Below are 54394 nucleotides of genomic sequence, written 5' to 3'. Positions count from 1 at the left end.
CGTGGAGGAGCACTGGGGGCCGCCGCCCGGTGAGATGTTCCTCGACCGGTCCCGTAACCCCGAGGGCGACATCGTGCTCGCCGCGCTGCGCCGCGGGAACCTGCTGATCCTCATCCAGCCGCCGCGCGGCTTCGGCGAGAACCCCATCGCGATCTACCACGACCCCGATCTGCCGCCCTCGCACCACTACTTGGCGGCCTACCGCTGGATCGCGGCGTCCGCGGACGACGGCGGTTTCGGCGCCGACGCGATGATCCACCTGGGCAAGCACGGCAACCTGGAGTGGCTGCCGGGCAAGAACGCGGGCCTGTCCGCGGCCTGCGGTCCCGACGCCGCCCTGGGGGACCTGCCGCTCGTCTACCCGTTCCTCGTGAACGACCCCGGCGAGGGCACGCAGGCCAAGCGCAGGGCGCACGCGACGCTGGTCGACCACCTGGTGCCGCCGATGGCGCGGGCCGAGTCGTACGGCGACATCGCGCGCCTGGAGCAACTGCTGGACGAGTACGCGCAGATCTCGTCCATGGACCCCTCCAAGCTGCCCGCCATCCGCGCCCAGATCTGGACCCTGATCCAGGCCGCGCGGCTCGACCACGACCTCGGCCTGGACGACCGCCCCGACGACGACGGCTTCGACGACTTCCTCCTGCACGTCGACGGCTGGCTGTGCGAGGTCAAGGACGCGCAGATCCGCGACGGCCTGCATGTGCTGGGCGGCGCCCCGACCGGCCCGGAGCGGGTGAACCTGGTCCTGTCCATCCTCCGTGCCCGCCAGATCTGGGGCGGCTCGCAGTCCCTGCCCGGTCTGCGCGAGGCCCTCGGGCTGGACGAGTCCGCGGCGACGCGTACCACCGCCGACGAGGCGGAGGCCACCGCCCGTGCGCTCGTCGAGGCGATGGAGGCCGCCGGCTGGGACCCGGCCGCGGTGCCGGCGGACCTCGGCAAGGACGTCGAGGCGATCCTGCGTTTCGCCGCCCTCGAGGTCGTACCCCGCCTGGCCCGCACGACCGACGAACTGGACCACGCCGTCCACGCGCTGGCCGGCGGATTCGTCCCCGCCGGGCCGTCCGGTTCGCCGCTGCGCGGGCTGGTCAACGTGCTGCCGACCGGCCGTAACTTCTACTCGGTCGACCCGAAGGCCGTGCCGTCGCGTCTGGCCTGGGAGACCGGCCAGGCGCTCGCCGACTCGCTGATCGAGCGCTACCGCACCGACAACGGCGAGTACCCGGCCTCCGTCGGCCTGTCCCTGTGGGGCACCAGCGCCATGCGCACGGCCGGCGACGACGTGGCAGAGGCGCTCGCGCTGCTCGGCATCCGGCCCGTGTGGGACGACGCGTCCCGCCGTGTCACCGGCCTCGAACCGGTCCCGCCGGCAGAACTGGGCCGCCCCAGGATCGACGTCACCCTGCGCATCTCCGGGTTCTTCCGCGACGCGTTCCCGCACACCATCGGCCTGCTGGACGACGCCGTCCGCCTCGCCGCCTCCCTCGACGAACCCGACGGCGACAACTACGTCCGCGCCCACGCGCGGGCCGACCTGGCCGAGCACGGCGACGAACGCCGTGCCACGACCCGGATCTTCGGCTCCCGGCCCGGCACATACGGCGCCGGCCTGCTCCAGCTGATCGACTCCCGCGACTGGCGCACGGACGCCGACCTCGCCGAGGTGTACACGGTGTGGGGCGGCTACGCCTACGGCCGCGGTCTGGAGGGCCGCCCGGCGCGCGCCGAGATGGAGAGTGCGTACAAGCGCATCACCGTCGCCGCGAAGAACACGGACACGCGCGAGCACGACATCGCCGACTCCGACGACTACTTCCAGTACCACGGCGGCATGGTCGCCACGGTCCGCGCCTTGCGCGGCACGGCGCCGGAGGCGTACATCGGCGACTCCACCCGCCCGGAGACGATCCGCACCCGCACCCTCGTCGAGGAGACGTCCCGCGTCTTCCGCGCCCGTGTCGTCAACCCCCGGTGGATCGCGGCGATGCGCCGCCACGGCTACAAGGGCGCCTTCGAACTGGCCGCCACGGTCGACTACCTCTTCGGCTACGACGCGACGACGGGCGTCGTGGCGGACTGGATGTACGACAAGCTCACGGAGACTTACGTCCTCGACCCCGAGAACCGCGCCTTCCTCCAGCAGGCCAACCCCTGGGCCCTCCACGGCATCGCGGAAAGGCTCCTGGAGGCGGAGTCCCGCGGCATGTGGGCCAAGCCGGACCCCGCGGTGCTGGAACAACTGCGCCAGGTCTTCCTGGAGACCGAGGGCAACCTGGAGGACGACGACGCCTGACGGCGGGCGGCGGCCGGTCCGCGTGTGCCGTTGGGCACCCGTGGACCGGTGGCCCGGCCGCCGGCGCTCTACGGCTCGGACAGATCCAGGGTCCAGTCGCCGTCGGCGGTCACATTCAGGTAGTACGGCCCGGCGCTGATCATCTGGGCGACGGCGGCGCCGTCGAACTCCCCTGTCTCGTTGAAGACGAGGTCCTGCGCCCTGCCCTTGGCGTCCAGCACCGTGACGGCGAAGTCGTTCCCGCCGCTGTGGGTCGCCCGCACGACCATCCTCTTGTCCGCCGCGAACGGCCCCTCGACCCGGTCCCCGCTGCCCGTGGAGCTCTGGGGCAGCTCCGCCGCCGGCCGGTCGCCGGGCTGCGTGATCTCCACGCTCCACGGAGCGTCCGCCTCGACCAGCAGAACGTGGTCGCCGCCCTGCACACCGGCGGCCCTGGACCCGCTGTACGCGCCGACCCGGTCGGCGACGACATCCTTGACCTGATGCTTGTCGTCGAGCAGCTCGACGATGAAGTCCGCCTTGCAGGACGGGCACTCCGCTCTCAGGACGGCCAGTCCACCGGTCAGCGCGAAAGGCTTCGTCACCTGGTCCCCCGTGCCGCTGAGCTCGATCGGCGGCGGAACTGACGGCGTCGGCTGCGCCACGCTCCGGCCTGCCGCCACTGCCGACGGCGGGTGACCGCCACCGCCTGCGGCCATGACCACGCCGACCATGACGACCAGGGCGACCACGGCCCGGGCCAGAACCACCCACCCACGCGCGCCCCAGCCCGACGCAGGCTCCCACGGTCCGTGCCGGTCCGCCATGCCCGACTCCTTCCCTCGACCGCCGACCCCACCTCCACGATCCGCCGCCCACCGCCCCCCGCAACTCGAACCGCTCCCGGCCATGGGACACGGGTCCGGCCGGCCCGGCCGCTCCCGCGCGGGCATGCGCGCACCGTGAACGGATCACTCCCCGACGTCACCCCACCCCCCGCCGGTGCCCGCCCTCGGTGTCGGTGCGCTCGACTACCGTTCCGGCATGGCGCTCACCGACATAGGACGGTCCCAAGTCCTCCAAGCCGTCGCGGAATTCGACGCGATCGGTCGGAACGCATTCCTGAAGCGGTACGGCTTCGGCCGGGCACGCGACTACTTCCTCGTGGTCGACGGAAAGCGCTACGACTCCAAGGCCGTCCTGGGGGCCGCTCACGGCTGTCTCCCCGGTCTGCAGCCGCTGCGCCCTGACGCCTTCTCCGGGGGCAAGGTGCACACGGTCAAGCTGCTCCGCGCCCTCGGTTTCGAGGTTTCGGACGCCTCACAGGTCTCCGGAGCCGCCATCGCGGCCGCTCCCGCTCACGAGGAATTCCTCCGACGCGTGCAGGGCCTGCGCGCGGCCCATGCTGCGAGCGGACCGCGCCTGTACCAGCCGATCACTTTGCTGTGGGCCATCGGCCGGGCGCGCCGGGGCGAGGCCCGCAGCCTCGCGTGGGCCGAGACCGACGAGGCGATCGGGGCTCTGCTGGAACGTCACGGGGTGCGAGGGGAGCGTCGGCGCCCGGACTACCCCGTTCTCGCTCTTCACCGCGCGGGTCTGTGGACACTCGAAGGCCACGTCGGTGAGGTGCCCACCGCACACGGCGACTCGGAGCTCAGGAGCTGGTTCGCCGAGCAGCGGCCCAGTGGCGGGCTGGCCCAGCCGTTCCACGACCTCGTGCACCGCTCGGGCCATGCCCGGATATCGGTGATCGAGGCCGTCCTCGCCAAGTATTTCGAGGGTCTCGACCCTGTTCCGCTGCTCGAGGACACCGGCCTGTGCGACGAAGGCGTCGCGGACGACTCGGAGCCTCGGGAGCCGGTCGTGGACGCGGCCGTGACAGCGGCGGCGCAGTACGAGAAGTGGTGCCGTCTTCTCGACGGCCGGGCGGAAGCCGGAGGCGTCCGGCGGAGAGCGAGCCTGCGAAACGATCCCGTACGGTCGGCCGTTGCCCGGCGGGCCGTGCTCGCACGGAGCCGGGGGCTGTGCGAGAACCCGGCCTGCGACGGCCAGCCCGCCGATGTGACGGACGCGGGCGCGCCGATCCTCGAGGTCGATCACATCATGGAGATCGCCAAGGGCGGCCCGGATCACCCGAGTGTGATGGCCGCTCTGTGCCCCAACTGCCACGCGGTCAGGACCAGAGGGCGGTCCCGGGAAGCCCTTCGTGCCACCCTGCTGGAGGTCGCGCTCGCCGCCCACCTGCGGCTGAAGCACTCGGCCGACGACTGAACGGCCCGCTTCTCAGCCCCGCGGCGCCGCAGCCGTCGGACTGATCGGACCGCTCCAGCCCTGTGGTCTTCCTACGCGGACGCCGCGGCAACGCAGAATTCGTTGCCCTCCGGGTCCGCCATCACGACGTGGTGCCCGTCGAACGTCTCCACGACGCTGCCGCCCGCCTCGACCAGCCGCCGCGACTCCGCCCGGACGCGGGCCCACCGCTCCTCCGGCGTGCCGTGGCCCGGTACGCGGACGTCGAGGTGGAGCCGGTTCTTCGCCGTCTTCGGCTCCGGCACCTTGAGGATCGACAGGCGCGGGCCGGTGCCGTCCGGGGCGCACAGCCATGCCCCGTCGTCCGCCGCGTCGTCCTCCGGCAGGTCGAACTGGGCGAGCCACTCCTCACGCGTCGTGTACGGAGCGGGCGGCGGCTCGTCGATGTACCCGAGGGCCGTCTTCCAGAAGGCGGCGAGGAGTCCCGCGTCGGCGCAGTCGAGGGTCAGGTCGAAGGTGGCTGTCATGCGGGCGACAGTAACGGCCGCCTACGACAACGCCTCCGGCGTTCCACAGCATCCGGCGGCCCCGGACCGGGCCGTTTCACGGCCCATGGCAGGGGCACCCGGCCGCCGATGGACCAGGACACGGACGGGAAGACCACGTCGACCTTCTGCGGGACCACCTGTGCCCGACCGCCCCGACCGCCCCGGCACCCCCGCCCCGCGCCCCCGACGCCGCGCGCGGCGGAACGTTGTGACGAGGACACCCTGAGGAGATTCCCATGAAGATCGGCATCATCGGCGCGGGCCGCGTCGGCTCGACCCTGGCCCGCCATTTCGTGCGCATCGGCCATGACGTGGTCATCAGCAACTCCAGGGGCCCGGAGACCCTCGCCGGGCTCGTCGAAGAGATCGGCGGCACCCTTCGGGCGGTCACGGTCGAGCAGGCCGCGACGTTCGGGCAGGTCGTCGTGGTCAGCATTCCGTACGGCCGGTACGAGGAACTGCCGGCGGACGCCCTCAAGGACAAGGTCGTGATCGACACCTGCAACTACTACGCGCAGCGCGACGGCCACGACGCCGAACTCGACGACGACCGCACCACCTCCAGCGAGAAGATCCGCGCCCACACGAACGCCAACGTGGTGAAGGCGTTCAACGCCATCCACTGGGAGAACCTCCGTGACCGCGGCCGGCCCAAGGGGGACCCCGGTCGGCTGGCCATCCCCATCTCCGGTACCGACACGGAGGCGAAGGCCGTGGTCGCCGGGCTGATCCGGGACATCGGCTTCGACCCGGTCGACGCCGGCGACATCGGGCGGGGCGGCCGCACTCACCAGCCCGGGGCGCGGCTGTACGGGGCCGAGCTGACCGCGGAGGAGGCGAACGACCTCCTCAGGGCAGGCGCCGCTACCTGAGCCCGGGAGCCGGCACCCGAGCGGCCTCCCAGCGGCATGCCCCCGCGGCACCGGCCCGCCCCGTTTGGGAGGCACGCGGCGTGCTACCCGTCCTGCACGCGCCGCCCGGGCGCCGAACACGACGAGGAGATCACGATGGCCATGACCGCGTCCGCGAAGGACATGCTGAACACCTATCCCGCCGACCTCGGCGGCGTCGACCAGGACGCCATGAGCCGCTGCATCGAGGCATGCACCGCCTGCGCGCAGGCGTGTACGGCCTGCGCCGACGCGTGCCTCTCCGAGGGCATGGTCGGCGACCTGACGAAGTGCATCCGCACCGACATGGACTGCGCCGACATCTGCACCGCCACCGCGGCCGTCCTGTCACGCCACACCGGCTACGACGCGAACATCACCCGCGCGATCGTGCAGGCGTGCGCCACGGCCTGCAAGGCGTGCGCGGACGAGTGCGCGAAGCACGCCGACATGCACGAGCACTGCCGTCTCTGCGCCGAGGCATGCCGGACCTGCGAACAGGCGTGCAACGAGCTGCTCGCCACTCTGGGGTGAGGCAACTCCACCGCCGTACAGGGGTGCTGAGGGGCCCGCGAACGCGGCCGCACGCGGACGCGCGATGAAGGCCGTGCTCCCAGGCCCGGCCGCCCGAGCCGCTGTCACCCGTAAACGCCCTGCGTGCGAGGCGAGTTGGACGCGAGGCGGGTCGCCAGGGAACGAGCCGTCACCCGGCCGATTGGTCTAGGTTAGGACCCGGTCGAGGAATCGTTTCGCGCCCAGGAGGCCCACTCGTGTCAGAACACGACCCCCAGCTCGCCGCCGCCGCGGACATACGCGCCCGGATCGACACGAGCAAGCCCCATTCCGCCCGTTTCTGGAACTACTTCGTCGGCGGCAAGGACCACTACGAGATCGACCGCGAGACCGGCGACCACATCAAGGACATCTTCCCGGGCCTCGTCGACGTGGCCCGCACGAGCCGCCAGTTCCTCGGTCGCGCGGTCCGGCACCTCGCGGGCGAGCAGGGCATCCGCCAGTTCCTCGACATCGGCACCGGCCTGCCCACCGCCGACAACACCCACGAGGTCGCGCAGCGCGTCGCGCCCGACTCGCGGATCGTGTACGTCGACAGCGACCCGCTCGTCCTGGCCCACGCCCGGGCCCTGCTCACCAGCACGCCCGAGGGCAGGACGGCGTACCTGGACGCCGATCTGTACGCCCCCGAGGAGATCCTCAAGGCCGCCGAGGGCACGCTGGACCTGTCCCGGCCGGTCGCGCTGATGATCCTCAACACCCTCGGCCACGTCGCCGACCACGACCGGGCACGGGATCTGGTCGACCGGCTCATGGCGGGTCTGCCGTCGGGCAGTTACCTCGTGATCAGCGACAGCACCTCCACCAGCGCGGGCATGATCGCGGCGTCCGAGGCGTACAACTCCAGTGGCGCGGTCCCGTACTACGTGCGCAGCGTCGACGAGATCGCCGCGTTCTTCGACGGCCTGGAGCTGGCGGAGCCCGGAGTCGTCCAGGTCACGCAGTGGCGCCCGGAGTCCGACGACGCGGCCGACGCGACGGCCGTGGACGCCTACGGCGCGGTGGGCCGCAAGCCGTAGCCCGGCGAGCGAGGACGCCGCCGTCCCAGGACCGGGGACGGCGGCGCCGCGTCCGCCCCGGGCGGACGGCCGTCGAGGGAAGGCGCCCCCTCGCCCGGCCGCCCTCAGGAAGATTTGCGGAACAGCGCCGACCAGAGGAAGGCCTTCCCGAAGCAGGGTGACTCGGCCGGTTCGTCGCGCATACGACGCAGCTCGACCTCCTCCAGGTCCGAGAAGATCCACCGCAGCGACTCGGGCGTGTAGGCGAGGCCGCCGTGCAGCCTTGACTGGCCGTAGAAGTCGGCGTCGGGCAGTTCGGACCCCATCGCACCAGAGGCGAAGCAGGTGAGCGCGAAGCGACCGCCGGGGGCGAGGACCCGGTCGAGCAACTGGAGGTAGCTGACGCGCCGGTGGGGCGGCAGATGGTGGAAGCAGCCCGAGTCGTAGACCAGGTCGTAGGGGCCGCCGAATTCGACCGGGTCGAGAGCGAAGGCGTCACCGCGGTGGAACCGGACCGCGCTTCCGGCCCCGGTCTCGCGGGCGCGTTCCTCGGCCCAGGAGATCGCGACCGGTGAGAGGTCGACGGCGTCCACCTGGAAGCCCAGCGAGGCGAGGTACAGGGCGTTGCGGCCGGGACCGCAGCCCAGATCGAGTGCCCGGCCCGGGGTGATCAGGCCGCTGTCGAGGTACGAGACCAGGTTCTCGTCGGGCTTCGCGACGAAGAACGGCACCGGCTTGGAACGGTCGCCGTAGAAGCCGTCCCACCAGTCGGCCGCACCCTCGGTCCAGCGGTCGGCCTCCGGCGCGAACAGTCCGTCCAGAAGCTTCATGACGTCGTCGACCGTACGTATGTCCCGGTCCATCAGGACCCCCTTTCAACGATGGTCGAACGCTACGGCCGAACGGCGCAGAAGCCCAGCTCAGGGCCGGTTCGAGCGGTCCTGGGAAAGCCGCTGGACGGATGCTCGCCGGGCTGCCGGCCAGGCGGTCGAGCCCTGCCCCGTACGGCGCGCACACGTCGCCCGGCGACCCCGCCGAAGCCGCTGAGGACGGCAAGGCGGGCGGGGCCGGAGCGGGTTTCCAAGGCGGCACGGCGCGAAGTCCGGCCCGTCCCCGTAGCGCGGCTAGTCAACTTTGACTACTCTCGGGGAATGACCGAGAAGACCATCCCCCTGCTCCCCTGCCACGCGATTCAGCCCGTGGTCGACTTCTATACGGCGCTGGGTTTCCGGACGACCTTCTTCCAGAAGAGCCCTTACCCGTACGCGGTCGTGGAACGAGGCCCGGTGCAACTGCAGTTCTTCACCATGAAGGGCTACAACCCCGCGGAGTCCTACTCCGGCTGCTACCTCGTCACGGACGACGTCGACAGCCTCTACGCCGCCTTCCGCGGCGGCCTCAAGGCCGCCTACGGAAAGATCCCCGGACGCGGGCTGCCGCGGATAGGGCCGCTGAAGGACATGTCCTACGGGATGCGGCAGTTCCTGATGACCGACCCCGGCGGCAACAGCATCCGCGTCGGCCAGGAGATCGAGGAAGTCCGCATCCAGGAACAGGACGGGACCCACGACGCGCACCAGAACGGGGACCACGCCGGGAAGCAGGGCACTGAGCCGGGCGGTGGCCACCAGCAGCCGATCACCGAAGGACGGTTCGCGCGGGCGCTGCGCACCGCAGACCTCTTCGTCGACTCGAAGCAGGACCTGCCGGGCGCCGCGAAGATCATCGACCACGCCCTGCGAGCCGACGGCGAGCGTCCTACTCCCCCGCAGCTCCTGCGCCTGCTGGTGCTGCGCGCGGACGTCGCGCACCGGCTCGGCGACGAGGAGACGGCGGAACGCATGCTGGCACGGGCCGCCGGGCTCGAGCTCGACGCGGACGAGCGGGCCTCCGCCCGGGACGCCCTCGCACGTCTCACCGAGCTCCTGTCCTGACCGTCCCCGGCCGGCGTCCGGGCGGCGGGTCCGGGCGCTGCCCCGGGCAGGGGTCGTACCCCCGGCCGGCCGCTCCCCGGATGCCCCCGGCCCGGTGAGACGGCAAGGTGGCCTTCGCCAGGACCTTCCCGACCGGACGAGGAGCGCTCGTGTCCGTGACCCCTTACCGGCATGCCGCCGTCGCTGCCGGGACCGTGCTCCTCGCCCTCACCGCCGCGGGATGCTCCGGCCTCGACCGCACCGCCGTGGGCACGTTCACCTACGAGAGCGGACACGAACACCACACGACGGTCACCAGCCCCAAGGTCACCGGCTGCCACCACTTCGAGCACCCGGGCGCGGTCGCGGTCGAGAACGAGACGGAGACCGACGCCATCGTCTACCCGACGGACGACTGCTCCGGCGGCGAGTCGATCTACATTCCGTCGATGACGTCCGACGTCCCGGCGCCGGGCGCGGGCCCCTGGCTGAGCTACAGCTTCGTCCACTAGCCGCGGGCCCGCCGACGCGCAGCCCGCCTGCTCGCCCTCACCGGCGCCGGCCCGACCCGAAGCCCTCAGAGGGGGCTCAGAAGGGGACCCGGGCCGCGTCGAGGGCCGCAGCGGCGTCCTCGTCCCCCTCGTACACCAGCTCGCCGCGCGCGGGGCGCCCCGACAGATGCCGGGCGAAGGCGATCGCGTCCGCCCGCAGGATCACGGCCGGCGGGCCGCTGCCCAGGCGATGACGGCCACCGGCAGGGCCCGAGAGTTCCAGCAGGCACGGCGGACCGGTCCAGCCGAGCGCCAGGTCCAGCACGATCTGGTTCACGATCTCGCGGTCATGATCGTCGAGCACCAGGCCGACCCCGGTGGCGTCGCTGATGTCCACGCGGTGCATCCACGTGTCGCGGGCGATCAGGACATTGTTCATGTACTCCATCGAGTCCTCGGGGAGGGCCTTCCCCTCGGGAAAGATCAGGCTGAGCCGCACCCGCTTGCGGACCGGGGCGGGCATACGGCGCAGGGAGCGGGCACCCCGAGGCGCGACGCGGGCGAACTCGGCGGTCAGTTCCGGACCCGGCACGTCACCACGCTCCTCGACCTGGCGCGCGTTGTGACTGTCGAGCGGACCGAGGCCGGGGTGCGCCTGCCGGCCGCGCCGTTTCCGGCTGATCATGAGCCAGGGCTTGGGCAGTTCCTCGTACTGCCCGACCTCGTGAGCGACCATGTCGCGTACCGTCCAGCCCGTGCAGGCCGTGGGCCGGGACCAGGCCTCGTCCTCGGTGCCGAGAGCGCGCATCGCGGCGAGCGAGGCCCGTATCTCCGCCTCGTTCACCTCGCGTGCCCGTGCGGCGGAGGTCCGGGGGATCTCCCGCGCGGAGACGGTCGGTGTGGCCATGGCGCACCTCCTCGTGCCCCCGCTCCCAGGCTACGCCCGGCCTCCGGACCCTCGACCCGCCAGGCCGCCGCGCCGCTCGCGTACGGCTGCGTACCGCTCTCGCGTCCTGCTGCCGGGTCCGGCCGGCGCGTACCGCTGACCGCCGGCGTGCCTGTACCGGCACGGATCCGCCGCGGTAGCGCTATGCGCCGGCCGCGCGCCGGCCGAGGACGGGTTCGGCCAGCAGCCTGGCCGTCCCGCAGAGCGTCTGGCCGTGCCGGGCGAAGAGTTCGTCGCGCGAGTCGAAGTGACCGAGGTCCGCGAGGACATGCGCCGAGAGGTCGCAGGGCGCACCGGTGGACGGGCAGGCCGTCGCCCCGTCCCAGTCGATCGCCGTCCTGGACAGGGCCTCGAAGAGCGTCTCCGAGTCGGCGTTGGTGAAGCCGCCGCCCGGATCGGCGCTCAACTCGCCCAGATCACCGAAGAGTTCGGAGACCGTCAGCCATGGCGCCGCGGGGTGCCCGTCCGACGAGAGGCCGTCGATCCGGAACTCCGGCCATGCGAGGAGGACCTGGTCGGGGACGATCCGGTGCAGCCGGGGAAAGCGCGGATACCAGAACGTTCCGTCGACCACGAGTCCGCGTACCCGTGTGGCGACCCCGGACGCCCGCGCGACGGACTCCAGGACGGCCAGTCGCTGGCTGCAGGAGCCCCGGCCGCGGCGCAGGACCTCCGACACGGGCCGCTCGTCCCGCACCGAATACACGGGGCGTACGGCTGCGGCGATCCACCGGTGGGCCGTCCGCAGGGCCTGCACCCGGTGCGCGGCGGCGTTCTCCGGGTCCGATGCGGTCGTCGCCCCGAGGCCGCGGACGAGCATGGCGACGCGGGGGTGACGCCAGTCGAGGATCCGGGTCGGCTCCGTGCTGCCCGCGGCGATCCCCATGGGGGCCGCATGCACACGGACACGGTCACGGCCTCGCGGCCGGAGAATCGAGCTCGTCATCCGACGACGTCCTTTCGTCCGGCGCCGGAGTCTCGATGGCCGGCCGGAGACATCGTGACAGAGTTTTTGAACGCGCTCAACTACGTCCGCCGCAGCCCGCCCGGCCCCACGCCCCAGGCCGGCTACGACCGCCCGGCGGCGACCTGCGCACCCACGACGTCCAGCGCCGCTCCCCACGGGTACACGCCCACCCGTTCCCGGCCTTGCCCCTGCCCGTTCCCCTGGACCTGGCCCGGCTCGTGCGGGGCGGGGCCGTCCTCGCCGTAGCCGTACAGGACCGATACGCCGGCCGAACGCAGCGTCTCCACAGACCTTTCGAACTGCGGGTGCCGGGCGAACGCCGCGTTCACACAGGGCACCGCCACCGTCGGGACGCCCCTGCCGATCGCCTCCGCGGCGGCTCCCACAACGAACGAAGAGGTCAGACCCAGGGCCCATGCGTTGAGGCTGTTGAACGTCACCGGCGCGAACAGGACAGCGTCGGCCGACGGCCAGATCTCCGGCTCTCCGGGCCGGTCGTAGGCGAACCGGACAGGATGGCCGGTGAGCACCGCCAGGCCGTCGAGGCTGGGCTCCAGCCAGCGCGCCGCGTCGGGCGTCAGGCCGAGACATACGTCCCACCCGCCGGCCTGCGCCTGCTCGATCACCTGGGCGACGTCGAACACGGGAGGCGCGGCGGAGCAGAAAAGATGCAGAGTCGTCCTCGTCATGAGCTCCATCCGATCACACGCCTCCCCACGTCCAGGAGCGCAATTCCGTACACCCCCGGGATCGCTTCATGATCTTCACCACCTCCATGACCGGACGGCATGCCAGGATGCGCGGTATGGACGTGGAACCGGACCTGGAACCGGCACTGGATCAAAGGCTCGTCGACGCGGCGCTCGCACAACTGAACCGCCGGTGGCCCGCCGACGAGCCGGGCGGGGCCGCCGCGCTCCGTCTGGACGACGGCGAGATACTCACCAGCGTCGGACTCGACAACCTGAACGGCGGGGTGTCGCTCTGCCACGAGACCGGCGCGATCTGCCGGGCGTACACGCTGAACCGGCGGGTCACCGCGTCGGTCTGCGTCTACCGGGACCCGGAACGGGACCGGATACTGATCCTGCCGCCGTGCGGCATCTGCCAAGAACGCCTCGCCATGTGGGGCCCCGAGGTCCAGGTCGCGGTCCCCGACAACGGGTCGGCGACGGGGTGGGCCGCCCGTACCCTCCGGGACGTCAACCCGTACTACTGGGGTGCGCAGTTCACGGACGACGGCATGTGGCCGTCCCAGGAGTCCCACTCCGAATAGGCGTTGCCGTCGGTAGGGGAATCCGCGGCCGTCACCTGATCGTTCAGGTGGCATGGCTGTCATCCACCGCACCACCATGACCCCCGGCAAGCTGGAACTCCTCGCCGCCTGGCTGCCCTCGCGGCCCTGGTACGAGGGCACGGCGAGCCGGCCCGAACTCTCGAAGGCCGGCGGATTCCGCCTGGACGACCCCAAGGGGGAGGTGGGCATCGAGTTCATGGTGGTCACCGACACCTCCGGCGACCGGCCGTTCTCGTACCACGTACCTCTCAGCTACCACGGGGCACCGCTCGAGGGAGCCGCCGAGGCCGCTCTCATCGGCACGTCCGAACACGGCGTCCTGGGCAGGCGCTGGGTGTACGACGGGACTCATGACCCGGTCCTCGTCGAGCAGTTGCTCGCTCTTGTCGCGGGCGACGCCGAGCCGCAGGCGCAGAGCGTGAGCGACACGCCCGACCTCTCGGTCACCGCGCACCTCACCGGAGCCCCGCTCCCGACCACGGTCACACCGACGCCGGTCACCGACGACGAGCACGGGACGCACCTCGCGGTGGCCCCCGGCCTGACCCTCCACGTGACCCGCCGCCTCGACGCCGCTGCTCCGACGCCGGACGCGAGGGGCCACGTCACCGCGAGCTGGCACACCCCGGACGGCACCGGCAACCGCGCCCGGTTCGCCGTCCTCACCGACACAACTCCCTGACGCCCGGGGCAAGCGCCGGCCGCCTCCCGCGCCACGCGGCCGGCGCACCTCGGGACGTGGCCTCTTCGGGCCCTAGGCCCCCTGGCCCGCTCTTCCGGATCGCTACCGGCGGTGATCCCGCACAACTCCGCCGCTACGTCATAGCTGTCGGCCCGCGCGGGCCTTCGCGGCCACCCGGATCTGCTCGGTGTTCAACCCGGCCTGCTCGGTGAGCGTTGCGAGGTCGAAGTAGATCGTCTCGCCGGCCATCAGGTCGCCCTTGAACGGGACGACATTGGCGAATTGCACGGCAAAGGATCCACCGCTCGGAGGTACGCCCAGCCAGGCGCCCCCGCTCGTCCCGCGCAACGTGCCCCAGACCACGAGAACGTCGTCCCCGAAGGCGATGCCCTGGTCATCGGGGCTGAGATCGGGAAATGCCGTGAAGTACCCCACGTAGGCGGCCCGGGCCGCGTCCTTGCCCTCGCTCCGCAGGCCGAGCGGCACCGTCTCGAGGAAGCAGTCCTCGGCGAACGTGGCGAGGACGGCGTCATAGTCCCGGGCGGCTTCAGCCTCACGGTGGGCCTCGAAAAGACGGAGCATCGCGTCGCGGTCCATGCTGCCCTCCATGCTCGAGGGTCTCCTTCCAGCGTATGGCCGTGACCTGCGTGGCGCCTGACGACACCGCCCCTCGGTGTTCCGGGTGACGCTGCTGGACCCGACCGGCACACGGTGGCCCCGGCATCGACGTGAAGGCCCCTCGCCATGCTCGGCGAGGGGCCTTCACGCGCCGACGGGCGCGGACGGTTTCGAACCGCCGGCGTGTGCTCGTGATCGGTCCTCAGCTCTGGCCGGCTCGGTCGGCGGCGACCACAGCTTCCGCACCTGACTCGACCAGTTCGGGCTTCGGCGCCCGTCGCGGTGCGGGCAGGTGCACCGACGCGGCCTTCCGGTCCCACAGTGCGGTGGTCCGTGCGTAGCCGTAGACCACCGACGTCGTCGCCAGGACGAGCAGCGGACCGAACACCCACGGATGTTCGGCCATCTCCACCGACAGATAGCGGTACGACACCAGGAGCGCGGCGAAGACCACCGTGCCGTGGACGACCAGTTGGACACCCGACCGGTCCCAGCCGCGGTCGAGCGCGCGCAGAGCCGTCTCGATCGTGAGCGTGAAGACCACACCGGCGATGATGTCCGCGCCGTAGTGGTAGCCGAAGCCGAGCGTTGCGCCGAGCGTGGCGATCAGCCAGAAGGCGCCCAGGCAGCGCAGAGCCCACGGACCCTTGAGGGAGTGGATGAAGATCGCCGTGGCCCACGCCGTGTGCAGACTGGGCATGCAATTACGCGGAGGGGTCCCGTCGAAGAGCATCGGCTGTGGGGTGCCGACCGGTGGTGGCGTGTGCGGCCACAGGTCGGCCACCGCCCAGGCTCCGCCTTCGGCGCCGTAGACGAAGATCGGTCCGACCACCGGGAAGATCATGTAGATGCCCGGCCCGAGCAGGCCGATGGCCAGAAACGTACGCACCAGATGATGCCCCGGGAAGCGGCGCTCCACCGCCACGTTGCGCAGCTGGTACAGCGCGACGGCAACCGCGGCCACCGCGAGCTGGATGTAGACCCATTCGAGGATGTGGGCGCCGACCGGTCCGGTGGCCTCGACGATCCGGCCGACCACCCACGACGGGTCGCCCAGCGCGCGGTCGGCGGTCGCCACGTACTGGTCGAGCACCGTCGGGCGCGTCTCCGACGTGATCAGCAGCCAGGTGTAGCCGGTCTTGCGGCCGGCCACCAGCAGCAGGGCCAGGCCGACGCCCTTGAGCAGCAGGGCGCGGTCACGGCCGGTGCGGCGCGTGAGGGCGATGACGGCGCAGGCCAACGTCACCCACAACGCGCCGTTGCCGAACATCATCTTGGCGTCGACGATCCACCGCACGAGCCAGAAGACAGCGTCGATGCCGATCGCGGCGCCCAGCGCGATGAACCGCTGTCGCCACGGGAGCACCACCAGCATCAACGCCATGCTGACGTACAGCACGGTCCCCGACTTGGGGGCGAATATCACCTCTCGCGCCTGGTCGGTGATCGGCCCCTGCTCACCGTACCGACGCGCGGCGATCTCCAGTGCGATGAGGAATCCGAGGCCTATCGCACTCACCGCGACCCACAGCAAGACGCGTGGCTGACGCCATGCATCGAACCGAGGGCTGCCGCCTCGCCGCGAAGACCCTCGCGCTAGTGTGGATATCAATTTTTCAACCGATTTGTGATATTTTGACATGATCGTTATTAGCTCGAACATGCTAGCGGAAAAGTGGGTTTCGCTCATCACACGCGACCCAATTCCAGCGATCGGCTCTCCCTTTGCCCGCAGCCTCAGCTACGACCACGTCTCTCAGTAGCGCGTCGCGGCGGCCCGGGGTCGAGGCGGCGTAGTCGCCCCCGCCGGGCCCGAGGGACGCCTGCCGCGTTCCATGCCCGGACCTGTGCGCGCCGACTGCGGCGCTGCGAGCCCCGGTCCACGTGGCTCGTCCGGTCCATGAGGGCGGCGGAGTTTCAAGGACGCGTGACCGACATCGGCTCGTCAGGGTGACGTCGGGGTGTCGGACGGGGCGTGCCGGTTCGGGCCGGGAAACCGTTGAGGACGTGGGGCTGGTACCGGAGTTGTCTGTTGCCGTCTCTCGGCGCCCCGGCCGGAGTCGACCGCACGAAGAAGCACCGGCACCGGACAACGGCGCCGATGGAGCGAAGGAGGCCCGCGATGAGCAAGGTCGTGCTGGACGTATCGATGTCCCTGGACGGGTTCACGGCCGGACCGAACGTCCGGGACGAAGAACCCATGGGGGACGGCGGTGAACAGCTGCACGAGTGGATGGCCGGGAAGGGGCCGGACGGCGGAGTGGACATCGGCATCCGCCAGGAACTGGACGCGTCGGTAGGGGCCACCGTCATCGGACGACGCACCTTCGACTTCGGCCTGGGCCCGTGGGGAGGCACGCCGTGGCCTGGCGTCCCCAGCTTCGTGGTCACCCATCGGACCAGGGAGGACCTCCTCGGCGACAACGGCGGAACGTTCGCCTTCGACGGGCTGCAGGCCGCAGCCCGGCGTGCCAAGGAAGCCGCGGGGGACAAAGACGTCCTCGTCCTTGGCGCCGCCGTCGCCCGGCAACTGCTCAGGGCGGGCCTGCTCGACGAGGTGCGCATCCACCTCGTCCCCCTGCTGATGGGAGAGGGCACGCCCCTGTTCGCCGGGGAGCGGGCCGAGCTGATCCCCCAGGGGGAACCCGTCGCGGGATCCGTGACCCACCTGCGCTACAGCGTCCCGAAGCCCTGACGCCCCCCTTGGGGGTGGCGGCGGACATGCCTTTCGTGAGGTCGATCGGCCCCCGCTTCTTGCGTACCTGCCGCCAGGTGTGTACACCTCGTCGGCCGTCAGGTCCGGCTCTCGGCCCGGTTCCTCGACGCTGCGTACGCTCGCTCGACCTCGCCCAGATACTGCGCCAGGCCGAAGCGGACTTCCTCGACAGGTCGGCCGTCGGCGCCCGGGTACATCAGGTCGGACCAGACGACCGTCCCGCCCCGGAGCTCGACCCGGATGGCCAACCTCTCCGGCCCTGGCTCGGGCCGTCCCTGGGCCGCCACATCCACCGTGCACGGCGTATCCGTCGGATACAGCGGCCCGCCTGGGCGGAGCAGTCGAGCCGGATCGAGGCCGGCCATTCTGCTGTCGCTGCGCGCGACCACGTCGAGGCCGTCGACGAAGAGGTACGTGTGAACGGCCGCACACGCCGGCGGCCCAGGACACGCGTTGATGAGCAGCGTGCTCACCGTGCTGTCGCTGTGCCCGCGGGGCACGGTGGCCCTCACCTCGCGTGGGCGCCTACGCGGCATCCGCCGGATGTGACGTCATGGGCCGATCGTAGTCGCTACGCCGCACCGGGCCGGAGGACGCCGTACGCGGACGGCCTCCGGCGTGCGAGGACGCAGGCGCCCGCTCGCCGCCGCTTCGGCCATGCCGGGCAGCGGAGCCCCTCACGCGGTCCGGTGCGACACTCCCGCGGTCCGGTGCCGCAGTCCCGCGGCCCGGTGCCGCACCACGGTGCGCACCTCTACTCACGGGTCATCGCCACCGCTTACTCGCGGGTCATCGCCACCGCTGCGCCGCGTGCGGTGACAACGGTCAGAAACACCGTCACTCTGGCGCCGAAAGCGCTCGAGAGATCGATGGTCTCGCCGCCCTGTGCCCCGATGCATCCGAGGGTCATGCCCGTCTGGGCAGGGACGTCGAGGACCAATCCGTCCTGAGGGCCCGTCGACCCACTTCCCCGGAACTGGCTCGGGGGCGTCAGCACTTGCACGCCGCCCTGCGAGGTTTCGACGTTCCTGGCCCAGATGTGCAGGACGAAGTCCTCGTCGCTAGTCACATGAACGACGTTCTCGTTGTCGCCGAGACCGAAGTACCCGCGTGCGATGTGATCACCAGTCGGCATTGGAATCTCTCACCTTCGGCTTGATGCTGAGTCCCCGGCTCCCGCCACTGTGACGCGGGTCTTGGCGCTGGGTGAAGGCCTCACGCCGATCGAGCGGGAGCGCGCCGGGGGCGCGCGGTGGTGAAGATCAGCTCGGGAGCTACGGCGTGCGGGTGAAGGACCGGCGGTAGGAGCGGGGCGGCACTCCCCGACGCCGTACGAACTGTGCGCGCAGGACGGCCGCGCTTCCGAAGCCGACCAGGCGCGCGATCTCCTCGACAGGGAGGTCCGTGGTCTCCAGGAGTTCCTCGGCGCGGCCGAGCCGCAGGCCGAGCAGCCAGGCGTGCGGAGTGGTGCCGGTCGAGGCGGCGAAGCGGCGGGCGAACGAACGCCTGCTCATCAGGCATCGGCGGGCCAACTCCGCCACGGGAAGCGGCTCGTGGAGGTGCTCGCGGGCCCAGGCGAGCACGTCGGCAAGCCGGTCGTCATTGCAGTCCTCGGGGGCCGGGGTGGCCAGGTACTGGGCTTGTCCCCCGTCTCGGTGGGACGGCAGGACCAGGTCTCGGGCGATGGCGTTGGCCGTGGCGGCGCCGTACTCCCGCCGCAGGAGATGCAGGCACAGGTCGAAGCCGGCGGCGGCTCCCGCGCCGGTGACGATCCGGCCTTCGTCGATGTACAGGGCGTCGGGTTCGACGGTGACGTCCGGGTGACGTTCGGCCAGCAGACCGGCGAACCGCCAGTGGGTGGTGGCGCGCCGCCCGTCGAGCAGACCGGCCGCGGCGAGCGCGAAAGCACCGACGCAATGACCCGCGACCAGCGCGCCGCGCTCATGCGCGGTGGTCAGCGTCTCGAGCACGGCGGGCCCCGGCGGTGTACGGAAGTCCGCCCAGGGCAGAGCGATCACCAGATCGGAGGCGGCCAGCCGGTCCAGGCCGTGCTCGACCACGAGCGGCAGCCCGACATCACTGCGGACACGCCCCGGCCGGTCGGTGCACAGCGCGAAGTCGAAGCAGGGCAGGTCCGGGCCGCGCGCGTCGAACACCTCGGAGACGATGCCGACTCCGAGCACCCCGACACCGGGCGGGGCGTAGGCGGCGACTGTCACGAAGGGCGGCACGCGGGCAGTGTGGCACGATTCCTGCGATCGGTGGCAGTGCGGCCACTCGTGAAGAGGGTCGCCACACCGAAGACTTGGGGCCATGACAGACGCACCGCTCGGCCGCAGCGCCACCTACAGGATCCTGACCACGGGATACACCCTCTCCACCGGCCCCGGGGTGGCCGCCACCGTCTCCTACGTCAGCGACGGAGGACGCCACGTGATCGTCGACCCGGGCATGGTGGCCGGCCGCGAACGGATCCTCGGCCCGCTGGCGGAGTCGGGGATCGGCCCGGATGACATCACTGATGTGGTGCTCAGCCACCACCACCCTGACAACACCATGAACGTCGGCCTCTTCGGCCGCGCTCGCGTCCACGACCACAAGGCGATCTACCAGAACGACCAGTGGACCGACCGCGACGCCGAGGGCTACGAACTGACCCCCTCGCTCAGGCTGATCCGCACCCCGGGACACAGCCGCGAGGACATCACCCTGCTGGCAGGCACGGACTCGGGTGTCGTGGCCTTCGTGGGTGACCTGTGGTGGCGCCCCAACGGCCCGGTGGACGACCCGGTGGCCCCGGATCACGAGATCCTGCGCGCGTCCAGGCTCCGGGTACTCGCCGCCGCGGATCTGATCGTGCCCGGCCACGGCCCCGCGTTCCCGGCCGACGACACCGCGCCACGCTAGCGGCGATGAAAGGGACCCTGGGCGCGTCGGCGACTCCGCCACGATCCGTCGCTCGGTCTGCTGGAGTTACTGCTCCTGGACCTCGGCGGAGGAATCGGAGCAGGGTGAGCCGGCGGAGCCTGTCGGACACGGATCCACGCGCCACGAATCCACGCGCCGCGGATCCACCCACGAGTCTCGCCCTGGACCATCCCACCGTCCGACCTCCCCAGCGGCCTGCGCCACCAGAGAGGCCCGACCGGTGGGCGTCCGCACCCAGCGCCTGTTCGGTACTAGCCGAGAAGGTTGTTCAGGAGGCCGTCGGCGCGGGTGTTGGCGTTGTTGTTCTCCGTGGTGTGTGTATCGCTGTTGACGTTCGAGTTCAGCAGCGAGAGGTGATCGAGGGCCTGGAGGTTACCGAGGGCACCGTCAAGGATCCCTGCGTGCGCCGGCACGACGGCGAAGACGAGGGAGCCGACAGTGAGAGCGGCAGTGACGAGGATGTTTCGCTTCTTCATGCGTTGATCAACGGTGGCCATTGTGGAAGGTCACCGGGCCAAAAGAGCGATAGTGCTGCAACGGCTCCCGCGGCAGCAACTCGCGGTCACCGGGGGCGTCGAGCAGGTCGTCGAGATCCGCGCCGGAACAAACGACAACACCAAGACCCCGGACCCGTATCACCCCCGTCCCGCTGATGTGCGTGACCCCGCTGCGCTCAATGGCCCCCGACCTTGATCGACTGGGGGCCTTTGCACACTGGTGGGCGGAGAGGTCACCCGCCTGTGATCTCGCGACCGGCTCACCTTGCGTAGTTCGCGGTGCCGGCATCGATCCTCTCGAAGGCGTTCGCACAGGACTGTAGCCACCAGTGCAAAGACAGTGACCAGGGCACGTCATACCGACGACAGCCGACTACGAGCTGCCGCGGACAGAGAAACGTTGCCTGATGCGACATCAGGCAACGTTTGCGGAGCGGCAGAACGAGGACGCATCCGTGAGATCGACGATGACGAAAGCAGACGGCTGCTACAGGTCACCGCTCTAGGTCGCGGGGGCTCCAGCCAGCATCTTGGCGATGAGCTCCGACTTGTCGTCGATCTTCTTGGCGTCGACCGAACTCAGCTCGCGAGCGACTTGGTCAGCCTTGCCACGCAGCTCCTTGAGCACCGAAGTGTCGCTGTCTTCCCCCGCGGCCTGCTTTGTCGTACCGGCATCCGCCAAGCGCTGAGCGAGTCGGCACGTCTCGGTGTCGGGTTCGAGCATCGACAGCAGTGCGTAGAACTCGGCAAGTCGGGTGGTGTTCATCTGAGCATCCTTCCGAAGGCTGGAGCAAATCCACCATAGCTCTACATAGATCACGAAATGCGCAAACTCGCCATACGGCGTGTCTTGCTGCGCCCCGCCACGCCAGAGGCGCCACCCGCTCCTTGCGAAGCCAGCTGGATCAGCGACTCCACCATCGAGCCTCACGTGCCGGCGATACGAACGAGCCGGCCGACATGGGCGGTACGACAAGGGCCATCGTTGCCGGACAGAACACACAGAACCTTCGGCGGCTACCCCCGAGCCGGCTCGTCCCGGCCAGTGCGGTGAAACAAGACCGCGTTGCCGTCACCCAGTACCGTCAAAGGCCCCCAGCTGATCAGCTGGGGGCCTTTGCACTGGTGGGCGCGGACGATTTCAAACCGCCGACATCTGCTTTGTAGGTTCGATCAAGGACGCCACACCACAGGCACGCCGGGGCGTCCCGCCGCCGTGTGGGTCGTTCGCGGATGCGGCTGTTCGCCCTCGTCGATGTCAGCCGTGGATGTCAGGCTCGGAAGAGCTGGGGGTGCGGACAGAGTTCCAGCGGGTCGTCCGGACGGTCCGCCCACTTCCACCAGACGTGCCGAGCGGGGCAACGCCACAGCAGGCGGCAGGTTCTCGCGCCGTCATCTTCCCGGCCGGACAGGACGAGGCCGCCGGCCCTCATCGTCTGGGCGCACTCGGGACATGTGGGCGGAGCTGCTGCCATGGGGCGCAACCTACTTTGGTCCGACACAGCGGCACCATGCGCTTGGGAATCACCGAAGAAGACCGTCGCAGCCGCGGTACGAGATCCGCAGAGGGGACAGCTCTCGTGCTGGCCATGTGGCCCAACCACAACTGGATAGTCATGGTGGCTGAGTTCTACGTCGAAGCCACCGGGGACCCCAACAACAGTTTGCCCGCGCTGACCCCACCGACGACGAGTTTCAGCTCACGCAGCAAGAGGTTGTCGAGGCAATTGGTCATCTCGACCACGAAGATCGAGCCTAGCCGCCAGCCCCTGATGGCTGCGAGGCCGGCCATTTGCTCCGGCCCCGCGCCGCGCTCGGTGACTCCTGATCCGTAGCTCTAGCCGAATCGGTCAGTGACTGCCGTACCGGCCGCTGGGCGGGCCCGGAGGGACGCTACCGTTCGGAGGCGGTTGCTGGGGTTGCGGTACCTGACTGCTGTACCGCAGGATCCCGGCGGGGGTGACCATGGAACGGTATGAGCTGGAATCGCTGTTGGCCGGTGATGACGAGGCGTCCGTGATAGCTCTGGCCACCCTCCGCAGCGGCGCCACCTACTGGGTAGGAGACCGGGCACAACCCGCAGGCCAGCATGCCGGAGTCTTCAAGCGCCGACTGCAACGCATGCGCATGAACGGACTCGAACCTCTTGGACTGGAACGCGCAGTGCAGCTCGTCCGCGAACATGGCCGGCCCGTGCGCACAGGGATGATCGATTCTGCCGATCGGACATGGACCACCCTGCTCTTCCTCACCGAGGACGGCAGCGCCCTAGTGGCCTGCGCCGGCTGGCTGCGGCCGCTGGTCGTCAAGATGCTGAAGTTCCTTCACGCCCAGTGCGAGGCGGACAATCACGCCTATGCCGAGGTGAGCTACCGCTTCGGCGGCGATGCCCTGCTCGACAGTCACCTGCCGATGCTCGACCTTGTCGACATGCTGGCGCGGGACTACGCGGCCATGGATCCCACGGACCCACGCTTCGCCGGCCTCACATACGCCCTTCGCGTACTCGCACAGTCCTATGCTGAGCACCCCGACTACTGTGAGCTGTGGCGTCCCTAGAGTTTGATCAAGGGGACCCTTGAAGAGGGTGGAGTGTGCAGCTCGGCAAAGGGTCGGAGTGCCGGGCGCTTGAGCACCTGTTTGGAAGACGCCGTTTGCGGGATGGCTGACCTGCGGCGTCGCTGGCCTGCGGATGAGTATTACTGGTGCCCCTGTTGCCCGTGGTTCCCGCCCCTCCTTGCCGGTCGGGCACCTGACGGGCACGGGTCAGTGGCGGTACCTGGCCTGGTGTCCCACGACGTGAAGCAGGAAGTCTTCGATCGTGGGTTCGTCACCAGCCGGTGCGAGTGTGATGCCGAGATCATCGACGGCTTGGAGAGCTTGGTCCGTCGCAGAGCCGTCGGGGTCGTGACTCTCGACCGCCGCTGTCCAGGCTTCGAAGACCGGCCGAACCTCCTCCCAAGCGGGAGTGGCAGCAAAGTCGCAGAGGAACCACGGTTGATCTACCCCTGTGGGAGTGAGCACTGCCAGGAGCGTGTTGCCCTGCATGAGTCGCAAGGGTTGGAGGGTCACAGTGCCTCCTCCTGGGTGGGGGATGAGGCCCGCACGGTACCGCGAGGTCGTCGCAGATGCTTTGGGCGGGAGCTGCCATGGGGCGAGAGATCGAGGCCCGGACGCTGGTCAGCGAAATCGGGCAGTCTGTGGACCTGGCCGGCAATGGCCCGATGTGGGCCCCGATCTTCGGGGCTCGTCCCATGGTGGCTGCCTAAAGCCGTGGAGCCGACCGTCTCAGCCACATTTCGGGTTCATCCCCCTCAACCCTCCGCCGTTGGCGTGCGGCCGGCAGCCAGCGGCCGGGCCAGAGCGGGGCGAAGACAGGAGCGCGGCCCGAGTCGCCGGGCCTCGCGACGCCGCACTGTGCGCGGCGGATGCGCCTTGAATTCGTAGAGAAGGCTTCTATCACCAGGGCTACGGCGCGCTGTCAGTGCCCAGTCATGGCGTTCACCGTGAGAGCAGTGATTCCAACCGTGCCCATAAGGGCGGCGAAGGCTCCGAATCCCCGAGCGAAGCCACGCGGGAGGACGTCGTTGGGCCTGCTGTAGACGAGGCTGGACAGGAAGTCCAAGAACCGTTCTGCGGCTTGGCGATAGTCCGCAGCTAGGAGCACGCCACCCACTACCAGGATCGCGAAGAGGGCAAGCTCCGAGAGCACTGGACTCCTCCTCGGCGATGTCTCGTAGGTGTGAAGACAGTAGACGACGCCCAGGTGGCTCTCACTCCTGGGCCCGCAAGGTGAACTTGGGCAAGACGCAGGAAGGCGAGTTGAGAAGCCGGACAGCGAACAACGCTTGACAGCTGGTGCACACCAGTTGGAACGCGAACGTCAGCGGTGCTATCGCGAGACTCCCGCAAGCCCAGCGCAGAAGCGGCGCCCTACCGCCAAGCAAGCCGCCGCTCCGCCCTAACAGGGAGCTTCCATCATGTCGTCGTTCAAGATCGACACGACCGCTGTCGTCTTCGTCGCCGTCGAGCCCAAGGCGAAGGTCATCAACAAGAGCCGCCGTCCGTCGAGGTACGGGAGATGTCGCCGTGGTCGTTGGACGAGACGGTGGGCTTCCTCGCCGCTGCTCGTACGGACGTGTTGCTCCCCTGCGCTGGCAGCGTCTGCGCCAGGCTACGTCTTCACCATCCGCACCGGGCAGCCCATCGAACCCTGGAACCTGTACCGTTCCTTCACTCGCGTCGCGGACTCTGCCGGCCTCCGCGTGATCCGGCTGCACGATGCCCGGCACGGCTGCGCCACCCTGCTCACCGCGGCTGGGGTGGCTCCTCGCGTCGTGATGGAGATCCTTGGGCCCAGCCAGATCAGCATCACCATGGACGTCTACACGCACGTCGTCCGGGACACGCAGCGAGGCTGTCAGCCACATGGACCGGATGCTCAAGAGGCGGCCCGGCCGTGAGTGACCGCGCCCGTTGATGTCACATATGGATGTCAAAGGCCCCCAGCCATGATCGGCTGGGGGCCTTTGTGCTGGTGGGCGCGGACGGTTTCGAACCGCCGACATCTGCTTTGTAAGACTGGCGCGGGTGGTGGACCAGTCTCGGCTGGTCAACAGGCTTGGGAAACCGCCGAGCCCGGCGACGCGCTTCGCGCCACTACATACCCGAGTTGACCGCGGCTGACCGCTCGATCTGGCACGGATCTGGCACGTCTGTCATGCGGAACCGACGCCACCCGGATCCCAGCAGACGGATCTTCTGAGTGCTTCATGCTCCCGCCATGCGCCCATGCCATCTTGCGTGCACCGCAGTCAGGACGCACGGTTCACGTGTTACTGCTCGGCGTGTTCGGCGCTCATCAGGGAGGGCGGTACCTCGTGGGCTCAGCAAGTGAGTGGGCACGTGAAACGTTCGGTGACGCAGCTGACGAACTCGTTGACTTGATTCCAGCTTGCCTCTTGCGGGCTCACACGAGGGCTCGCAACGGGCATGAGGGCGTCCGCACTCAGACCTTAGAGGCGTACGGCCACGGGCTATACGCCGTGCAGTACGAGGAACTTGCAACTGGCCTTGGCGCCCTGACGGATGCCACGCCAGTGCGTCTTCAAGGGCGCACAATGGTGATCATTGCTGACCACGTGATCTACCCGATTCGCTACGCAAAGAGGGACGTCCCAGTCACAGCGGCCCGCTTGCGGCGAGCGACAGGGTTCCGTGCCGAACTCATCCGCCGGCATGGGCCGGAGCCAAGGCAACAGGTGCTTGACCTTGGCATGGATGAACTCGAAGAGTCCGAAGCGCACCCCGACCTTGAGCTCCTGCCAGAGGACGTCCGGCTGGTCCTGGTCGCCTACGCGTGCTCCATGGACCAAGGCGTGATGCGTGCCGAGTGGGGATCCGCGGAGCTACGACGGGAGGATCGGTACCTAATCTGGCACCACCACGAGCCGCTACCTCTCGATGGTCGATTGACCACCGCCTTGTAAGTTCGATGCCCCCTCGATCCTGCCGGGGGGCAGCCCGGCCACGCTGGTCATGCCAGACCGCTTAGGAGCGCTGGCGTTCGGTGCCGTTGATGGCACTTGTGGATGTCAGTTCAGCCCCAACTGCGGGCGCTCGCTGGCACGATGGTCCGGTAGTGGACCTGGGGCGCATTACGTTCGAGATCCCGGCTTGCTAGGTTGTGGCACGAACTTTCGGCGGACGAGAGTGAGCCATGGCCCGAATCTGAAACCCGAGCAATCACCTGTACACGCGACCGACGTGTCGCCAGGCTCGGCAGCCAGGATCCCTTTGTATCGCTGTAACCGCGCCTCCACTAGCTAACTCGTGCCGCTTCATCGAGAGGACGTATTAGTTCACTCGCGCCATCCACAGAAGCTCGATATTTGGGCCAATCGGCCCAAATTTCATCATACGTGGACCGAGTTCCGATCGAAAACCTTAGGACCTCGGCAGATTCCTTGAGGCGGGCTGCAGGGATAATGAATTGGTCCCGTGCTAGGCCAGGCATTCCAGAACGACCGATTCCTGATGGCCGCTGAGCGATGTACTCGCGCTCGCGGTAGTCCTTAAAAGAAAATGAAGCTCGCCCTGCCGAGTCACGAAAATGTCCTGCTGGTCGAAATGCCATAGGGCACAATCCTGACCGTTCGGTGATGTCGATGAACTTGACAATTGAATCGAGGAATTGCGTCAACTCCTCCTTGGTGGGGAAATCATCTCGTGAGTGCTGGAGCTGATTCCGTACGTTCGATACGTTGCCCGATTCCAGGATTTTTGTGATGTCGCCTAGCAAACCGATTATGGTTTCCTGCGAGTCAGCTCCCAAGTCCAAGAATGGCAGAGTGTGAGAGAATGCGAAAGGAGTCAGTTCGGCCGACGCCGCGTATGAAGGCATCTCGGATTCCTGTCGCCTGTACTGATCGGCGTCATCCAACGCGGCGGAGAGGAATTTCTTGAGGCGGGCGAAACCCGAGATCAACGGGGCCAGTGTATTCTTACCTTGCGCGTCGTAAATGATGAATTCGCCTGACGAGGGACCTCGTCGCGCTGAGGAGCTATTGAGTATCTTGGCCATCTGCTCCCTGGCCTCGCTGTGGCGATAAACGAACCTGGATTTCGCCGACCAGTGGTCGAACGTGAGAGCCCAAGCACTGAAGGCCAGAGTTGCATCAAGGGCGCTCTCAATTGACGAGAACAGAGGCGAGGACTCCCGCTTTATCTCATACTTCTCTGTATCGCTGTAAGCCGTTACGCCGGCGACCGCTTGTGCGAAAACCTCCTGGTTTTTTCGCAATGGACCGAAGGCTTCATCTGTGCTCTTAACGTTGAATCCTAGCTTCCAAAGAAGTAAATTCAAGATTTCTGAATCTTCGAGACGTTCGAGTTCCAGGCTGTTAGGAATTCCACACTTTTCGGCGGCCAGTGTAGTCGGCCCCGGGCCAACGAGTATCAGATGGCGGAGCACTTCTGCCGGTTCCTCGCTCCTGAGGAATTGGTCGAGCCGTTCCTCTGCCGACTTTCCCTCAATGCGGCGGAGGCGCCAGTCTAGATCTCTCCGTGAAGTTTCATCCGACAGGTCGTAGATTGAAGAGATGAGACGTTGAAGTCGCACTACTGCTAGCGAAGTGTCGTCCGGCAGACTCCTGACCCCATAGCGCGAGCACTCGGCCGAGAGGTTGTAGTACCCCCCGGAAATATCTAGGATTCTAGGACGTCGAACTTCATGCTCAGGGATTCTTATCACCTTCGCATGAATCGCCTCGTCTATGCAGGAGGAAAGTTCTGTGCTACTCAGAAGGAGAAGAGACTGAATCCTTGCCGCTTTATCGAGACCGTCGATGTAATCCTGTGGGTTGCCCGCCGTGATGCCGTTATAGCTGAGCGCAGCGCGCAGGGGCGAATCTTTTCCTCTGAGTGCGACAAAGATAAGAGTATTCAGCTCGTCCTCGGTGAAGCATTCACCAAGGAGGGGAACTTCGGCAACGGTTTTCTGATCTCCGTAAAATTCGCAGAAGTCGTTGTCTATCTCCAGGAAGAAGTCGCGAAAAGAAGCAGGCTGCCCGAAGTCCTTCTCAAGGACTTCCCTTACTCTCGTTCGTGTCTTGTGGATCTGACTTGGCGTGGTCTCAAGGTAAGTTCGGTGAACAGTCCGACAACTTCTTTTCTCGCAGTGATAGAGCGGCACGTTGATTAGAGGGGGAAGGCCTCTAATGCCTCGGCTCGTCAGAATGCCTAGCGGCCCAGTGACCAGATCGAAGGATTGAAATACCCCCCGAGGAGTTCCTTCTAGTAGACGGGCGGTTTGACTTTCGTCTAGCGACACTGGCACATGTTTGAATATTTCGAATGCCTTGTCGTAGAGGTCGCGCCCCCATACGAAGGGGTGTAGGATTTTCCCGGCCTCAATTTCCTCGTTCAGTGCGGTAATCAAGCGTGGCAGGTCGGTTGCTTTATGATCGATTAGCAATTCTTGGTGGAAGACCTTGAGGAAGCATGCCAGCCTGACCTCTGCCCACTTGAAGTTCCGCGCTCGCATAACGTGGCGGCAGACCTCTTCGCCATGGGGTGTAAGCACAATCGGATCGATTAGCTTGGACGGAACACGGTACCGTGTAGGCAAGATGGAATCGCTCATGAACTCCTGGATAGCAATCAGCCGGAGTAGTTTGATGCGTTCATCCGTGTCTGGATACATCGCCCTAAGATCACGAACCGTGTGCGGCATGCAAGATCCTCCGTTCCCCAGCCGTAGGGTAGCCCCGAATCGGGCTGTTTGTGCAGGGTTCGAGGAGATCGGAGCGGTGATTTATGAGGTCGGCGGAGCGGCTTTGGGCTGGAGCTGCTTTGGCGCGAGTGATCATGGCCCCGTAAGCTTCCGGCGCGTCGGGCAGTCTGTGGACCTGCCCGGTAAAGCACGACGTTGGGGCCATGATCTTCGAGGCTCGCGCCAAAGTGGCTGCCTAAAGCCGTGGAGCCGACCGGCCTCAGCCACAGAGGGTGTCTCCCACTTCATGCCCGCAGCCGCCGAGCGCGCCGCCGGGCGCGGCCAGCCGGGGCGGAGACAGGAGGCAGGCCGCGCCGCAGAGGCGGCGCGCGCCCGCGCCGTGCGCGGGCCTTGATCGAGTAGAGAAACTCTTACCGCGCTGATCCCACGGCCTGCGGTCGGTCTGTCGGCCTGTCCGTCTGCTGCGTTACGGTGCTGGTCATGCCTTCTGCGCTGGATACGCCTCAGGGAGCGGCCGAGCTGGCCGAGTCGTTGCTGCCACCGCTCGGGAACCGTTGGCTGCACACTCAGGCGGTCGCAGCTCGGGCTGTCGAAGCCTCGGAGGCTCTGCCCGAGAACGAACGGGACCTCCTCGTCGCCGCTGCCTGGCTCCATGACATCGGGTATGCACCCGAGCTGCGTGACACCGGCTTCCATCCGCTTGACGGTGCCCGGCATCTGGCCTCGCTCGGTGCGCCTGATCGTCTGGTGCGGCTCGTGGCCCATCACTCCGGCGCGGTGTACGAAGCAGAGCAACGTGGGCTCTCGGCTGAGCTGGCCGTGTACGAGCGGGAAGACTCCCCCGTCCTGGACGCGCTGATCTTCGCCGACATGACCACCGGCCCCGCCGGGCAGCGCTTCGACTTCGATAAGCGCATTGACGAGATCCTGGTTCGCTACGAGCCCGGCAGCGAAGTGCACAACGCGATCAGCAAAGCCCGCCCGTACCTCGGGGCCGCTGTCGAGCGGACTCTCGCGCGGCTCGGTGATCAGCCGATGTAGGGCGTCGTTTCGCCGGAGAGGCCACGATCGATCCGCATCCGCATCGACGGATGGATGTTCAGCTCGTCGAGCCGGTCCGGCCGGACGAAGGCGACTTCCTTGCTCTCGCTGCTGGTGCGCAATTCTCCACCGGTGATCTTCGCTGTGAAGCAGATTGAGAACTGTTGCCGTACCTCGCCGTCGTCGTACGCCATGACGTGCGCCGGGTTGGTGTACAGGCCGACCAGGCCGGTCACCTCGACCTCGAACCCGGTCTCTTCCTTCGTCTCACGTACCGCAGCGTCTGCGGCAGACTCGCCAACATCGACGCCGCCGCCGGGCAGGGCCCACAGATCGTTGTCAGTCTTGTGGATCAGCAGCACTTCGCCAGCCTCATTGAGGGCAACGGCGGTGACGGACGGGACGATGCTGTTCGCCTTCGGAGCGTTCGGATCGTTGAAGTAGTCGATGCGGGCCATGACTCCAGCGTCGCATGCCCGTCGCCGACTGCGGTTACGACGGGGTGCCCTGCTCCCATGCGTAGTCGAAGCTCTTCATGTAGTGGCGGAACGTCCGGGCCCCGGGGATGTACCGGAAGTGCAGGACCGGGTTCTGTCCGGCCGGTGCGCCGAGAACGTGTGGGTTCACCAGGACGTCGTCGTCGAACCGGTAGATGGAGTTGTAGAGGATCGTGTCGTGGAGCCGGACCTCGACGCCCGGCGTCCTGGTTGCTGGTTCGAGGTAGCGGCGGGTGATCCGTGCTCGGGCGGCAAGGTCGCTGCCGATGCCCTCTTCCTCGCCACGCTGGCGGACCATGTCCGACTCGGGGTCACCGAGGAGTACCCGGACCTGGGCCCCTGCCTTGGCCTTGTCGGCGAGCTGGTCCGGCAGGTCGGGGTGGCTGTCGAAGAGGAACAGGCCCGCGTACACGAGGATCTCGACGTTGCTGGACGCCTGCTCGATCAGCGATGACCAGAGGGTGGCCGGCACTGCTCCGCGATGCGGGTAGTACGTCACCAGTTCCGAAGTGCTGGCCGTCTCCGCCTGCTTCGTCACCGCGGGCCAGAGGTAGACCTCGTCCACGCCGAGGAAACTGGACGCCTTCCACCGGTGACCTCGGTGTGGCGTGCGGTCCGTCGTGATCCAACGCTCGACGCTCTTGGGATCCACTCCGACGTGCTGCGCGACCGACTGAACGGTCTCGCCCTTCGCCGAAATCGTCGCGCGCAGACGCTCGTTCGCCATCTCGGTATCGCCCTCACCTGGGGGACGCTAGGGACGTTTTGACGATAGCTCAGACGTCCCCAAACGTCCATACGGGCCGTGATGTGTCCATCACTTGCTGCGGTCTCCTGATCTCACCGCCCGATACGGCGGTCCGAATCACCGTCAACTACAGGAGACAAGACGATGCGTCAGATTCCAGTCGATACCACCGGCGCCGTCGTGATGGTGGCCCAGCCCCCGCAGCCGAAGATCGCCAACCGTCAGACCGGAGAGGTCGCCACTGACCGGGACACCGGTGCACCGCTGATGACGATCGACGTCATGTTCGTCATGAACGGCAACGCCGAGATCCTGAGCCTGACCGTTCCGGAGACCGGGTTCACCGGCGAACTCACCACCGGCACCCCGGTCGGCCTTACCGGCGTCGTGGCCCGCCCGTGGGAGAACGAGTTCAACGGCCAGAAGCGGCACGGCATCAGCTTCCGCGCGATCGCCGTCACCTCCCTGGCGGCCGACGCCAGCAAGCCGAAGGCGGCCTGATCGTGACCGGGACAGCGATCGGCCTGCTGGCCGTCGTCGGGCTGGCGCTGCTGCTCAAGTGGCGCCGCCCCGCCTGGTACTGGCTCGCCTTCGGCATCGGCCTCGCGGCCCTGCGGGTCCTGATCCGGTACGCCTCGGTCATGGACGCCTGCGGGCTCACTGTCCCGCCGTCCCGGTGGCGGCTGGCCTGGGCTCGAATCGCCCGCCGGCCGGTTCCGAACCCCCGGCCGCCGCGCATCCTGAGCCTGCGCCCGACCCGCACAGGACTGGTGCTGCGGCTGGGACTCCGGCCCGGTCAGGACGCCTTCGACTTCGCCGCCTCCACCGACCGGCTGCGGCACTCTTTCACCATGCAGGGCGTCACCTCCCGCGAGATCAAGTCGGGTGTCGTCGAGCTGCGGATGACCGGATACGACGTGCTCAAGCGGGTGCAGATGCCCGCGAGGGTCATCCGTGAAGGCCTACGCATCCCCGTCGCCCTGCGGGAGGACGGGGAGGTCCACTACCGCGACTACCGCCAGGTGCCGCACGCCCTCAACCTCGGTGCCACCGAGTCCGGGAAGTCCGTCTACCAGCGGCAGTTGGTCAAGGAACTCGCCGCACTCGACGTCGCCCTGGTCGGCATCGACTGCAAGGAAGGAGTAGAGCTCTACCCTCTCGCCCGACGCTTCTCGGCGCTTGCCGACAATGCCGACGATGCTGTGGACCTGCTCGACGTCCTCGTGGAGAGGATGGCTGCAACGTACCGGATCGTCCGTCGCGAGCAGCGCATCAGCTCGGACGTCCCGGACGCAGAGATCACCGCCGACATCTGGGGCCTGCCGGATCACCTGCGCCCGACTCCGATCGTGCTCCTGGTCGACGAGGTGGCCGAACTGTCGCTGTTCGCCAACTCGGCAGAGAAGAAGCGGCGCGAGCGGATCGTCACCGCACTGGTCCGGCTCGTCCAGCTCGGCCGGGCTGCCGGCATCTACGTCGAAATCTGCGGGCAGCGCTTCGGCTCCGAACTCGGCGACGGAATCACCATGCTCCGCGCCCAGCTCACCGGCCGTACGGCACACCGGGTCAACGATGAAGCCTCCGCCAAGATGGCGTTCGGCGACATCTCCCCGGACGCCGTAGTTGCCGCCACCCAGATTCCCGCGAACCGCCCCGGCACCGCCGTCGCCGGTGACTCGACCGGCGGCTGGGTCCGCATCCGCACCCCATTCACCTCGCTGCGCCAGGCCGTGAACGTCTGCAACGCCAACGCCCACCGCACGCCGGACCTGCCGGAGCTGGCTCCGTTCCGGCCGCTGCCGCCCACGGTCTCGCTCGTCAAAATCCCGGCCCAGGCAGAGGCACCAGCCTCCGTCTGACCCGCCCCGTACGCCGGTCGGCGCGACCGTCTCGCGCCAGCTCCCTACCCCCGCCATGCCCAAAACGCCCTGCAAAGGAGGTGAAGACATGACCCGCAAGCTGCGCATCGACGCCGTCTTGGTACAAGCCGTGATCGCCGGGGCCCTGTCCTTCGCCCACCTGCACGACCTCGCCGCCGCTGCCGGACAGACCGGCTGGAAGGCATGGGCCTACCCCGTCTCCGTCGACCTGCTCCTGGTCGCCGCCTGGCGTCGCCTGCGCAACGACGGACCCTCCCGGCTCGCCTGGTGCTGGTTCCTGATCGCCCTGGTCGCCTCCCTCGGCGCGAACGTCGCCACCGCCGGATTCCTCGACCTCCAGCACCCGCCCGCCTGGCTGCGCTTCGGCATCGCCGGATGGCCCGCCCTCGCCTTCCTCGGCGGCACCCTCCTCGCCCACTCACCCACCGCGACCGACCCCGCCCATGAGTCGAAGCCGGAGCCTGAGCCGGTCGAGGTTGTGCCGGCCCAACCCGCCCCCGCCTCTGAGCCCGAGCCGGTCGAACCTTCGGACCCTGCTCCGGCCCTGACCGCCGCTGAGCCTGCTGCCGCTCCGGCTCCGCCGGTCCCGGTCGCGCTGGTCGACCACGCCCGCAAGGTCGCCGACGCGCACCGCGCCGCCACCGGCACACGGATCGACACCGACACTCTGCGCGCCCGCCTCGGCGTTCCGGCCCCGATGGCCGACGCCATCGCCGCCCAACTCGCCTAATCAGAAGGGACAACCCGCCATGTCTGCCCGCGACTTCTTCCACTCCGTCATGCGGATCGGCCCGGTTCAGGTCGGCACCCACCGCGACCGGCACGGCCGTACCAAGCACGCCGCCGTCTGCACCGCCGACCGCTGCGGCTGGTCCTCCGACTACACCAGCCGCTCGGCCGCCACTCTCGCCGCGCGCACCCACCGCTGCCGCATCGCCTGACAGGAGGCCAACCGATGAACGTCGAACTCCCGCTGATCCTCGTTATCGCCGTCTTCGGCTACTTCGGCATCCGACTCTTCCGCCCGCCGACCTGGCTGATCGTCGTGCTCCTCCTCGGCGGCTTCCTCCTCGCCGACACCTTCCTGGCCCCTGCCATCGAGTCCGGCACCCGCACGGGCGTCGACGTCGTCAACGAGACCCAGAAGTAAGCGAAGGGAAACCGTCATGCTCCGCCCGCGCATCCCCACCATGCCGCCCCCGACCGGCATCGTCACACCGCTCGCCGTCCAGCCGACCCGCGTCGAGCAGCAGCATTCCACTTCGGCCTGCACCTGCCAGCACACCCCGCCTGCTGCTGACGTGCCTGCGCCCGTCCCGGCTCGGCCCGCCGTCCAGATGACTCCGGGCACTCTCCTCGCCCTGGTCGCCGGTGGTGCCGGAGTCGTCCTCGTCGTCGGCGCGGTCCTGGTCTCGATGCTCCTGGCGGTCGCCGTCACCGCCGCCTCGGTCGCGGTCTGCGCGCTCGTCGTCCGCTCACTGCTCAACAACCCGCGCAAGCGCTTCTGACCGGCCCCGGGGCGGTCGTCAACCGCCAAGTCACCGCCGCCCCGGAGCCACACCCCAACCCATCCCGAAGGACAGGAAGGAACACCCATCATGACCGACCGCATCACCGCCCCCGCGCGGGTCTGCTCGAACTGCGACGGCTTCCCCACCGTCCGCGTCACCCTCGGCGGCCGCGACCGCCACGGCAACCTGCGCACCATCACCGTCCACTGCCCGGCCTGCCACGGCACCGGCACCCGCCGGCCGATCCCCGCCCGCATCGAGGTGGCCGCGTGACCGACACCGCCACTGCGGCGGGCCTGGACCCGGCCACCCTGGACGATGTCCTCCGGGTGGCCGGGTCCCCCGGCTTCGACCGCTGGAAAGACCAGGTGCACCGCACCGGCGGCTGCTCCGACCCGATCCACCTGACCGGCTGGACCCTCGCCAAGGACAAGACCACCGGCGAGACGCTGCGCCGCTACTCGACCGACACCGAGCCGGACGGACGGCTCCGCGTCGCCTGCGGCAACCGCCGCGCCTCCCGCTGCCCCACCTGCGCCTACACCTACGCCGGAGACACCTACCACCTGATCCGCGCGGGCCTGGCGGGCGACGAGTCCAAGGACATCCCGGCGACTGTGCGGGATCACCCCCGCGTGTTCGCGACGCTCACCGCGCCCTCGTTCGGCCCGGTCCACAACCGTCCGGACCGTGGCGTCTGCCGCTGCGGCACCCGCCATCCCGAGGACGAACCGGCGCTGGGCACCGCCCTCGACCCGGCCACCTACGACTACGCCGGGACGGTGCTGTTCAACAACCACGCCGGGCAGCTCTGGCAGCGCTTCACCACTCGCCTGCGCCGCGAGATCGCCGCCCGCGCCGGACTCTCACAGCGGGAGCTGAAAGACGTGCTGCGGGTCTCCTACGGCAAGGTCGCTGAGTTCCAGAAGCGCGGCGCGATCCACTTCCACGCCGTGATCCGCCTCGACGGACCCGACGGCCCCGACACCGCTCCGCCCTCGTGGGCCACGGTGCAGCTGCTCAACGACTCCATCCGCGCCGCCGTCGCCCACTCCTACACCTCGATCACCGTCCCGGCCGCCGGAGACCAGCCCCGCCGGCCTTTCCGCTGGGGCACCCAGCTCGACATCCGACCAGTCAAAGCCTTCGGCGACGGTACGGACATCACCGAACAGGCCGTCGCCTCCTACGTCGCCAAGTACGCCACCAAGGCAGCCGAGACGACCGGCAGCCTCGACCGCCGCATCGGCAACCGCGAAGTCCTCGACCTCCTCGACGTGCCCGACCACCCCCGCCGCCTCATCGAAGCCTGCCTCGACCTCGCACCCCTCTACCCCGACCGCAAGCTCGACGCCTGGGCCCACATGCTCGGCTTCCGCGGCCACTTCTCCACCAAGTCCCGCCGCTACTCCACCACCCTCGGCGCGCTGCGCCAGATCCGCGCCGACTACCGCGCCGCCCAGGACCACGACGCCCTCGGCGACCCGGACACCGTCCTCGTCCTCGCCTCCTGGGAGTACGCCGGACACGGCCACACCCCCGGCGAATCCGCCCTCGCCGCCACCATCGCCCGCGACATCCAACTCAACCGAGAAACCGCCCGCGAAGCCCTGGAAGGGAGCAAGCTGTGATCGACCGTCTTATGACCGTGACCCAAGCTGCCGAAGTCCTGGGTACGACTGAGCGGTTTCCTCGTCGGCTCATCGCAGAACGCCGCATCGTCTTCGTCAAGGTGGGACGGCATGTCCGCATCCCTGAGAGCGCGTTGGTCGAGTTCATCTCAAGCAACACGGTCCAGCCGATCGTCACTCGCTCCTGGCTCGGGGCGGTGGCCTAATGGCGAACACCAAGGGGAAGCGTCGCCGCTTTGGTGCGGTGCGCAAGCTGCCCTCGGGGCGCTTTCAGGCTCGCTACCAGGGTCCGGACGGGCTGCTGCGTTCCGCGCCCGAGACGTTCCCCTCGCAGACCGATGCCGACCGGTGGCTCGTCCGCAAGGAAGCGGAGATCATCGACGGCCGATGGAAGAACCCGGACGACAAGGTCCTCTTCGGGGTGTACGCCGACGCCTGGTTCAAGGAGCGCGACTACGCAGCGACCACCCGCGAACGCAACGGCAGTGCGCTGCGCCTCCACATCCTGCCGACCTTCGCGGACGTAGTCCTGAGTGAGATCACGACACCTCAGATCCGTCGCTGGCGTGCCGGCCTTCTGGAGTCCGGCGTCGGTGAGCCGACGGTCGCGAAGGCGTATCAGATCCTCCGAGCCATCATGAACACCGCGGTTGACGACGAGGTGATCCAGCGCAACCCCTGCCGCATCAAGGGCGCCGGGGCAGCCAAGACAGCCGAGCGCCCCTTCCTCGAGGTCTCCGAGGTCTTCCAGCTCGCCGACGCCGTGCCGTCCCGCTTCCGCGTGTTCATTCTCCTGGCAGCCTTCACCGGACTTCGCTTCGGGGAGCTGGCCGCGCTCCAGCGTCATGACGTCGACCTGGAGCGGCGAACTGTCGCCGTGCGGCGTGCGCTGGCGGAGACCCGCACGGACGGCATCCTGCTGAAGACGCCAAAGAGCGCCGCCGGTGTCCGCACCGTGGCCTTCCCGGCCTCGCTGACGGCGGACCTGGCAGCTCATCTCAACGCGTACGCCGAGCCGGGCCGTACCGGGCTGGTGTTCACCGGGGCACGGGGTGGGCAGCTTCGTCGGAACAACTTCCGCCGCCTGTGGCTGCGGGCCCTGGAGACGACCGGCCTCGGAGACGTGCACTTCCACGATCTGCGCCACACCGGGAACACCCTCGCCGCGACCGGCGGTGCGACGACCCGTGAGCTGATGCAGCGGATGGGGCACTCCTCGGTGCGGGCCGCGCTGATCTATCAGCACCTGGTGAACGGCCGTGACCACGCCATCGCTGCGCACGTCGACGAGCAGATCAGGAAGGTCCGGCCGACAGACTCCGACGAGGATTCTGGCACGTAACTGGCACGACGCCTCTCCCCCGCCCCCGCGGCCGAGGAACGAACAAGGCCCAGGCTCCCGGTTCAGTACCGGTGACCTGGGCCTTCGTCGTGCCTCACGCGAGTGGGCGCGGACGGTTTCGAACCGCCGACATCTGCTTTGTAAGAGCAGCGCTCTACCCCTGAGCTACGCACCCGTGGATGAGGCCACAGCCTACATGGCGCATACCCCGCACCTCCAAACCGCCGCCAGGCCCCGATCGGCTCCCCGATCGGGGCCCCGCCGGGTCGTCCCCGCGCCGTCGGCAGGGCGTACGGGGGATAGCCCCACCAGGGAGACGGTGGGCGGCCGGATCGATGCGGGGCCGGCGCGCTCGTAGGGTGAAGGAACATCACGCAGAGCTATCTGCGCAGCTACCCGCGCACTACTTGGGGGAAAGATCGCCATGACAAGCGGACTCCGTCGTCATCACCGCCGCGCTGTCCGGGGCGGCATCGTCGCCTCCGGGGCCGTGCTGCTCGCGGTCGGGCTCTCCGGGTGCGGGAGTGCGGACGCCAGTGAGGCGCCCGTCGAGAAGAAGTCGTTCGCGCTCACGGGGACGGCGCTGACCATCGCGTCCGACAACACCGACATCGAGCTCGTACCGGCCGACGTCGACGAGGTGGAGGTGACCCGGCAGGTGGACGGTTGGGTGTTCCTCGGGAACGGGCCGGACGCCACCTGGAAGATGGCGGACGGGACGCTCACCCTCAAGGTGAAGTGCGACGCCATCGCCAGCGACTGCGTGGCCCGCCACACCGTGAAGGTGCCGCGCGGCACCTCCGTGACGGTGGACGACGACAACGGGAGCGTGACGGCGAGCGGGTTCGACACGGCGCTGAAGCTCCGTTCGGACAACGGGAGCGTGAAGGTCACCGACTCCAGCGGGGCGCTCGAGCTGGACAGTGAGAACGGCAGCGTCGTCGCGGAACGGGTGACCGGGAAGAGCGTCGTGGCCAGGTCCGACAACGGGTCCGTGCGGCTCGAGCTGGCCGGGGTGCCCGACCGGGTGGAGACCCACAGCGACAACGGGCGGGTCGAGATCAGGCTGCCCGGCGCCGGCGCGCCGTACGCGGTGGACGCCAAGAGCGACAACGGGGACGTCGACGTCGCCGTGCCGACCGACGACGACAGTGCTCACATCGTCAAGGCCCGTAGCGACAACGGCGAAGTCGTGGTGCGCAGCGCGAACTGACAGGCCCGTGTGTTCGTCCTTACCTGGTGGGAGAATTAACCGGACCGGGACCGGGCAGGGCGGACACAGCACGGGAGAGGGATGTGACGGCGAGAGACGCACGGCCGCACGACAAGGCACGAGCGACCGCCGTCAGGGGTGTGCGGGGGGAGGTCCGCGGCGTTCTGGCGCTGGTGCTCGTCCCGCTTCCGCTGCTCGCCGCCGTCGCGGCGGCGCTGCCTGCCGCGTTCGCGGGGGGCGGGGGGACACGTCGCTGGTTCGGCGGCCGGGGTGAGAGTCAGCGGGCGGACGCGCAGGCCGCCAAGGACGCCGCCGCGGCGGCGTTCTACGAGCTGGACACGGCGCAGCGGGATCTGCGGATCTCCATCGAGACGATCACGGCGGTGGACAGCTCGCCCGAGGCGCGCCGCGCCGTGGAGGGGTTCGCCGCGCTGGGGCGGCGCATCGACGAGGTGAGCCACGCCTACATCACGGCCGTGGACGCGCACGATCTGGACCGGGACGACCTGGACGTGTCCGTCGCCGCGCAGGCGCGTACGCAGCTGACCCGGGCCAAGGACGAGCTCGTACGGGTCAAGGGGGATCTCGACCGGTTCGAGCAGGGCCTCGGACCGTTGCTCGACAAGGCGGAGACGCAGCTGGCCCGGCTGGCACCCGCCGTCGAGCGGGCGCGACAGGCGCTCCTTTCTGCGAGCAATGCTCTCGATTCGGTACGCGGCTCCGGTTTGAGGGCGGACGATCTCGCGGCGCGCCTCGCCCGCCTCGCTCCTGAGCTGACGAAGCTCAACGAAGGCGCCGGGCGACACGGCGTCCCCGAGACACTGCAGCGCGCCGACCGCGTGCTGCGGGACGCCGAGGCCGTACGCGTGGAGGCGGAACGGCTCCCCGAGCGCGCGGCCGAGATCGACAAGCGCCTGGTGTCGCTGCGCACCCGTGCCCAGGCCCTCACCACCCGCTCCGCCCAGGTCGAGCCCGTGCTCAGTGAGCTGCGCCGCCGGTTCACCGCGGCCTGCTGGCAGGACCTTCAGCCCGTGCCCGAGCAGGCGGCCGCCGCCGTGCGTCAGGCCGAGGAGAAGCTGAGGGAGGCCGGCAAGGCGCGCGAGGAGCAGCGCTGGCCGGATGCCACGGCCCTGCTCGGCACCGTAAGGGCGCTGCTGAATTCGACGGACGAGGCGGTCTCCGCAGCGGGCGACCGGCTCAGGCGTCTGAACGCCGTGGCCAAGGACCCGCAGGAGGAGATCGAGCGGACCCGTTTCGCGATCCGTGACGCCCAGCGCCTCGCGATGACGGGCCGCAGCACCCCCGACCCGCGCCACGCACGTCCCTTGGACGATTCCGTCGCCCGGCTGGAGCGCGCCGTCGCCGGGCTCGAGGGCAGACACCCCGACTACTGGCACTTCCTCACCGAGACGGAAGCGGTACGGCGCACGGTGGCACGCGTGGTCGACCAGATCCGGGAGGAGCGCGGCGCCGGCGCCGCCTGACCGGCCGGGGGGCGGGGAAGGGTCGCTGCGCTTCGCGACCCTTGCCCTCTGCCCGCCACCCCCGTGCCCGGCCCGTCCGGCATCCGCACAACCCCGGCATCCGCACACCCCCGGCCTGGCTTGTCCCCCTTCGTCCCGCGGCGGATCCTGGTGGAGTCGGTGTCCGCGTACGTACGAAGGAGGCCGGGATGGCCGCACAGGTACTGCGCTCGAGGAGCGTGGGCCGGGGCAGGCGCCGCATCGCACTGGACGAGCATCTGCCTGTCGATCATCACCTCAGCCGTTTCTACCGGGTGGGGGCGGGGCTGATGGGCCTGGTCCTGGTGGCGTTCGGGATCCTCGGGCTCATCGACCGGATCGGCTTCTTCGACACCCGCGGCGACACCGTCGCCGGCCTGAACACCAACGGCGCGCTGAGCGTCCTGTCGATCGCCGTCGGGCTGCTGCTCTTCGTCGGCATGGTGATCGGCGGCAACTTCGCCTCGACGGTGAACATGGTCCTCGGCATCCTGTTCATCCTCAGCGGCTTCGTGAACCTCGCCCTGCTCGACCGGAGTTTCAACCCCCTCGCGTTCCGCATCCAGAACGTGCTGTTCAGCTTCGTGGTCGGCATCCTGTTGATGTTCTTCGGCATGTACGGGCGGGTCAGCGGGAGATTGCCGCACGACAATCCGTACTGGCGGGCCCGCCACCCCGATCAGGCCGAGCATGAGCTGCGCGCGAGCCGCCGCCGGGCGGAGCTCGCGGCCATGCAGCCCTTGGCGCCCCGGCCGCCCGCCGCCGGCACCGCACCGGGCGACCGCCCGACGACCGGTCGCCGCCTGTTCTCCCGTAAGCCGCTCGCACGCCGCTAGCCTTACGGCATGCCTCGTTATGAATTCCGCTGCCGGACCTGCGGCGACACGTTCGAAGTGAACCGCCCCATGGCCGAGTCCTCCGCCCCCGCGAACTGCCCCGAGGGCCACGACGACACCGTGAAGCTCCTCTCCGCGGTCGCCGTAGGCGGCACGAAGTCCGCCGCACCCGCACCGAGCGGCGGGGGTGGCGGCGGTGGTTGCTGCGGAGGCGGCTGCTGCGGCTGACGCTGGCTGACGGCGGCCCGATCCAGCCTTCGGGCGCACGGCTGCTCGCACTACGGGGGCCCCGGCCACGGGCCCCCGTAGTGCGTTGCGAGGTGCGCGCGGTCGGCCTGATCGTCACAAGCCTGTCCGACCGCCTTTCGCGACGAGCTGCGCCGCGGGCGCCGCATCAGCCGGCTCCGTCACTTCGACCCGGAAGGTCTTGGCGACCTCGTCCAGTCTCCGGTAGATCTCGGGATGCGGCATGTCGAGGGAGAGCCCTGAAATCTCCACCGTGTGCACATATTCCCCGGCCCGAGATTCCACACCGAAGGCCGGACCCTCTTCCGGTGACACCACGAGCGACAAAATATCGCCGGCCGCGTCATGAACGGCGAGTACCTTCATCCGTCTTCACTCCTTCGCTGAAACAGTCTACGGGTTTACGGTACTGACCATCAGGCGAACATAGGGGCAATAATTCGTGCCGTGATTCCGCACCGTGATGTCGAGGTACGGGTTCGGATTTCCCCCAGCCCCTTCTGCACGTGTTTTGAGCAGCTCTACCCCGAGGATCATCGCCCCGGAGACCGCTCCGGTCAGCCCGTGCGCCGTGACCGTGACGGTCCCTGAGCCCAATTTCGCATGCGGCCCGACCCAGTAGCCCGCGGCCCCACCAGGTGGGATCCGCTCCGTATTGAAAATGACTGCGTTGAAGAGCGTTACCGACGCCATGGATTCTCCTTCGCTTTTCGAGCGTACGCCCACACAAATCCGGGGCCAATACAGGTGCGGGCCGGTACATTACTTGGCCGACGAGCCGGCTTAATCACCGCAGGCCTCGCTCCGGATTTCCCGGCCGAAGGTAGCAGAGCGTTCCACCCACCTGGCCGGGACTCGCGAAGAATGCGATCCATTTTCCGAATACCGGCAGTCCAACCGAATTACGGTCCTGTGTTGACGATTGGCAGCCAGCCCCGACGATATGGTGGGAAAACACGCCGGGTTCCCTCCACCACACACCGTCGGCGGCCGCTGCGTCGGCAACGCCGGTCAGCCACGGACGGCCCGTAAGGGGGGGTTCTTGACCACGCCACGTTCTAGCAACCGCGAGCTGCGGGCGGACAGCGATCCAGGCCGACACTCGCCCAGGCGGCGGACACCGTTCACCGCAAAAACGATTCCCGGAACCCCATCACCGCCGGCCGCCGGGACTCGACACGAATGCACGAGCGGTCACGGCTGGGCCGGGAGTGCTCGGCGCCAACGGCTGTTCCGTTGTTCCTCGAGGTCGGCACAAGCCGCCCGGCCCGGGGCCGCGACCGAGGCGGGCAGCGCCTCACGACCCCAGGTAGCGCAGTACCGCCAGCACCCGCCGCGAGTAGCCGGTCGTCCCCGTCAGTTCCAGCTTCTCGAAGATCGCGTTGATGTGTTTCTCGACCGCGCTCTGCGAGACGTGGAGGCGGCCGGCGATGGTGGCGTTGGTGTGGCCCTCCGCCATCTCCGCCAGGACGTCCCGTTCCCGTGCGGTCAGGCGTGACAGGGGGTCGCTGCGGGTGCTGCGGGCCAGGAGCTGCCGTACGACCTCGGGGTCGAACGCGGCCTGTCCCCGGCCGACCCTGTCCAGCGCGTCGAGGAACTCGTCGACCTGGACGACGCGGTCCTTCAGCAGATAGCCCACTCCCCCGTCGTCGGCCGTGAGGAGCTCGGTCGCGTAGCGCTTCTCGACGTACTGCGACAGCACCAGCACCCCGACCCGGGGTCTGCTCCGCCGGATCTCGAGGGCTGCGCGCAGCCCCTCGTCGGTGTGGGTGGGCGGCATGCGTACGTCGGCGATCACGACGTCCGGCGGTGACGCGTCCACGGCCGCCAGGAGCGCCGTGGCGTCGCCGACGGCGGCCAGCACCTCGTGGCCCTCCTCCGCGAGCAGCCGCACCAGTCCCTCCCGCAGCAGGGTGGAGTCCTCGGCGAGGATCAGGCGCACGGCAGCTCCGCGGTGACGGTGGTGGGACCGCCGGCCGGGCTGTCGACCCGGAAGCGGCCGTCGAGTGCGGCGACCCGGCTCGCCAGGCCCGTCAGTCCCCCGCCGGCGGGGTCCGCGCCGCCCACCCCGTCGTCCTCGACGCGCAGCGCGAGTGTCGGGCCCTCGCGGCGCAGCGTGACGGCGATGCGGGTGGCGCCCGCGTGCTTCACGACGTTGGTGACGGACTCGCAGACGACGAAGTACGCGATGGTCTCGACCTGCCGGGACCCTGGTGGCTCCTGGACCTCGTACGTGAGGTGCACGGGCAGCGGGGTGCGTTCCGCGACGGTCTCCAGGGCGGCGCGCAGTCCCGCCTCGTCCAGCACGGTCGGGTAGATGCGCCAGGCGACGTCGCGCAGTTCGGCGAGGGCGCGGCGGCTCTCCTCGTGGGCCTGGAGGAGGAGTTGGGCGGCGCGGTCGGGGTCACGGCTGCGGCGCGCACGGCCGAGGAGCATGCCGAGGGCGACGAGCCGCTGCTGGACGCCGTCGTGGAGGTCGCGTTCGATACGGCGGCGCTCGCCGTCGACCGCGTCCATCATCCCGGCGCGGGTGGTGGCGAGTTGGGCGATGCGCCGTTCCAGTTCGTCGTGGTGGCTCGGGCCGAGGAGCCTTCGGGCCAGATGCCCTTCGAGCAGGGCGAGTCCGAAGACGCTCTGGGCGGCGAGGAAGACGAGGAACAGTCCGATCAGACCGGTCCCGGCGACCGCCCACGGGTAGTCGATGTCGTCGACGGTCCAGCCGAGCGCGGCGTATCCCGCGTACAGCAGGCCGAGCAGCACACAGAAGATCACGAGCCCGCCGAGCATTCCCAGCGGCCAGCGGGCGACGACGTACCGCGCGGCGTGTGCGCTGCCGTACGAGGAGGAGATGCGCGCCCCGAGGAATCGGGCGAGCCTGCGCCGCTCGAGGTGGGCGAGGCGGGTGGCGATGCCGCCCAGCGGCCGCTGGGCGGCGCGCCGGCCGCGCGGCCAGGCCAGCACCAGCAGCAGGACGACTCCGCCGAGCAGCGCGAAGAGCAGCTCCACCACGGCGGTCAGCGCCCCGAGGAGAAGTCCCACCGCGTACCGGGTGCCCCGCACCGCCAGTGCCTTCATGATCCGTCACGCTAGCCGGTGGGACCCGCCCGGCACACTGCGGAAAACCGCAGGAAGGTGTGCGGTCGCCTTCAGGGTGCCTTCAGCTTCGCCTGCCTAGGTTCGAGGCATGAGCAGCGGCATCGAAAGCAGCGCACCGGGCTGGATCAACAGCCTGATGGAAACCCTCGGCGCACCGGGGGCGGGGATCGCCATCGCCTTGGAGAACCTGTTCCCACCCCTGCCCAGCGAGGTGATCCTGCCGCTGGCGGGTTTCGCGGCGAGCAGCGGGCAGATGGGGCTCGTCGCCGTACTGCTGTGGACGACGGCCGGGTCCGTGATCGGCGCTCTGGCGCTGTACGGGATCGGGGCGCTGCTGGGCCGGGACCGTACGGTGGCGATCGCGGCCCGGCTGCCCCTGCTGAAGGTCGCGGACATCGAGCGCACGGAAGCGTGGTTCGCCCGGCACGGGGCGAAGGCGGTGTTCTTCGGGCGGATGATCCCGATCTTCCGGTCCCTCATCTCCGTGCCGGCCGGTGTGGAGCGGATGTCGCTGCCCCTGTTCCTGACGCTCACCACGCTCGGCAGCGCGATCTGGAACACGGTCTTCGTCCTCGCCGGTCACACGCTCGGCGAGAGGTGGGAGGACGTGACCGGCTATGTCTCCGCGTACTCCAAGGCGGTGCTGGTGGCCGCCGTGTTGGCCGTGCTGCTGTTCGCGGCCGTGCGGCTGCTCAGGCCCGGCGCGGGATCACGCCGGGGCTAGCCTCCCGCCCGCCGGGCGCGTGGCCACTCGGTCCTGAGCCGGCCCCGGACCCGGGCGCGTGGCCGCGTCGTGCCTTGGCCGACACCGGACCCGGGCGCGTGGCCGCGTCGGGCCTTGGCCGACACCGGACCCAAAGCGCATGGCCACATGGGGCCTGAGCCGACACCGCTCGGCGCGCGGGATCACGCCGGCGCCCAGGCCGGCCCCGGACCCGGGCGCGGACCACGGGACCGGCCGGGCCGGCACCCCGCCCGGTGCGGGATCACGTCCTGAGCCGACCGGCGCGCCCGGCGCGGGATCACGCCGGCGCCGACCCCACACCGCCCGCCGGCGGCGGGATGACCACGGAGTCGATGCCCTGCCGTTCGCGGCGGAAGCGGCGGGCCTCCTGCCGCAGCAGCCGCAGGATCTCCTCGCCCGCCGCGACGCCCATCTGCGGCAGCGCGACGACGTGTTCGGCCCCCCAGCCGGCCTCGGCGAGCTCACCGTGTCCGGGCCGCCAGGCCAGGTCGGCGGCGAGCAGCAGGTCCGCGTCGAGGAGGGAGTCGCCCGCGGCGAGCGTCAGCCCGGCTCCGGTACGGCGGGCGACCTCGCGCACGGCGGCGCTCTTGGTGAGCGGCTTGGGGACGGCGTAGATCTTGCGCCCCTGGAGGGAGACGGTCCAGCCGCGGGCCTCCGCCCACACGCCGAGTTCCCTGACCCAGTCGTCCGGCAGCAGTTGCCGCTCCACGACGAGATACGCGAACAGGTCTTCCGCGACGCGTTCCTTGCGCAGCCAGGCCGGGTCCGCGGTCCTGTTCAGATGGGCCCGGACCTCGTCGAGGGGTGCGCACTCGGCGGCCAGCCGCGCGGCGACCGCCTCCCGCCAGTCGCGGTCGCTGATGCCGTCGACCAGCAGATGCCCGCCGTTGGCGCAGATCGCGTACTTGGGCGGCAGACCGGGCAGGCTGATGCGCTGGTACTGCTTGCGGGTGCGGGTCGTCGTCGGTACGAAGACGGTGTCCTGGGCGAGCTTGGTGAGCAGCCCCGCCGCCCGCTCCGTCATGTACGACAAGGGCTTGTGCTCGTGCACCTCGACGCAGAGCAGCCGGGGCGCGACCGCGTCGGGCATGCCGAGGCCGAGCGCCGCGTTCGAGTAGATGAGGGTGCGGTCGAGGTCGCTGGCGACGAGGACGGTCACTTCGCCACCGCCCTGCCGTCGGCGCCGGTGGCGCCGCGGGTGTACTTGGGGTGGATCAACCCGACGCAGCTGTAGGGGAGTTCGTCGACCTCCTCGACCGGTACGCCGCGCTGCTCCGCCAGCAGCCGTACGTGGTCGAGGTCGGCGCCGGCTCCGCGGCTCGCGAGGATCTTCCAGGGGACGCGGCGCAGCAGGACGCGGGTGGTCTCACCGACGCCGGGCTTGACGAGGTTGACGTCGTGGATGCCGTACTCCTCGCTGATCCGCTCCACGGCGCCCCAGCCCTCCCAGGTGGGGGTGCGGTCCGCGGACAGCAGTTCCTTGACGTCGGCGTCGACGGCGGACATGACCTCGTCGAAGCGGGCGGCGACGGTGTCGAGGAAGTGGCCGGAGACGTCGGAACCGGCGAGTTCACGGTAGAACTTGGCGCCGTGGAAGTCGTCGGGACCGACCAGGTCGGCTCGCAGGACGGTGCGCGATATCAGGCCGGAGACGGTGGAGTTGAGGCAGGCGGAGGGGATGAGGAAGTCCTCACGGGTGCCGTAGGTGCGTACACAGCCGCCGGGGTCGGCGAGGACCGCGATCTCGGGGTCGAAGCCGGGGAAGTCCCGCAGGGCCTCCGCCAGTTCGCGGGTGATCGCCCCCTTGCCGGTCCAGCCGTCGACGAAGACGACGTCGGCCGGGTCGTGGTGCTCGGCGAGCCAGCGCAGGGCGTTGGCGTCGATGCCCCGGCCGCGCACGATGGACACGGCGTAGTGCGGCAGGTCCAGACCGTGCCGGTGCTGCGCCCAGCGGCGCATCAGCACGCCGACGGGTGTACCGGCGCGGGCCAGCGAGACGAGCACCGGGCGCGGCGTCCGCTCGGCGAGGACGGTGTCGGTGACGGTGCCGACGGCGCGGGCGATGCGTGCCGCGGAGGCCGTGAGCGCGGTCTCGAACAGCTGCTGGTACTGCTCGTTCGGCTGGTACTCGACGGGCAGCGACTCGGCGTAGTGCGCGCCGCCGCTCTGGATGGCTTCCTCGCGCTCCTCCGTGGGTGCCTCGAGCTCCACCTCCGAGAGGTCCTGGAGCAGCCAGCCGACCTCCTCCGGCGCATAGGAGGAGAAGTCGGGTCCGCGGAGCGGCTGGGGCAGCATGGAGGGCCTTTCAGGTCCTTCGGGCGCGTGATGTTCCGGTACGTGGCCGGGGACCCCCGGTACGTAGCTGGGGACGACGGCGAGCACGACGTGCCCGGTGTGGGCGGCGAGCTGGGCCAGCAGGCCGTCGGGGGCGTGCAGCTGGGGGGTGTCGGCCGTCGAGTCGACGACGGCGACGACGGCGTCGAAGCCGGCGCCGGCCACGTTGTACGCGTAGCGCTCGCCGGGCCCGTCGGCCGGGTCGTCGTGGGCGGGGAAGACGAGCCGGGTGCGTATCGCGTAGCCGGGGTCGTCGACGGCGAGGACGGGCGAGCGGGTGGTGGTGGAGTAGTACACCTCGGTACGGGCCGTCGGAGCGGAGGCCGCCCGCGCCGCGGTCTCCTGGGCCGTCCCGGCGTGGCCGTTCTGCTGGAGGGCCACGGCCAGCCGCAGCGGCGCGTACATGAGCTCCTCGTTGCCGAGGACCAGGACCCGGCGCGTTCCGCCGGTGCCCCGGGCGGCCGGCGCGGTGCCGAGTGCGTCGGCTATCCGGGCCGCCATGCCCGGCAGCGCGGCCTCGAGCGCCGTGCGGTGCTCGGGCGTGAAGCCGTGCCTGCCGCCGTCGGGGACGCCGGCGGGCCACTCGAGTTCGACCCGCGTGTGCCGGGGCGCGCCGGTTCCCGCGGGGCCGTGCGTGACACCGGCGACCGCCGGTGCCCGCTCGTGCGCCGCGACCAGGGCCTGGCCCTTCTCCAGGACGCCGTCCGGGAGGCGGACGGTGCCGGAGGCCATGGCCACCAGGTCGACACGGGCGCCGATCTCCTCGGCGAAGGCGTCCAGCCGGCCCAGGTCGGACGCGGAACGCATGTCGACCAGCGCCACGACCACGTACCGCTCACGTGGGTAGCGGGCGTGCAGGTCGCGGATGGTGTTGAGAACGGTGTTGCCCGTGGAGAACTCGTCGTCGACGAGGACGAGGGGGCCCGGCCGGTCCAGCAGCTCCGGGTCCTCGGGCAGCAGCAGGTGGGAGGTGGCGTGCGAGTGGGACTCCTCGAAGCCGCCGGCGGCCGTCACGCCGTCCACGGGGCGGCGTGTGGAGTGCAGGTAGGGCGCGAGGCCGATGCCGTCCGCGACGGCGTGGCCCAGCCCGGTCGCCGTCTCCGCGTATCCGAGGACGACCGCGCGCCGGCACTCGTCCGTGCCGAGCAGGTCTCGGACCCGGACACCGAGGTCGTGCCCGGCGCGCCAGACCACCAGCGGCTGCTGGGGCACATGCTTGCCCAGCACGTTCGACACGAGCAGGTGCGCCCGCTTCGGGTTGCGGCGCAGGGCGAGGCCCAGCAGCTCCTGGAGTCCCTCGTCGCCGACGAGGGAGACTCCGAGCCGCTCCGCGACCCAGCTTCCCGACCACACCACGTTCTCCTCGTCCCTTGTCGTCATCGGTCCCTTCGGCGTCATCAGTCGGTGAGCCCGGCCGCGAGCAGTTCCACGAAGCCGATGTCCTCCTTGGCCACGCCGAAGACCTCGGCGCGCAGGAGGGTCCGCTCGGCCCAGGCGCGGTGCGGCTTCACCTCGTTCATCTTGTTCGTGTACGCGGAGCGCAGCACCCCGCCGCCGCCACGTTCCGGCCGCAGGATGTCCTGGGCGTCGCTGAACTCCTCGTGGCTGACCACGGACAGCGCGTGGACGGGCAGGACGTGGGAGGGGTGGATGCAGGTCTTGCCCATCAGGCCGTTGGCCCGGTCCAGCTCGATCTCGCGGAGCAGCCCGTCGAGGTCGTGCTCGATGAGCGCGGTGCGCAGTTCCTCGGCCCGCCCCTCGAGGAACGGGCTGCGGCGCAGCTGCGGCTTGAACATGCGCTCCTGCGACCTGAAGTACTCCCAGACCGGCCCGGTGATGGTGAAGCCCGTGCCGTCGGAGCGGCCGAGCACGTTGACCACGTCGGCGATCACGGACGTCACGATCCGCACGTCGTAGGCGGTCATGTCGGGCGAGCGGCGCAGCCCGTACGCGGAGCAGAAGTCGGTGACGCCGAGCCGTAGCGCGAGGACCCGGTCGCGGTACTTGTCGACGGTGCGCGCGATGCCGGTGAGCGCCTCCGTCCTGGTCTCCAGGTGCAGCAGCTCGGGCGACTCCAGGACGGGCATCACGAACAGCCGCCGCCCGCCGGCGGCCTCCGCGGTCACGAGGGCCTCGAGGAACGGGACGCCGCGCTCCTCGGTGAACTTCGGCAGTACGAATCCGGACAGCAGCCGTCCCGATGGCCCCAGGCGCCTCACGAGGTCCGGGATCTGGTCGGGAGTGCGGACCCGGATGAAGAGCAGCGGCACTTCCACGCCCCGCGCGTCGAGGTCGGCGAACTGCCGGACGAGGTTCGCCTCGCCGTCGACGACCTCGGCGTCATCGATGGAATCCTCCAGGCAAAGGACCATGGAGACGACTCCGCGCGCCGCCTGCTTGAGCACGTCGTCGGCCAGCTTCGGCCGGGTGGCCGGGCTGTAGAGAGTGGCGCCCAGCGCTGCCGCCAGTGTCCGGGCCGGCGAGTCCGCGCCGAAGTCGCACGGCTCCTGATGGAACAGCCTCGCCCTCTCCGCGGGCGGGATGTGCCCGAAATGACGCATAAGAGATCCCCCGTACTGCCGCTTCGGGCCTGACAACATGTGGCCGGTAATAGTACGTAAGCACAGGTGTCCAGAGTTCCCCAAGTGCATGAACTCCGGGTAACTCGTCCGCTTCTCGACCATGCCGTACGAGTGGCCGCGCCGGGCGCGGCACGTGCGGGAACTGGGCCCCGCGTTGTCCCGGGGCCCCTCGGCCAGGCAGGATGACCGGTATGACGCACGCGATGCTGAAGGGCTCGAACGTCCCTCTTGATGCCAGGGCGGTACGTGCCGTGCTGCGCTGGACGCCGGGCGCGGCGGTCCCCGACGTCGACGCTTCCGCCCTGCTGCTCGGCGGTGACGGCCGTGTGCGCTCCGACGAGGACTTCGTCTTCTACAACCAGCCGCGGCACCCGTCCGGGCTGGTCCGGCGGCTGCCGAAGAAGCACGTCGGCGACCACCTGACCGACACCGTCGAGGCCGACCTGGCCGCGCTGGATCCGTCGGTGGACCAGGTGGTGATCGCGGCGTCGTCGGACGGCGGCACCTTCGAGCACGTACGTGACCTGCGGATACTTCTCCATGACGCTGCCGCGCCGGCCGGCGGGGAGCCGCTGGCAGTCTTCGACGTGAAGCCGGAGACCGGCGAGGAGACGGCGATCATCTGCGGTGAGCTGTACCGGCGCGGCGACGGCTGGAAGTTCCGCGCGGTGGCGCAGGGCTACCCGACGGGGCTGGTGGGGCTCGCGACGGCGTTCGGGATCTCGGTGGAGGAGGCGGAGGCGGAGGCGCCGGTGGCGCCTGCTGAACCTTCTGCGCCGGCCGCGCCGTCGTACGGCTATCCGCCGTCGGACGTGACGCAGCCCGCGCCCGCGTACGTGCCGGCGGCGCCGCAGCCCGCGTACGGCTATCCGCAGCCGGCCGCGGCGGCGGCGTACGCCCCCGACCCGAGCTTCCGGCTGCCGCCGATGGGACCGCAGTTCCAGCGCCCGTAGCCCCGGCCGGGGCGCCCCGCCCCTCGGCCCGGTAGCGGGGCTCCGCCCCGAACCCCGCGCCTCGATCGCCGGCGAGGCTGAAGGTCCCCCGAAGCCCCGGCCCGCCCCCGGACGCACCGCTCCGACTGCCGCCGGGGCGCGACGGCCCCCGCCCGCGCAAGGCCCCGGCCGAGGGCCGGCCCACGCCGGGGCCGGCGCCCGCGCGACGACCAGGTCCCCGGAAGGGCAGGTTCACCCGGCGCCCACCCGGCCCGGTAGCGGGGCTCCGCCCCGGACCCCGCGCCTCGATCACCGGCGAGGCTGAAGGTCCCCCCGAAGCCCGGCCCGCTTGGGCCCAGCGCCGCCCCGGCTAAGACCAGCCCGGCCGGGGCTGACCAAGCCCAAGCCCATCAGGCGGGTGGGTGCCAGGCCCCGTAGAAGCCCACCGCGAAGGCCCCCGGCACGTGCCAGGACCAACGAAAACCAGCCCAGCCCCCGGACGCACCGCTCCGACTGCCGCCGGGGCGCGACGGTCCCCGCCCGCGCAAGGCCCGCCCCAGGGCCGGCCCACGCCGGGGCCGGCGCCCCCGCGAAGACCGAACCCGCCCCGCGGGGCCGGGAACGCACCCCCAGGCGAAGGCCTGGCCCGCCCGGGGAGGGCTAGGCGCGGGACTGGGACTTGTAGCCGCGGCCCCATTGGAGGCCCCAGCCGTAGAGGCGGTCCAGTTCCGCCTGGAAGCCGTAGACGAACTTCACCTCGCGGCGCACCGTCAGGTCGCCCTTCGTGTTCTCCACGGAGAACACCGCGCAGGACCGCGCCTGCGGGGCGCGTTCGTCGAGTTCTATCTCGACGCGGGGGCCGTTGCTCGGGTAGAGCGTGACGTGGGCGTGGGTACGGTCGAAGGCCGGGGTCTGGTCGTAGATGTAGACGAAGAACAGCAGCCGCTTGATCGATTCCCGGTGGTCGAGGTTGACGAAGATCGTCTCCCCCGAGGGCGCGCCGAACCGGTCGTCGCCGCTGAGCTTCACGAACGGCGGGCCGTTCAGGTCCCCGAAGAAGCTGCCGAGCGGCTGGACCACGCCCTTGCTGCCGTCGGTGAGCTCGTACAGGCAGCCCAGGTCGAGGTCGACGTTGACCACGCCCTGGGTGTGCGCCTGCACGACGTCCGGCTGGAAGAGCTTCAGGGGGTTGCGCAGCAGTCGGCCGCTCTGCCGGGAGCGGCCCTCGATGTCGGAGGAACGCATCCGCCAGGACAGGTTGACGCGCAGGTTTCCGCTCGCCGCACCCTGCTTGGTGAGCGATACGGACGGATTCCGCCTGGTCAGCTCGATGGAGTTGGAGGCGGCGCTGCCCGAGTCGAACTGCGCAGCCCTGCCCCGCCACAGGTTGTCCCAGATGGCCATGCCCCACCCCTAGTTGTCACTGGTCGTCCCATGTTCCGCGGATAACGCGACGGGGCGGCCGGGAGCACCCGGCCGCCCCGCAAGGAAGCGTTCCTCAATGGTGTGGGCGTCACACCCCGGAGGAGACCTCAGCCTTCTCCTCCGGACCGCCGGCTTTTCCCTCGGAGTTCTCCAGCGCCTTGTTGCGGCGCAGCGAGGACCAGAAGGAGGCCGCGATCAGCACCACGCCGATGAGGCCGGTGATGATCTCGCTGATCTCGTGCTGGATGGTGACGAGCAGGATGACCGCCAGCGCGCCGATCGCGTAGTGGGCGCCGTGCTCCAGGTAGACGTAGTCGTCGAGGGTGCCCTGGCGGACCAGGTAGACCGTGAGGGACCGGACGTACATCGCGCCGATACCGAGGCCGAGCGCCATCCAGAAGATGTGGTTGGTGATGGCGAACGCGCCGATCACGCCGTCGAAGGAGAACGACGCGTCGAGCACCTCGAGGTACAGGAAGAGGAAGAACGCCGCCTTGCCGGCGAGGCCGACCGCGGAGACCTGCTTGCCCTCCCGTTTGGCCTTCTCCTCCTCCTCGTGCTCGCGCTCCTCCTCTTCCTCGAGCTTGTCCTCGAAGTAGCCGGAGAGACCGCCGACGACGAGGTACGTGATCAGACCGGCGACGCCGGAGAGGAGCACGGTGGCCGACTTGTCGGCGTGACCGGTGCTCGTGTGCGCGTTGGTGGCGAAGGTGATGGCGGTGACCATCAGGACGATCAGCGCGATGCAGACCGACAGCATGTCGACCTTGCCGAGCTTGGCCAGCGGCCGCTCGAGCCAGGCCAGCCACTTGTGCTCGCGCTCCTCGAAGATGAAGTCGAGGAAGATCATCAGCAGGAACATGCCACCGAACGAGGCGATCGCCGCGTGTGCGTCGGTGACCAGGTCCTCGTACCTGTCGGGCTGGTCCATGGCCAGCTGGACCGCTTCGATCGGCCCGACCTTGGCACTGATGGCGACGATGACGACGGGGAAGACCAGCCGCATGCCGAAGACCGCGATCAGAATGCCGATCGTCAGGAAGATCTTCTGCCAGAAGGCGTTCATCTTCTTGAGGATTCCGGCGTTGACAACCGCGTTGTCGAACGACAGCGAGATCTCGAGGATCGACAGGATCAGTACGATCCCGAACGCCTCCCAGCCCCACTGCCAGGCGGCGAATGCGAGGCCGAGCGCCGTGACGGCGAACGACCAGCCGAAGGTTTTCAGAACCACTGGCTACCCAATCGTGTAATTGTCCCCCGGGTGAAGCCTGGGGGAGCTTCTCCCCCGCGCCGCACGCGGCTTTACGAAACGTTGACCCCGAAGTCTAGAGCGATGCCCCGCAGCCCCGACGCGTACCCCTGCCCCACGGCCCGGAACTTCCACTCCCCGCCGTAGCGGTAGAGCTCACCGAAGATCATCGCGGTCTCCGTGGAGGCGTCCTCGCTGAGGTCGTAGCGGGCCAGCTCCTGCCCGTCGGCCTGGTTGACGACGCGGATGAAGGCGTTGCTGACCTGGCCGAAGGTCTGGCCGCGGTTGTCGGCGTCATGGATGGAGACGGGAAAGATGATCTTGTCCACGTTGGCCGGCACCTTGGCGAGGTCCACCAGGAGGGACTCGTCGTCGCCGTCACCCTCACCGGTGAGGTTGTCACCGGTGTGTTCGACGGAGCCGTCCGGGCTCTTGAGCTGGTTGTAGAAGACGAACCACTCGTCGCCGAGGACCCGTCCGCTCTGGCAGAGCAGCGCGCTGGCGTCGAGGTCGAAGGGTGCGCCGGTGGTGGAGCGCGCGTCCCAGCCGAGCCCTACGAGCACCTGGGTGAGATTGGGTGCGGCCTTGGAGAGGGAGACATTGCCTCCCTTGGCGAGCGTGACGCCCATGTTGGTGAGTCCTCCCCTGGATGGCTTTGCTGCGGGGCCTCTTCGGCCCCAGGCGCGTGGGGGCGGCGGGCGCGCGGGGGGGCGGCTGGACGCGCGTCACGTTGCTGATCAAATCAAATAAACACAGAAACCA

58 protein-coding genes, 1 tRNA gene and 1 pseudogene (1 of these 60 cut by a window edge) are annotated in these 54394 nt (G+C 69.4%); 31 read left to right on the top strand and 29 right to left on the bottom strand.

Features of this window, described 5'->3' with window-relative positions:
- Positions 1 to 2293, top strand: partial view of a cobaltochelatase subunit CobN gene (gene cobN / locus AB0K36_RS21355; RefSeq protein ID WP_364596644.1) — the 3' portion only. 1340 nt of this gene lie to the left of the window's left edge; the window shows 2293 of its 3633 coding nt (coding positions 1341-3633); its start codon lies off the left edge, out of view; the stop codon is at positions 2291 to 2293.
- A gap of 68 nt (positions 2294 to 2361) precedes the next feature.
- Here the strand turns inward: cobN and AB0K36_RS21350 are convergent, their stop codons facing one another.
- Positions 2362 to 3099 (bottom strand): hypothetical protein, encoded by a 738-nt coding sequence (locus tag AB0K36_RS21350; protein WP_364596641.1) that lies wholly within the window; start codon positions 3097 to 3099, stop codon positions 2362 to 2364.
- Positions 3100 to 3316: 217 nt separating this feature from the next.
- Here AB0K36_RS21350 and AB0K36_RS21345 point away from each other — a divergent pair, with 217 nt between their 5' ends.
- Complete coding sequence (locus tag AB0K36_RS21345; protein ID WP_364596639.1) at positions 3317 to 4543, top strand: phosphorothioated DNA-binding restriction endonuclease family protein; 1227 nt, start codon at positions 3317 to 3319, stop codon at positions 4541 to 4543.
- A 71-nt stretch (positions 4544 to 4614) separates the two neighbouring features.
- Here AB0K36_RS21345 and AB0K36_RS21340 read toward each other — a convergent pair whose 3' ends face one another.
- A complete protein-coding gene (locus tag AB0K36_RS21340; RefSeq protein ID WP_364596636.1) occupies positions 4615 to 5049 on the bottom strand; it encodes a VOC family protein in 435 nt (144 codons plus the stop codon).
- Between the two features lie 257 nt (positions 5050 to 5306).
- Between AB0K36_RS21340 and AB0K36_RS21335 the strand changes: the two genes are divergently transcribed.
- The 3 genes from AB0K36_RS21335 to AB0K36_RS21325 all read left to right on the top strand — a co-directional run bounded on the left by AB0K36_RS21335 (position 5307) and on the right by AB0K36_RS21325 (position 7552).
- Positions 5307 to 5942 (top strand): NADPH-dependent F420 reductase, encoded by a 636-nt coding sequence (locus AB0K36_RS21335; protein WP_364596633.1) that lies wholly within the window; start codon positions 5307 to 5309, stop codon positions 5940 to 5942.
- Positions 5943 to 6083: 141 nt separating this feature from the next.
- Positions 6084 to 6494 carry a four-helix bundle copper-binding protein gene (locus tag AB0K36_RS21330; RefSeq protein ID WP_364596696.1) on the top strand — a complete coding sequence of 137 codons (411 nt, stop codon included), beginning with the start codon at positions 6084 to 6086 and terminating at the stop codon, positions 6492 to 6494.
- A gap of 236 nt (positions 6495 to 6730) precedes the next feature.
- Positions 6731 to 7552 (top strand): SAM-dependent methyltransferase, encoded by an 822-nt coding sequence (locus AB0K36_RS21325; RefSeq protein WP_364596630.1) that lies wholly within the window; start codon positions 6731 to 6733, stop codon positions 7550 to 7552.
- A gap of 104 nt (positions 7553 to 7656) precedes the next feature.
- Here the strand turns inward: AB0K36_RS21325 and AB0K36_RS21320 are convergent, their stop codons facing one another.
- Positions 7657 to 8394, bottom strand: a complete 738-nt coding sequence (locus AB0K36_RS21320) for a class I SAM-dependent methyltransferase (RefSeq protein WP_364596627.1) — start codon at positions 8392 to 8394, stop codon at positions 7657 to 7659.
- Between the two features lie 288 nt (positions 8395 to 8682).
- On the opposite strand from AB0K36_RS21320, the gene AB0K36_RS21315 reads away from it, so the two are divergent.
- Positions 8683 to 9465 carry a VOC family protein gene (locus AB0K36_RS21315; RefSeq protein WP_364596624.1) on the top strand — a complete coding sequence of 261 codons (783 nt, stop codon included), beginning with the start codon at positions 8683 to 8685 and terminating at the stop codon, positions 9463 to 9465.
- Between the two features lie 149 nt (positions 9466 to 9614).
- On the top strand, positions 9615 to 9956 hold the full coding sequence (locus AB0K36_RS21310; RefSeq protein WP_364596621.1) for a hypothetical protein: 342 nt from the start codon (positions 9615 to 9617) through the stop codon (positions 9954 to 9956).
- 76 nt (positions 9957 to 10032) lie between these two features.
- Here AB0K36_RS21310 and AB0K36_RS21305 read toward each other — a convergent pair whose 3' ends face one another.
- From AB0K36_RS21305 to AB0K36_RS21295, 3 genes are all read right to left on the bottom strand, one after another.
- Positions 10033 to 10842 carry a maleylpyruvate isomerase family mycothiol-dependent enzyme gene (locus AB0K36_RS21305; protein WP_364596618.1) on the bottom strand — a complete coding sequence of 270 codons (810 nt, stop codon included), beginning with the start codon at positions 10840 to 10842 and terminating at the stop codon, positions 10033 to 10035.
- A gap of 181 nt (positions 10843 to 11023) precedes the next feature.
- On the bottom strand, positions 11024 to 11827 hold the full coding sequence (locus AB0K36_RS21300) for a transglutaminase domain-containing protein (protein ID WP_364596615.1): 804 nt from the start codon (positions 11825 to 11827) through the stop codon (positions 11024 to 11026).
- A gap of 122 nt (positions 11828 to 11949) precedes the next feature.
- The gene (locus AB0K36_RS21295; protein WP_364596612.1) at positions 11950 to 12537 is read right to left on the bottom strand and encodes a flavoprotein; all 588 of its coding nucleotides are present in this window, start codon (positions 12535 to 12537) and stop codon (positions 11950 to 11952) included.
- Positions 12538 to 12605: 68 nt separating this feature from the next.
- Here AB0K36_RS21295 and AB0K36_RS21290 point away from each other — a divergent pair, with 68 nt between their 5' ends.
- Entirely contained in the window at positions 12606 to 13124 is a 519-nt protein-coding gene (locus AB0K36_RS21290) for a cytidine deaminase (protein WP_364596609.1), read from the top strand.
- Between the two features lie 52 nt (positions 13125 to 13176).
- The gene (locus tag AB0K36_RS21285; RefSeq protein WP_364596606.1) at positions 13177 to 13827 is read left to right on the top strand and encodes a maltokinase N-terminal cap-like domain-containing protein; all 651 of its coding nucleotides are present in this window, start codon (positions 13177 to 13179) and stop codon (positions 13825 to 13827) included.
- Positions 13828 to 13965: 138 nt separating this feature from the next.
- Here AB0K36_RS21285 and AB0K36_RS21280 read toward each other — a convergent pair whose 3' ends face one another.
- Entirely contained in the window at positions 13966 to 14436 is a 471-nt protein-coding gene (locus tag AB0K36_RS21280; RefSeq protein ID WP_364596603.1) for an ester cyclase, read from the bottom strand.
- 211 nt (positions 14437 to 14647) lie between these two features.
- On the bottom strand, positions 14648 to 16057 hold the full coding sequence (locus tag AB0K36_RS21275; RefSeq protein WP_435877899.1) for a phosphatase PAP2 family protein: 1410 nt from the start codon (positions 16055 to 16057) through the stop codon (positions 14648 to 14650).
- A gap of 510 nt (positions 16058 to 16567) precedes the next feature.
- Here AB0K36_RS21275 and AB0K36_RS21270 point away from each other — a divergent pair.
- Positions 16568 to 17140: a dihydrofolate reductase family protein gene (locus AB0K36_RS21270; RefSeq protein WP_364596597.1), complete on the top strand. Its 573-nt coding sequence runs from the start codon at positions 16568 to 16570 to the stop codon at positions 17138 to 17140.
- A 98-nt stretch (positions 17141 to 17238) separates the two neighbouring features.
- Here the strand turns inward: AB0K36_RS21270 and AB0K36_RS21265 are convergent, their stop codons facing one another.
- The 3 genes from AB0K36_RS21265 to AB0K36_RS21255 all read right to left on the bottom strand — a co-directional run bounded on the left by AB0K36_RS21265 (position 17239) and on the right by AB0K36_RS21255 (position 19392).
- Positions 17239 to 17634, bottom strand: coding sequence for a hypothetical protein (locus AB0K36_RS21265; RefSeq protein WP_364596594.1), 396 nt, complete (start codon positions 17632 to 17634; stop codon positions 17239 to 17241).
- 305 nt (positions 17635 to 17939) lie between these two features.
- Positions 17940 to 18296 (bottom strand): hypothetical protein, encoded by a 357-nt coding sequence (locus tag AB0K36_RS21260; protein WP_364596591.1) that lies wholly within the window; start codon positions 18294 to 18296, stop codon positions 17940 to 17942.
- 139 nt (positions 18297 to 18435) lie between these two features.
- Positions 18436 to 19392, bottom strand: a complete 957-nt coding sequence (locus tag AB0K36_RS21255) for a GlxA family transcriptional regulator (RefSeq protein WP_364596588.1) — start codon at positions 19390 to 19392, stop codon at positions 18436 to 18438.
- A gap of 82 nt (positions 19393 to 19474) precedes the next feature.
- Between AB0K36_RS21255 and AB0K36_RS21250 the strand changes: the two genes are divergently transcribed.
- The gene (locus AB0K36_RS21250; protein WP_364596585.1) at positions 19475 to 20068 is read left to right on the top strand and encodes an MBL fold metallo-hydrolase; all 594 of its coding nucleotides are present in this window, start codon (positions 19475 to 19477) and stop codon (positions 20066 to 20068) included.
- 272 nt (positions 20069 to 20340) lie between these two features.
- On the opposite strand, the gene AB0K36_RS21245 is transcribed toward AB0K36_RS21250, so the two are convergent.
- Together AB0K36_RS21245 and AB0K36_RS21240 are read right to left on the bottom strand one after the other, a co-directional pair.
- On the bottom strand, positions 20341 to 20565 hold the full coding sequence (locus AB0K36_RS21245) for a hypothetical protein (RefSeq protein WP_364596582.1): 225 nt from the start codon (positions 20563 to 20565) through the stop codon (positions 20341 to 20343).
- A gap of 523 nt (positions 20566 to 21088) precedes the next feature.
- Positions 21089 to 21352: a hypothetical protein gene (locus tag AB0K36_RS21240; RefSeq protein ID WP_364596579.1), complete on the bottom strand. Its 264-nt coding sequence runs from the start codon at positions 21350 to 21352 to the stop codon at positions 21089 to 21091.
- A 1199-nt stretch (positions 21353 to 22551) separates the two neighbouring features.
- On the opposite strand from AB0K36_RS21240, the gene AB0K36_RS21235 reads away from it, so the two are divergent.
- Positions 22552 to 23145 (top strand): DUF6221 family protein, encoded by a 594-nt coding sequence (locus tag AB0K36_RS21235; protein ID WP_364596693.1) that lies wholly within the window; start codon positions 22552 to 22554, stop codon positions 23143 to 23145.
- 207 nt (positions 23146 to 23352) lie between these two features.
- Here AB0K36_RS21235 and AB0K36_RS21230 read toward each other — a convergent pair whose 3' ends face one another.
- Positions 23353 to 23634 (bottom strand): hypothetical protein, encoded by a 282-nt coding sequence (locus AB0K36_RS21230; protein ID WP_364596576.1) that lies wholly within the window; start codon positions 23632 to 23634, stop codon positions 23353 to 23355.
- A gap of 433 nt (positions 23635 to 24067) precedes the next feature.
- Entirely contained in the window at positions 24068 to 24298 is a 231-nt protein-coding gene (locus AB0K36_RS21225; RefSeq protein WP_364596573.1) for a hypothetical protein, read from the bottom strand.
- A 460-nt stretch (positions 24299 to 24758) separates the two neighbouring features.
- Here AB0K36_RS21225 and AB0K36_RS21220 point away from each other — a divergent pair.
- Together AB0K36_RS21220 and AB0K36_RS34735 are read left to right on the top strand one after the other, a co-directional pair.
- Positions 24759 to 25053 (top strand): annotated as a pseudogene (locus tag AB0K36_RS21220) (tyrosine-type recombinase/integrase); the annotation flags it as partial.
- Positions 25054 to 25466: 413 nt separating this feature from the next.
- On the top strand, positions 25467 to 26075 hold the full coding sequence (locus AB0K36_RS34735) for a hypothetical protein (RefSeq protein WP_435877900.1): 609 nt from the start codon (positions 25467 to 25469) through the stop codon (positions 26073 to 26075).
- Between the two features lie 332 nt (positions 26076 to 26407).
- Here AB0K36_RS34735 and AB0K36_RS21215 read toward each other — a convergent pair whose 3' ends face one another.
- Positions 26408 to 28819 (bottom strand): hypothetical protein, encoded by a 2412-nt coding sequence (locus AB0K36_RS21215; RefSeq protein WP_364596570.1) that lies wholly within the window; start codon positions 28817 to 28819, stop codon positions 26408 to 26410.
- A gap of 480 nt (positions 28820 to 29299) precedes the next feature.
- On the opposite strand from AB0K36_RS21215, the gene AB0K36_RS21210 reads away from it, so the two are divergent.
- The gene (locus tag AB0K36_RS21210; RefSeq protein ID WP_364596567.1) at positions 29300 to 29860 is read left to right on the top strand and encodes an HD domain-containing protein; all 561 of its coding nucleotides are present in this window, start codon (positions 29300 to 29302) and stop codon (positions 29858 to 29860) included.
- Here the strand turns inward: AB0K36_RS21210 and AB0K36_RS21205 are convergent.
- Both AB0K36_RS21205 and AB0K36_RS21200 read right to left on the bottom strand, forming a co-directional pair.
- Positions 29848 to 30318, bottom strand: a complete 471-nt coding sequence (locus AB0K36_RS21205; RefSeq protein WP_364596564.1) for an NUDIX hydrolase — start codon at positions 30316 to 30318, stop codon at positions 29848 to 29850. The genes AB0K36_RS21210 and AB0K36_RS21205 overlap by 13 nt on opposite strands.
- Before the next feature lie 34 nt (positions 30319 to 30352).
- On the bottom strand, positions 30353 to 31084 hold the full coding sequence (locus tag AB0K36_RS21200) for an XRE family transcriptional regulator (protein WP_364596561.1): 732 nt from the start codon (positions 31082 to 31084) through the stop codon (positions 30353 to 30355).
- Positions 31085 to 31249: 165 nt separating this feature from the next.
- Here AB0K36_RS21200 and AB0K36_RS21195 point away from each other — a divergent pair, with 165 nt between their 5' ends.
- The 10 genes from AB0K36_RS21195 to AB0K36_RS21150 all read left to right on the top strand — a co-directional run bounded on the left by AB0K36_RS21195 (position 31250) and on the right by AB0K36_RS21150 (position 37469).
- On the top strand, positions 31250 to 31606 hold the full coding sequence (locus AB0K36_RS21195; protein WP_364596558.1) for an SCO3933 family regulatory protein: 357 nt from the start codon (positions 31250 to 31252) through the stop codon (positions 31604 to 31606).
- A 2-nt stretch (positions 31607 to 31608) separates the two neighbouring features.
- Positions 31609 to 32964 carry an FtsK/SpoIIIE domain-containing protein gene (locus AB0K36_RS21190; protein WP_364596556.1) on the top strand — a complete coding sequence of 452 codons (1356 nt, stop codon included), beginning with the start codon at positions 31609 to 31611 and terminating at the stop codon, positions 32962 to 32964.
- Between the two features lie 88 nt (positions 32965 to 33052).
- Positions 33053 to 33715 (top strand): DUF2637 domain-containing protein, encoded by a 663-nt coding sequence (locus AB0K36_RS21185; protein ID WP_364596553.1) that lies wholly within the window; start codon positions 33053 to 33055, stop codon positions 33713 to 33715.
- Between the two features lie 19 nt (positions 33716 to 33734).
- A complete protein-coding gene (locus AB0K36_RS21180) occupies positions 33735 to 33926 on the top strand; it encodes a mobile element transfer protein (protein WP_177150014.1) in 192 nt (63 codons plus the stop codon).
- Between the two features lie 14 nt (positions 33927 to 33940).
- Positions 33941 to 34135, top strand: a complete 195-nt coding sequence (locus AB0K36_RS21175; RefSeq protein WP_159692395.1) for a hypothetical protein — start codon at positions 33941 to 33943, stop codon at positions 34133 to 34135.
- 16 nt (positions 34136 to 34151) lie between these two features.
- The gene (locus AB0K36_RS21170) at positions 34152 to 34493 is read left to right on the top strand and encodes a SpdD-like protein (RefSeq protein ID WP_364596549.1); all 342 of its coding nucleotides are present in this window, start codon (positions 34152 to 34154) and stop codon (positions 34491 to 34493) included.
- Between the two features lie 90 nt (positions 34494 to 34583).
- Complete coding sequence (locus AB0K36_RS21165) at positions 34584 to 34769, top strand: hypothetical protein (protein ID WP_364596546.1); 186 nt, start codon at positions 34584 to 34586, stop codon at positions 34767 to 34769.
- A complete protein-coding gene (repSA, locus tag AB0K36_RS21160; protein WP_364596543.1) occupies positions 34766 to 36127 on the top strand; it encodes a replication initiator protein RepSA in 1362 nt (453 codons plus the stop codon). The genes AB0K36_RS21165 and repSA overlap by 4 nt, the downstream gene beginning before the upstream one ends.
- The gene (locus tag AB0K36_RS21155) at positions 36124 to 36333 is read left to right on the top strand and encodes an excisionase family DNA-binding protein (protein WP_364596541.1); all 210 of its coding nucleotides are present in this window, start codon (positions 36124 to 36126) and stop codon (positions 36331 to 36333) included. Before repSA ends, AB0K36_RS21155 begins: the two co-directional genes overlap by 4 nt.
- Positions 36333 to 37469, top strand: a complete 1137-nt coding sequence (locus AB0K36_RS21150; protein WP_364596538.1) for a tyrosine-type recombinase/integrase — start codon at positions 36333 to 36335, stop codon at positions 37467 to 37469. Before AB0K36_RS21155 ends, AB0K36_RS21150 begins: the two co-directional genes overlap by 1 nt.
- A 103-nt stretch (positions 37470 to 37572) precedes the next feature.
- Here AB0K36_RS21150 and AB0K36_RS21145 read toward each other — a convergent pair.
- A tRNA-Val gene (locus AB0K36_RS21145) sits at positions 37573 to 37644 on the bottom strand.
- Between the two features lie 249 nt (positions 37645 to 37893).
- Here AB0K36_RS21145 and AB0K36_RS21140 point away from each other — a divergent pair.
- From AB0K36_RS21140 to AB0K36_RS21125, 4 genes are all read left to right on the top strand, one after another.
- The gene (locus tag AB0K36_RS21140) at positions 37894 to 38682 is read left to right on the top strand and encodes a DUF4097 family beta strand repeat-containing protein (RefSeq protein WP_364596535.1); all 789 of its coding nucleotides are present in this window, start codon (positions 37894 to 37896) and stop codon (positions 38680 to 38682) included.
- A gap of 83 nt (positions 38683 to 38765) precedes the next feature.
- Positions 38766 to 40166 (top strand): hypothetical protein, encoded by a 1401-nt coding sequence (locus AB0K36_RS21135; RefSeq protein ID WP_435877898.1) that lies wholly within the window; start codon positions 38766 to 38768, stop codon positions 40164 to 40166.
- Positions 40167 to 40354: 188 nt separating this feature from the next.
- Complete coding sequence (locus AB0K36_RS21130; protein WP_364596532.1) at positions 40355 to 41020, top strand: DUF4383 domain-containing protein; 666 nt, start codon at positions 40355 to 40357, stop codon at positions 41018 to 41020.
- 9 nt (positions 41021 to 41029) lie between these two features.
- Positions 41030 to 41248 carry an FmdB family zinc ribbon protein gene (locus AB0K36_RS21125; RefSeq protein ID WP_100106980.1) on the top strand — a complete coding sequence of 73 codons (219 nt, stop codon included), beginning with the start codon at positions 41030 to 41032 and terminating at the stop codon, positions 41246 to 41248.
- Positions 41249 to 41362: 114 nt separating this feature from the next.
- Here AB0K36_RS21125 and AB0K36_RS21120 read toward each other — a convergent pair whose 3' ends face one another.
- From AB0K36_RS21120 to AB0K36_RS21105, 4 genes are all read right to left on the bottom strand, one after another.
- The gene (locus AB0K36_RS21120; RefSeq protein ID WP_364596529.1) at positions 41363 to 41632 is read right to left on the bottom strand and encodes a hypothetical protein; all 270 of its coding nucleotides are present in this window, start codon (positions 41630 to 41632) and stop codon (positions 41363 to 41365) included.
- A 27-nt stretch (positions 41633 to 41659) separates the two neighbouring features.
- Entirely contained in the window at positions 41660 to 41959 is a 300-nt protein-coding gene (locus AB0K36_RS21115) for a hypothetical protein (protein ID WP_364596527.1), read from the bottom strand.
- Between the two features lie 604 nt (positions 41960 to 42563).
- The gene (locus AB0K36_RS21110) at positions 42564 to 43208 is read right to left on the bottom strand and encodes a response regulator transcription factor (RefSeq protein WP_364596526.1); all 645 of its coding nucleotides are present in this window, start codon (positions 43206 to 43208) and stop codon (positions 42564 to 42566) included.
- A complete protein-coding gene (locus AB0K36_RS21105; RefSeq protein ID WP_364596524.1) occupies positions 43199 to 44341 on the bottom strand; it encodes a sensor histidine kinase in 1143 nt (380 codons plus the stop codon). The genes AB0K36_RS21110 and AB0K36_RS21105 overlap by 10 nt, the downstream gene beginning before the upstream one ends.
- A 109-nt stretch (positions 44342 to 44450) precedes the next feature.
- On the opposite strand from AB0K36_RS21105, the gene AB0K36_RS21100 reads away from it, so the two are divergent.
- Entirely contained in the window at positions 44451 to 45086 is a 636-nt protein-coding gene (locus AB0K36_RS21100; protein ID WP_364596521.1) for a DedA family protein, read from the top strand.
- A 298-nt stretch (positions 45087 to 45384) separates the two neighbouring features.
- Here the strand turns inward: AB0K36_RS21100 and AB0K36_RS21095 are convergent, their stop codons facing one another.
- Genes AB0K36_RS21095 through AB0K36_RS21085 form a run of 3 tightly spaced genes read right to left on the bottom strand, consistent with a single transcriptional unit; the run spans position 45385 to position 50002 of the window.
- Positions 45385 to 46266, bottom strand: a complete 882-nt coding sequence (locus tag AB0K36_RS21095) for an HAD family hydrolase (protein WP_189468205.1) — start codon at positions 46264 to 46266, stop codon at positions 45385 to 45387.
- Positions 46263 to 48821, bottom strand: coding sequence for a phosphoribosyltransferase (locus AB0K36_RS21090; protein ID WP_364596518.1), 2559 nt, complete (start codon positions 48819 to 48821; stop codon positions 46263 to 46265). Before AB0K36_RS21090 ends, AB0K36_RS21095 begins: the two co-directional genes overlap by 4 nt.
- Positions 48822 to 48838: 17 nt before the next feature.
- Complete coding sequence (locus AB0K36_RS21085; RefSeq protein ID WP_364596515.1) at positions 48839 to 50002, bottom strand: HpcH/HpaI aldolase/citrate lyase family protein; 1164 nt, start codon at positions 50000 to 50002, stop codon at positions 48839 to 48841.
- Between the two features lie 212 nt (positions 50003 to 50214).
- On the opposite strand from AB0K36_RS21085, the gene AB0K36_RS21080 reads away from it, so the two are divergent.
- Positions 50215 to 50976, top strand: a complete 762-nt coding sequence (locus AB0K36_RS21080) for a TerD family protein (RefSeq protein WP_364596512.1) — start codon at positions 50215 to 50217, stop codon at positions 50974 to 50976.
- A 639-nt stretch (positions 50977 to 51615) separates the two neighbouring features.
- On the opposite strand, the gene AB0K36_RS21075 is transcribed toward AB0K36_RS21080, so the two are convergent.
- The 3 genes from AB0K36_RS21075 to AB0K36_RS21065 form a co-directional block, all read right to left on the bottom strand.
- Entirely contained in the window at positions 51616 to 52359 is a 744-nt protein-coding gene (locus tag AB0K36_RS21075; RefSeq protein WP_159692367.1) for a TerD family protein, read from the bottom strand.
- Positions 52360 to 52468: 109 nt separating this feature from the next.
- Positions 52469 to 53614: a DUF475 domain-containing protein gene (locus AB0K36_RS21070; protein ID WP_364596509.1), complete on the bottom strand. Its 1146-nt coding sequence runs from the start codon at positions 53612 to 53614 to the stop codon at positions 52469 to 52471.
- Between the two features lie 71 nt (positions 53615 to 53685).
- Positions 53686 to 54261, bottom strand: a complete 576-nt coding sequence (locus tag AB0K36_RS21065) for a TerD family protein (protein WP_005318154.1) — start codon at positions 54259 to 54261, stop codon at positions 53686 to 53688.
- Positions 54262 to 54394 lie beyond the last annotated feature (133 nt).

Source organism: Streptomyces kurssanovii (assembly GCF_040677245.1).
GTDB classification, from domain to species: Bacteria; Actinomycetota; Actinomycetes; order Streptomycetales; family Streptomycetaceae; genus Streptomyces; species Streptomyces kurssanovii.
Note: the sequence above shows the minus strand (reverse complement) of the source record. Positions and strands in the feature narration are given on the sequence as shown.

Coding starts and splice junctions, on each gene's coding strand:
- AB0K36_RS21115 (WP_364596527.1), bottom strand. CDS start 41,959: ATGGCGTCGGTAACGCTCTTCAACGCAGTCATTTTCAATACGGAGCGG.
- AB0K36_RS21350 (WP_364596641.1), bottom strand. CDS start 3,099: ATGGCGGACCGGCACGGACCGTGGGAGCCTGCGTCGGGCTGGGGCGCG.
- AB0K36_RS21085 (WP_364596515.1), bottom strand. CDS start 50,002: ATGCGTCATTTCGGGCACATCCCGCCCGCGGAGAGGGCGAGGCTGTTC.
- AB0K36_RS21180 (WP_177150014.1), top strand. CDS start 33,735: ATGTCTGCCCGCGACTTCTTCCACTCCGTCATGCGGATCGGCCCGGTT.
- AB0K36_RS21295 (WP_364596612.1), bottom strand. CDS start 12,537: ATGACGAGGACGACTCTGCATCTTTTCTGCTCCGCCGCGCCTCCCGTG.
- AB0K36_RS21165 (WP_364596546.1), top strand. CDS start 34,584: ATGACCGACCGCATCACCGCCCCCGCGCGGGTCTGCTCGAACTGCGAC.
- AB0K36_RS21230 (WP_364596576.1), bottom strand. CDS start 23,634: ATGCAGGGCAACACGCTCCTGGCAGTGCTCACTCCCACAGGGGTAGAT.
- AB0K36_RS21320 (WP_364596627.1), bottom strand. CDS start 8,394: ATGGACCGGGACATACGTACGGTCGACGACGTCATGAAGCTTCTGGAC.
- AB0K36_RS21280 (WP_364596603.1), bottom strand. CDS start 14,436: ATGGAGGGCAGCATGGACCGCGACGCGATGCTCCGTCTTTTCGAGGCC.
- AB0K36_RS21210 (WP_364596567.1), top strand. CDS start 29,300: ATGCCTTCTGCGCTGGATACGCCTCAGGGAGCGGCCGAGCTGGCCGAG.
- AB0K36_RS21120 (WP_364596529.1), bottom strand. CDS start 41,632: ATGAAGGTACTCGCCGTTCATGACGCGGCCGGCGATATTTTGTCGCTC.
- AB0K36_RS21140 (WP_364596535.1), top strand. CDS start 37,894: ATGACAAGCGGACTCCGTCGTCATCACCGCCGCGCTGTCCGGGGCGGC.
- AB0K36_RS21315 (WP_364596624.1), top strand. CDS start 8,683: ATGACCGAGAAGACCATCCCCCTGCTCCCCTGCCACGCGATTCAGCCC.
- AB0K36_RS21345 (WP_364596639.1), top strand. CDS start 3,317: ATGGCGCTCACCGACATAGGACGGTCCCAAGTCCTCCAAGCCGTCGCG.
- AB0K36_RS21235 (WP_364596693.1), top strand. CDS start 22,552: ATGGAACGGTATGAGCTGGAATCGCTGTTGGCCGGTGATGACGAGGCG.
- AB0K36_RS21175 (WP_159692395.1), top strand. CDS start 33,941: ATGAACGTCGAACTCCCGCTGATCCTCGTTATCGCCGTCTTCGGCTAC.
- AB0K36_RS21185 (WP_364596553.1), top strand. CDS start 33,053: ATGACCCGCAAGCTGCGCATCGACGCCGTCTTGGTACAAGCCGTGATC.
- AB0K36_RS21300 (WP_364596615.1), bottom strand. CDS start 11,827: ATGACGAGCTCGATTCTCCGGCCGCGAGGCCGTGACCGTGTCCGTGTG.
- AB0K36_RS21245 (WP_364596582.1), bottom strand. CDS start 20,565: ATGAAGAAGCGAAACATCCTCGTCACTGCCGCTCTCACTGTCGGCTCC.
- AB0K36_RS21195 (WP_364596558.1), top strand. CDS start 31,250: ATGCGTCAGATTCCAGTCGATACCACCGGCGCCGTCGTGATGGTGGCC.
- AB0K36_RS21270 (WP_364596597.1), top strand. CDS start 16,568: ATGAGCAAGGTCGTGCTGGACGTATCGATGTCCCTGGACGGGTTCACG.
- AB0K36_RS21200 (WP_364596561.1), bottom strand. CDS start 31,084: ATGGCGAACGAGCGTCTGCGCGCGACGATTTCGGCGAAGGGCGAGACC.
- AB0K36_RS21335 (WP_364596633.1), top strand. CDS start 5,307: ATGAAGATCGGCATCATCGGCGCGGGCCGCGTCGGCTCGACCCTGGCC.
- AB0K36_RS21290 (WP_364596609.1), top strand. CDS start 12,606: ATGATCTTCACCACCTCCATGACCGGACGGCATGCCAGGATGCGCGGT.
- AB0K36_RS21305 (WP_364596618.1), bottom strand. CDS start 10,842: ATGGCCACACCGACCGTCTCCGCGCGGGAGATCCCCCGGACCTCCGCC.
- AB0K36_RS21250 (WP_364596585.1), top strand. CDS start 19,475: ATGACAGACGCACCGCTCGGCCGCAGCGCCACCTACAGGATCCTGACC.
- AB0K36_RS21170 (WP_364596549.1), top strand. CDS start 34,152: ATGCTCCGCCCGCGCATCCCCACCATGCCGCCCCCGACCGGCATCGTC.
- AB0K36_RS21100 (WP_364596521.1), top strand. CDS start 44,451: ATGAGCAGCGGCATCGAAAGCAGCGCACCGGGCTGGATCAACAGCCTG.
- AB0K36_RS21075 (WP_159692367.1), bottom strand. CDS start 52,359: ATGGCCATCTGGGACAACCTGTGGCGGGGCAGGGCTGCGCAGTTCGAC.
- AB0K36_RS21090 (WP_364596518.1), bottom strand. CDS start 48,821: ATGACGACAAGGGACGAGGAGAACGTGGTGTGGTCGGGAAGCTGGGTC.
- AB0K36_RS21340 (WP_364596636.1), bottom strand. CDS start 5,049: ATGACAGCCACCTTCGACCTGACCCTCGACTGCGCCGACGCGGGACTC.
- AB0K36_RS21125 (WP_100106980.1), top strand. CDS start 41,030: ATGCCTCGTTATGAATTCCGCTGCCGGACCTGCGGCGACACGTTCGAA.
- AB0K36_RS21080 (WP_364596512.1), top strand. CDS start 50,215: ATGACGCACGCGATGCTGAAGGGCTCGAACGTCCCTCTTGATGCCAGG.
- AB0K36_RS21065 (WP_005318154.1), bottom strand. CDS start 54,261: ATGGGCGTCACGCTCGCCAAGGGAGGCAATGTCTCCCTCTCCAAGGCC.
- AB0K36_RS21130 (WP_364596532.1), top strand. CDS start 40,355: ATGGCCGCACAGGTACTGCGCTCGAGGAGCGTGGGCCGGGGCAGGCGC.
- AB0K36_RS21215 (WP_364596570.1), bottom strand. CDS start 28,819: ATGCCGCACACGGTTCGTGATCTTAGGGCGATGTATCCAGACACGGAT.
- AB0K36_RS21260 (WP_364596591.1), bottom strand. CDS start 18,296: ATGCCGACTGGTGATCACATCGCACGCGGGTACTTCGGTCTCGGCGAC.
- AB0K36_RS21330 (WP_364596696.1), top strand. CDS start 6,084: ATGACCGCGTCCGCGAAGGACATGCTGAACACCTATCCCGCCGACCTC.
- AB0K36_RS21285 (WP_364596606.1), top strand. CDS start 13,177: ATGGCTGTCATCCACCGCACCACCATGACCCCCGGCAAGCTGGAACTC.
- AB0K36_RS21150 (WP_364596538.1), top strand. CDS start 36,333: ATGGCGAACACCAAGGGGAAGCGTCGCCGCTTTGGTGCGGTGCGCAAG.
- AB0K36_RS21240 (WP_364596579.1), bottom strand. CDS start 21,352: ATGAACACCACCCGACTTGCCGAGTTCTACGCACTGCTGTCGATGCTC.
- AB0K36_RS21105 (WP_364596524.1), bottom strand. CDS start 44,341: ATGAAGGCACTGGCGGTGCGGGGCACCCGGTACGCGGTGGGACTTCTC.
- AB0K36_RS21205 (WP_364596564.1), bottom strand. CDS start 30,318: ATGGCCCGCATCGACTACTTCAACGATCCGAACGCTCCGAAGGCGAAC.